We start from the raw sequence: 57,671 nt of genomic DNA, 5'->3' as shown, positions 1-57,671 counted from the left end.
CAAGCCCGCGAGCTTGCCAAGAAATATGAAATCACTGGCGTACCTACCATGATCGTCAACGGTAAATATCGTTTTGACATCGGTTCCGCCGGCGGCGCCGAACAAGCCCTGCAACTGGCCGAAAAACTGGTCGACAAAGAGCGAGCCGCAACCAAGGCTGCCGCTAACTAAGCGCGGGGCCTGCCATGCGCCGCTGGGGTACTGAACGAATCGTTGGCCTGCATGATCCGCGGGTCAACGAACATCATCTGGAATCAACGGGCCTACCCGCAGACAGCCGCCTGCGCTTGCTCAGTTTCAATATCCAGGTCGGCATCAGTACCGAGCGGTATCGGCACTATCTGACTCGCGGCTGGCAACATCTGCTGCCGCACACCGGACGTGCCGACAATCTGCAAAAAATCGGCAACCTGCTGGGCGACTTCGATCTGGTCGCCCTGCAGGAAGTCGATGGCGGCAGCCTGCGATCCGGCTACGTCAATCAGGTCGAGCACCTGGCGCAGCTCGGTGCGTTCCCTTACTGGTATCAACAACTCAATCGCAACCTGGGACGCCTCGGCCAGCACAGCAACGGCGTGCTCAGCCGCCTGCGCCCGTGGGCGATTGAAGATCATCCGCTGCCGGGACCCAAGGGCCGCGGAGCCATTCTGGTGCGTTTTGGTGAAGGTCCGGAAGCATTGGTGGTGGTCATGATGCACCTGGCGCTGGGCGCCCGCGCCCGCAGCATGCAACTGGCCTACATCCGCGAGTTGATCGGGGGTTATAAACACCAGGTGCTGATGGGCGACATGAATACCCATGCCAGTGACTTGTTGCAAAACTCGCCGTTACGCGATCTTGGCCTGCTCGCACCACAGCTGGAAGCGACCTTCCCCAGCTGGCGCCCGCAGCGCTGCCTGGACCATATCCTGCTGAGCCCGACCCTGACCCTGGAAAAGGTCGAGGTGCTGGCACAACCCATTTCCGATCACCTGCCAGTCGCGGTAGAGATTCGTCTGCCGGGTTCGCTCACGGCCGATTCATTGCCTGCACTGAGTCCTGCACCATCGCGGACCCCATGAATGAGCGACGAAACACAGCGCTGGAAAGAGAAGTACCTCAAAAGCGTCGAACAACAGGAAAAGCTCGAGCGTCGATGGGACGCCCGGCTCGACTTGTTGCGCCGTGGACTGGTGCGCAGCACCTTGGCGGCCGAGGGCACCGATCGCGCGGTTGACCAGTGCATGAAAGAAATGCGCGAAGTCATACGCACCGATGACATGGACGCTGGTCTGGCTGCCCTGCTTCCACGGCTGGAAAAAGCCGTGCTCGACTCTGAACAACGCCGCGAAACCCGGATCAATCAGACCAGCGCCTCCCTGACCGCGCTGGTTGCGCAACTGCAAACATTGCCGCTGCCCCGGGAAGTCAGCCGATCACTCAAGGATTTCAGCAAACAGCTGGACTCACGCGTCAGTCAGGCACGTGAGATCCCGTTGCTGCTCAGCGAACTGAGCGGCCTGCAAGGCAAGGCACTGGGTCAGCTGGAAAATCCGGTAGAGCCCGGTCGCCCGGGTTTGCTGCAACGGCTGTTTGGCAGTCGTGACGCAGATGAAATGGCGGCACCACAGGTCGTCACCCTCGTAGCGCAAGCGCCGGCTGAACCGACACCGTCTCCTTCTGTCCTGACGATCGTTCCACCCCTTCTTGAGCCGCTGCAAGCTCGGGAAATACTGCCAGAGCCATCAACTCAAGCGGACCATGAACAACCAATAGAGCCAACGCCTTGCGTGATCGCGACAGCGATTGAGCAAAGCCTGCCCGATCCGTCAGCCATGGCTCAGGCCATTATCGCCGTCGATCCGGAGCAAGCCGAGCAAGATAACGTTTATGCCCTTCCGGATTCCCCCGAGCCTTCTTACAGCTCGGTGGCCCAGCACATAGAAGACAGGCTATTAGGCCTGCTTGACGACCTGAGCTTACCCGAACGTCATCGCCCCCAAGCGGAAGCGATGCGTGAACGCCTGCGAAATGGCTTGAATTGGTACGAATTGCTACCAATTCTCGACGATCTGGCAACCTTGATGCTGGCGATCAACGACAGCGGCCAGCACGAGTTCGAAACCTATCTGCAGCAACTCAACGAGCGTCTCGAGTCGTTCCAGAGCAACTTGCAAGCCGCCAGCGAGGGCCATGCCGATAACCGTTCGGCGGCACGGGAAATGGACACGCAGATCCGCGATCAGGTCGACGGCTTGCAGAGCAGCTTGCAGCAAGCCGCGGATCTGGATGGCCTCAAACGCGCCCTGGAAAACCATCTTGAAGGTCTGCTCGGCACCATGGACCACCATCAGAAGCAGCGTGACGAGCGCGAGCAGGAAGTCGCGGCGCGCCTACAAAGTCTGGCCGAGCGGGTGGCCCACATGGAACAGGAAGCCCTGGGCTATCGTGAGCATCTCGAAGAACAGCGCCAGAAAGCCTTGATTGACCCGCTGACCGGCCTGCCCAACCGTGCGGCTTGGGCTGAACGGCTCGACCATGAAATCAGCCAATGGCAGCAACAGGGCAACTCCTTGCTGCTGGCAATGCTTGACCTCGATCACTTCAAACGCATCAACGACAACTATGGCCACCTGGCGGGCGACAAGGTACTGAAAATCATCGCCGGCGTGCTGCGCAAGCGTCTTCGCGAGACAGATTTCATTGCGCGGTTTGGCGGGGAGGAGTTTGTCCTGCTGATGCCCGCCACAGGCGCGGTGGCCGGGGCGAAATTGCTGGAAAAATTGCGAGCCGTTATTGAAGCCTGCCCTTTCCACTTCAAGGGCGAGCCGGTGAGCATCACCCTTTCCATCGGGTTGACCACGTTCAAAGCCGGCGAACATAGCGATCTGGTATTGAAAAGAGCCGATCAGGCGCTATACAGGGCTAAACATGCCGGGCGAAACCAGGTGCAAATCGGCTAAGGCATTTGTTCCATTTTGTTTAAATCACGGGCGCCGTCCGTCTTCGCGCGAAGCAGTACGTTACACTGTTGCATTATTGTCTTTTGCGTACTGCCTCCCGTCATGAAATTTCTTGCCCTAATCATGTCTCTGGGTCTGTTAGCCGGTTGTGCCAGTGGCCCCCGCTTCGACACCAGTCATGCCTCTGTCAACCACGACAGCCGTATTCAATTCGTGGTGCTGCATTACACCTCCGCGTCGCAGGAACGCTCGCTGCAGTTGCTGACCCATGGCGAAGTCAGCAGTCATTACCTGATCGGCGACGACAAAAAAGCCACCATCTATAAGCTGATGGATGAAAACATGCGGGCATGGCACGCCGGCGAGAGTGAGTGGCAAGGCCGAACCTGGCTGAACTCCAGTTCCCTGGGTATCGAAATCGTCAACCCGGGGTTCAAGGATGCCCCGAACGGCGGGCGTCTCTGGTACCCCTACAGCGAAGCCCAGGTCCAGTCCCTGATTGTGTTGCTCAAGGACATCAGCAAACGTTATGCAATCAGCCCCCGCAACATCATCGGGCATAGCGACATCGCACCGTTGCGCAAGCTTGATCCAGGGCCGCTGTTCCCCTGGAAACGCCTGGCAGCCGAGGGTTTGGGCATCTGGCCCAACGAGCAGGCCGTCGCCCGTCAGCAGGTTCAGTTCGATGTCCAGTTGCCGGGCATCAGTTGGTATCAGGCGCAGTTGGCCCGCCTGGGTTACCCCACGCCGCAAACTGGCGAGCTGGATGTCGCGACGCGCCACGTGATTGCGGCCTTCCAGATGCGTTTCCGACCGACACGCTTCGACGGCACCCCCGATGCGCAAACAGCGGCGCTTTTACAAGTTTTGAATCAGACAAAATAATGACGCCCGCCCGACGGTAAGAGCTTTTTCTCAATCAGCAGCTATAACTCATTGGTAATTCTTCGGATGTACCCAATGCCTGCTGCTCGTGAGACATTACGTAGTTGGTTTTATCGCCCCTGGTTTTTGGCGATGCTCGCTGCTGCCTTGAGCGCGACCCTGTTAATGACGGGTGGCCTGTTCGTGGCCATGCATCAGGTCGAGCAGAGAGAAAGCGAAGAGATGAATGCCCAGGGCGAGCGCTTTCTGGCTCGACTGGAACAACTTTTCGGGCAATTGCGCGAAAGCCTCGACGACCTTGAAGCGCAGCCGCTGCGGGGCTGCGATGACGAAATGATCGCAACGCTGCAGCAAGTCAGTTTCAACTACCGCTTCGTTTACGAAGCCGCTTATATGGACGCTTCGCGTATCTGCTCCAACCGCCCCCGCCAGGTAGGGCTGTCGCTGATACGACCGCCGGACATCAAGGGCCCCACCTACAGCTATTGGCTGAACACCACCACCGAACCCGATGAAAACCGGGCCGCACTGATGCTCGGGCGCGGTAATTTCCGTGTCGCGACCTCTCGCGGGCACTTGACCGACATGGTCGACCTGTCACCCGGTAGCAGCCTGCTGGTGGTACTCGACCACGGCACGCGGGCGATTCCGGTACTGGGTGCATCTCAGGTCTGGCCGCCGACCGAACCCTGGCCCCCGAAAAGCCCCGATGCACTGCAGGTCACGCACACTCGTTTGATTTACCGCATGCCTACCAACAATCCTGAATACCAGCTGGTGCTGATCACGCCGCGTACCGGCATGCATGTTCCAGCCGTCTGGTGGTGGTTACTGCCGGCCAGCCTGGCGCTGGGGGTATGCGTGGGTTTTCTGGTGTTCCTGCTGGTAAGGCAGCGACAGTCGATGGACGCGGAACTGACGGGTGCGATCCGGCGAGGCGAGCTGCAAGTGTTGTATCAACCGATTTTCGATCTCGACAGCCGCAACTGCGTCGGAGCCGAAGCCTTGCTCCGCTGGCGCCGACCGGATGGCACCCTGACCAGCCCCGACCTGTTCATTCCGATGGCAGAAAACACCGGCCAGATCCGCCAGATGACCGACTTCGTCCTGCAACGCCTGCTTGAGCAGTTGGGGCACTTGCTGCGGGCCAATCCGCAGCTGTACATCTCGGTCAATCTTGCGGCCTGCGACGTCATGGTGCCGCGTATCGGCCAGGTGATGGCGCGCTTGCTGACGTTGCACCGGGTCGCGGCCAAGCAAATCGCATTCGAAGTCACCGAGCGCGGATTGATCGACGTGGTGGTGGCACGGGAAAACCTGCAAGCGTTGCGCGATGTCGGGCATCAGGTGCTGATCGACGACTTCGGCACCGGCTATTGCAGCCTCGCCTACCTGCAAACCCTGCCCGTGGATTGCCTGAAAATCGACAAGGCCTTCATTGATGCGCTGGGCCATGACGCCGCCAGCAGCGGCGTGGCACCGCATATCATTCACATGGCCCAGGCCCTGCAACTGAAAGTGATTGCCGAGGGCATCGAACATGAAGCGCAAGCGGCGTTCCTGAGCAGTGAAGGGGTGAAATACGGTCAGGGCTGGCTCTTCGCCCATGCGCTAAGTGCGGTGCAGTTCATCGAACTGATTACCCGCGGCCGCCGACTGGCCGGCAGGCGAATGGATGACGAAGCCTGAAAGCGCCTTATACCGCCAGCGCCATGTAGAACTGAGTGCCCTGCCCCGGCCGCGAATAAACGCCCATCCGCCCGCCATGCAACTGCACGATTTCCTTGCACAGTGCCAGGCCGAGCCCGGCACCGCCTTTTTTGCGACCGACCTGGACAAAGGGTTCGAAGATCCGCCCCTGCTGACCGTAGGCAATCCCTTCGCCGTTGTCTTCGACGCTGATGATCACCCGCTCGCCATGGCGCCGAGCCTGCAAGCGGATTTGCCCGTCGGTGCCGGTATGGCGCAAGGCGTTGTCGATCAGATTATCCAGCACCCGGTCCAGCTGCGGCTGATCGGCCTGTAGCCAGGGCAATGGCCCCTGCACTTCCACCGACAGGCTGATGCCCTTCTCCACCGCCACGCCGGCATAACGTGCCCGGGCCTGTTCCAGCAATTCGTCGATGGAACACGGCGCCAGCGTCAGTTTCTGCAACCCGTTCTGATAACGCGAGAAGTTCAGCAGGTCGTTGATCAACTGCATCAGACGCTGCATCTCTTCATTCACGGTGTCCAGCAGATCGGCTTCACGGGAGTCCTGGGCAAAATGCGCGCGCTCGCGGAACAGGCCGAACGCCATATGCATTCCGGTGACCGGCGTGCGCAGCTCGTGGGAGGCACGCAATACGAACTCGCTGCGCACCCGCTCGAATGCGCGCTGCTCGGTGACGTCATGCAACACCATCACGGCGCCGAGAATATGGCCCTGAGTGTGGCTGACCGGCGTCAGGCTATAGGTCAGCAATCGCGACTCGCCATCGACCTCGATGCTCAAGTCTTCGGGCGCCCGCTCCAGGGTCCCGCCGCGCAGCACCAGTTGCAGCTGTCCATCAAGCTCGGGACGCTCCAGCGCGGTGCCCAGGCCCTGGCCGAGTCGATCGGTGTCCCAGCCCAACTGCCGCTGCGCCACGGGATTGAGGTGTTCCAGATGACCTTCGCGGTCGATCATCAGCAACCCGTCGTCGATACTGTCGAGCACCGCCTGCAAACGCTGCTGCCCGGCGAGCAACTCGTCGACATTGGTGGCTTGATGCTCGCGCAGGGCTTCGGCCATGATCCCGAAGCGTTTGGTCAGCTGGTTCATTTCCTCTGCCGAGGAAATCGGCAGGGTCACTTCGAAATTACCTTGCCCGATGTTATCCGCCGCCTGGGCCAAGGCCTCGATCGGCGCGCCGAAACGCCGGGCGATGGCATGAGCGGTGATGAAGCCAATGATCAGCACCGCCAACCCCACCAACCCGAGCAGGCCAGCCACCAGCAGCGCTCGCTCTCGAGTCTGGCGCTCGGTGTCACTGATGTTATCCAGCGCGCGCTTGTGCTCGGCGATCAGGCCGTTGCGCAGCGCATTGAATTTTTCCGTGAGCTCACCATTGCCGCTAAGCACGTGCCTCGTGTCAGGCGACTGGTCATAGGCCTGAATGAAGCTCTGGTAATCGGCCTTGGCCTGTGCAAAACCGTACTGAACGTCCTGGCCGGAGTTGCTGAGGGCAATGCCTTCGTCCAGCAACCGATAGTATTGCTGCCTGGACTGCTCTAATGCAGCAGTATCCGGTTGCTCGCTGAGCATGATGATCAACTGGTCGCCCAGGGTCTGCCGCAGTTTCAGCCCCAAGTCGAGGGTGACGAAGTTGTTTCGGATCAGCGCTTCCTGTGTCCCCGCCATCTGCATAACGCTAACCAGCCCGAGCAGGAGCCCGAGCAGTGCGACGGTGATCAGTGCGGAAATACTCAAGAACAGCCGAGTGCGCAACTTCATCGCCAGTTTCATCGGGCGGGGCTCACAGGTTGTACTGCTTGCGTTTGCGATACAGCGTCGATGCATCGATGCCCAACGTCTTGGCAGCCTGGTCCAGGGTGTCGGCGGTGGCAAGAACGGCGCCGATGTGAGCCTTTTCCAACTCGTCCAGACTCAGCGCGGCACCGATGCGCGGCGCGTTGTTCACCGGAGTTTCGGCCATGCCCAGGTGGCTGATCTCTACCCGCTCCTGCGGACAGATGATGCTTGCCCGCTCCACGACGTTACGCAGTTCGCGGATGTTACCTGGCCAGCGGTAGCTGAGCAGCGCTTCGCGAGCCTCCTCGCTGAAACCCCGGCCCGGACGCGCATATTCCTTGACGAAACGAGCCAGGAAGCGATCAGCCAGATTCAGAATGTCTTCCCTGCGTTCGCGCAACGGCGGCAAGTGCAAGGTGATGACGTTCAGGCGATAGAGCAGGTCTTCACGGAAGCGGCCGTCACGCACCATGTCCTCCAGATTGAGGTTGGTGGCCGCGAGGATCCGCACATCGGCACGACGCGTGACTGGATCGCCAACGCGCTCGTACTCTTTGTCCTGGATAAAACGCAGCAACTTTGGCTGCAACGTGAGGGGAAAATCGCCGATTTCGTCAAGAAACAAGGTTCCGCCATCGGCCTGATTGACACGACCCAGTGTACTTTCGCTGGCCCCGGTGAAGGCACCACGACTGTGACCGAAGAGCTCGCTTTCCATGAGTTCGGCAGTCAAGGACGGGCAGTTGATCGTCACGCAGGATTTCTTGGCGCGCTTGCTCCAGCCATGTATGGCTTGGGACAGTTCGCCTTTACCCGTGCCAGATTCGCCCAGAATCAAAATGTTGGCATCGGTACTGGCCACCTGGCGGGCGGTTTCAAGCACCACTTTCATCGCCGGGCTGTGGGAGTCCAGGCCATCCTTGGGCTTGCGCACCTCACCTTCCAGCGCTTCCAGACGAGCCGACAGCTGTCGCACTTCCAATTGCTTGGCAGTGGCCAGTCGCAGTTGGTCGGGGCTGCAAGGTTTGACCAGGTAGTCGGCGGCACCGGCCTGGATCGCATCCACCGCAGTGTCTACTGCCGAGTGCGCGGTGACGATCACCACCCGCATCCACGGTGCCTGAATGCGCATTTGCGCCAATACATCGAGACCGTTGTCTTCACCCAGACGCAGGTCGAGGAAGCACAAGTCGAAGACCTGACGTTGCAACAACGCTTCTGCCTGCGCAGCACTGTTGGCAGTAGCGACGCTGTAGCCTTCATCTTCAAGGCAATAGCGAAAAGTACGCAGGATGGCGGACTCATCGTCCACCAGCAGAATGCGGCCTTGTTGCTCAGTGGCTGATTCCATTTTCCTACGCTCCTTAATGAATGATCTTGTTTAGTCCCGGAAAAATCGGGCAAGTTGCATGGTTGATTCTGGCCGATTCAGACTACAACAGGGTAGCTCTCTCCTCACCCTACGGCTAATTGTCTGATTTTGTTGTTTTTTTATCAGATAGCCGGTGCACAGGCGGACCATCGGTCACTTTTCTGACATCCGCGCCTGTCGGGCAATTCAAAAAATTTGAAAATCCCCACGCATCGATCGTGCATTACGCACGACCTCTGAAAGACCATCGTGCAGGATGCGTCCGACCCGTTTTTCGCATCGCCTATAACCCATTGTTTTTACTGGATATTTTTATCTACAAAAGCTGGCATGCAGGCTGCAATGACTGAGTTATCCAGGGCATTCCCATCGTTGCCCTAAACCAGATCACCACCGTGTGGGAGGAGCTTCAGGATGAGTCGCCAACGTGCCGCCCAAATGCGTATCTCGCCACTGCATATCCAGCAAGGTCTGTTTGCTGTTCTGGCGCTATTGATCACCCTGATCGGCGGCCAACAGTTTCAGCGCTGGCAGCAGAGCTCGCAGCAGGAAGCGCCGCGTGTGTCGATTCAGCATCCGGTCCAGACCCATTTCAGCGCTGCCAGCAGCAATCAGGCTGACCTCGCCCCGATGCGAATGATGGACGTCGACCAGGCTCAGCCTGTGGATGAGATGCCCCGTCAGGAACGTTGGGTGTTCTAGATAAACAAACTTGGCGCGCTGGTTGCGCCGGGAAAAGCACCACAAGCATTACCTCTAAATAGAAGCGTAAGGAGAATCACCATGTTGAGCTGGGCAATCACATTCTTGATCATTGCCATCATCGCTGCAGTACTGGGCTTCGGTGGTATCGCGGGCACCGCCACGGGTATCGCCAAGATTCTCTTTGTCGTGTTCCTGGTGATGTTCATTGCTTCGTTCTTCTTTGGCCGTCGCGGTCGAGGCTGAAGATGAACGTTTCATTCAAGACACTGGCAGCCGCCCTGCTACTGGGCGGCAGTGCCATGGCCATGGCCGCCAATGATGGCCAGACGCGGGTCAACGAGCTATTGAGCGCAGACCCTCAATACCGCGAAACCTGGCAAGGCGTTGTGAAGAAAGAAGACCGTCTGCCGGAATGGGTAATGAACCTGTCCGGTGATGCCGAGCAAATGAATGCGGTTGAAGAAGACGGTGAGAAGTATTTGGTCGGGCCGCTTTGCGAAACCCAGGCCACTTGCCTGAATAATCGATTGATTGTGGCCGTCAGCTTCGACAAAAAGGATGCCTACGCTATGCTGGTTGAAGTGCCTGCGGGATTGCCGGCTGACAAGTCGCCAACGCGCCATGCCAGTTATCGCTTTCTTGGAAAGCCGGACCAGGGTATGCAGGACTTGTTGATGGACCAGCTGAAGAAAGATCCAAACTGGTACTGATTTTGAAATATGAAAGAAGCGACACTGCTTCTTTCAAAATGCGCTACCCGATGAAGGTAGACGCATGACCAAGGGGTCGGGTTGTTTTGCCTGTTTCAGGGGCGGAGTGACCTACGGGTACAAGGGGTGCCTGCGCGAGGGCCGGGTCAGGCAAAAGCTGCGACGCAAGTTCGCCGATTAAAGATGTTCGACGGACTTGCGAAGAGCTTACACGCGCAAAGCGTTGACTTAGAGCGCTCCTCCCGATCGCATCGCCGCACCTTCACATCAGCGCCTGGATCCCTGGAAATTCTTTTTCCGGTGGTTCACGCACGACCGTACATCGAGAAATATCACCTGCCTTTTGCGGTTTATTTCCCTCGCGAATTCTCGGATTTTCCTGAAAAAACTCCCTCGCCTGACTGCTCAAAAAACACTCGACACTCCCTGAGATGGCCGGTTCACGGCACTTATGCCTGCCGAAATGTCGTATTCGAACCGGTTGGGACGAGAGTTTCATTGGAAAAAGCTCATGCCGATTCGGCATAGGGTAGGCGTTTACGGCATTAGACGTCGCTTCCTTGCATCGGAATAGTTGCGCCTTTTTTCGCCTGCCAGAGAGCCACTAACAAGCGCTCCGGGGCACCTTATACGGGGGCAGATGCACAAGACTTTTTCGCCACAAGCGTTCCAGTTCCTGCATCGGCCTGAGTCAAACGCAAGTAAGGGTAAAGATATGAAGAAGGCAAAGCTCAGCCTCGCCTGGCAGATCCTCATCGGTCTGGTATTGGGGATTGCAATCGGTGCGCTGCTCAACCACTTCAGTGCCGAAAAGGCCTGGTGGATCAGTAACGTCCTGCAACCGGCAGGCGATATCTTTATCCGTCTGATCAAGATGATTGTGATCCCGATCGTGATCTCCTCCTTGATCGTCGGTATCGCGGGTGTCGGCGATGCGAAGAAGCTCGGCAGCATCGGCTTGAAGACCATCATCTACTTCGAAATCGTCACCACGATCGCCATCGTCGTCGGTCTGGTGCTGGCCAACCTGTTCCATCCGGGTACCGGCATCGACATGAGCACGCTGGGTACCGTCGATATATCCAAGTACCAGGCCACCGCCGCCGAGGTGCAGCATGAACATGCGTTCATCGAAACCATCCTCAACCTGATCCCGTCGAACATCTTCGCGGCAATCGCCCGTGGCGAGATGCTGCCGATCATCTTCTTCTCGGTGTTGTTCGGCCTCGGCTTGTCGAGCCTGAAACCCGACCTGCGCGACCCGCTGGTGAAGCTGTTCCAGGGCGTGTCGGAAAGCATGTTCAAGGTCACCCACATGATCATGAACTACGCCCCGATCGGCGTTTTCGCACTGATCGCGGTGACCGTGGCCAACTTCGGCTTCGCCTCCCTGCTGCCGCTGGCCAAACTGGTGCTGTTGGTTTACTTCGCCATCGCCTTCTTCGCCTTCATGGTGCTGGGCTTGATTGCTCGCCTGTTCGGTTTCTCGGTGATCAAGCTGATGCGCATCTTCAAGGATGAGCTGGTGCTGGCCTACTCCACCGCCAGTTCCGAAACTGTGCTGCCACGCGTCATCGAGAAGATGGAAGCTTACGGCGCACCGAAAGCCATCTGCAGCTTCGTGGTGCCGACCGGTTACTCGTTCAACCTCGACGGCTCGACCCTGTACCAGAGCATTGCGGCAATCTTCATTGCCCAGCTGTACGGCATCGACCTGTCCATCAGCCAGCAATTGCTGCTGGTGCTGACCTTGATGGTGACCTCCAAAGGCATTGCCGGCGTACCGGGTGTGTCCTTCGTGGTGCTGCTGGCGACGCTGGGCAGCGTGGGTATTCCGCTGGAAGGCCTGGCGTTCATTGCCGGTGTCGACCGCATCATGGACATGGCACGTACCGCCCTGAACGTGATCGGCAACGCGTTGGCCGTGTTGGTCATCTCGCGTTGGGAAGGCATGTACGACGACGCTAAGGGCCAGCGCTACTGGAACTCCCTGCCGCACTGGCGCACCAAGGAAAAATTGCCGGCAGGTGAAACCTCCAGCAACTAACGCATAACCCCTGTGGGGATTGGCTTTTCTGTGGGAGCGAGCTTGCTCGCGATAGCGGTAGATTAGTCGACGTCAATGTTGCCTATGAGTCAGTCATCGCGAGCAAGCTCGCTCCCACAGTGATCCGAGCCGCCAGCCACAAATAAACCCCGGAGAAATCCGGGGTTTGTCGTTTCTGGCTACCCCGCTATCATTCGCCGCATTCTTTGGGGGATTTAACTGATGCTCAATGGCCTGTGGCTCGGCTTCTTCATCGTGGCAGCCGTATCGGCGCTGGCGCAGTGGTTGATCGGTGGCAACGCCGGGATCTTCGCGGCGATGGTGGAAAGCATTTTCGCCATGGCCAAATTGTCGGTCGAAGTGATGGTGTTGCTGTTTGGCACCCTCACCCTCTGGCTGGGCTTTCTGCGCATTGCCGAGAAAGCCGGGATCGTCGAGTGGCTGGCCAAGGCGCTGGGCCCGTTGTTCCTGCGTTTGATGCCGGAAGTGCCGGCCGGCCACCCGGCCATCGGCCTGATCACGCTCAACTTCGCCGCCAACGGCCTGGGCCTGGACAACGCCGCCACGCCGATCGGCCTGAAGGCCATGAAGGCGCTGCAAGAGCTCAACCCCAGCGCCACCATCGCCAGCAACGCACAGATTCTTTTCCTGGTCCTCAACGCCTCCTCGCTGACCCTGCTGCCAGTGACGATCTTCATGTACCGCGCCCAGCAAGGTGCGCCTGATCCGACCCTGGTGTTCCTTCCGATCCTGCTGGCGACCAGTTGCTCGACGCTGGTAGGTCTGTTGTCGGTGGCCGTCATGCAACGTCTGCGCCTGTGGGACCCGGTGGTGCTCGCGTACATGATTCCCGGCGCCCTGATACTGGGTGGCTTCATGGCGCTGCTGGCGACGCTCTCGGCGAGCGCCCTGGCCGGCCTGTCATCGATCCTCGGCAACCTGACGCTGTTCGGCCTGATCATGCTGTTCCTGGTGATCGGCGCGTTGCGCAAGGTGAAGGTCTACGAGGCGTTCATCGAGGGCGCCAAAGAAGGTTTTGACGTAGCGAAGAATCTGCTGCCGTACCTGGTGGCGATGCTCTGCGCCGTCGGCGTACTGCGGGCATCCGGGGCCTTGGATTTTGGCCTGGACGGCATTCGGCACCTGGTGGAGTGGGCCGGTTGGGACACCCGCTTCGTCGATGCCTTGCCGACCGCCATGGTCAAACCGTTTTCGGGCAGTGCGGCACGGGCGATGCTGATCGAAACCATGAAGACCTCCGGGGTGGACAGCTTCCCGGCGCTGGTGGCGGCGACGATCCAGGGCAGTACGGAAACGACTTTCTACGTATTGGCGGTGTACTTCGGCGCGGTGGGCATCCAGCGTGCGCGGCATGCGGTGGGGTGTGCGTTGCTGGCAGAGCTGGCCGGGGTGCTTGGCGCCATTGGTGTGTGCTACTGGTTCTTCGGCTAACCGTACCCCCTGTAGGAGCAAACTTGCTCGCGATGGTCGTCAACGATGACGCTGGAAACCTGACACCCCGCGGCGCTCTCAGGTTCTTCGTCGGAACGCCGCCCGGAGCAAGCTCGCTCCTACAGGAGTCAGCGGTGAACTCAAGGCCTCGGCGGCGGTGCAGCTTTTTGACCTTGCTCAACCGCCCAGGCCACCACCTGCGCCGTCAATTGGTCACTCGCCTGGCCAAACCCGGTCACCACCGCCGGCACCTTCACATCGTTCAATGGCTGGCGCACTTCAAAGCGCCGGCTGGCGAGGATTCGCTGGTCATAACCGCGCACCAGCAACGCATCAAGCCGCACGACCACGCTCGCATTGCGGTCCTGGTATTCCGTCTGGAACGCCTGCAGATTGCCGCCCAGTTCCAGGTCCGCCTGGAAATTGCTGTCATCGGTGCTCAGTAGCGATACACGGCCATCACGCTGGAAGCCATCGAGCAGACGATTGCGCAGCAGCACCGGCGCCGGGTCGCTCCAGCGCGAGGCCTTGTAGCTGCTGATCAAGTCACCCTGCGGGATCACCGCGATGTTGGGGCTGTTCAACGCCTGGCTGGCCTGCGGTTTGGCCAGGCGTAGCGACCAGGGTTGCGGCGTACCGTGATGGACCGCGACGCTGCCCGGGGACGCAGGCAGCCGATAGACATCCGACGGCTCGGACTTGGGCAGGATCGAGCAGGAACTGGTCAATGCCAAGGCGGCGAGGAGGGCGACGTGACTCGCTTTCATGGCGTGAATTCCTTGTTCTTGTCACTGCCCAGCAAGTAGCCGCTGGGATTGGCTTCCAGGCGCTGGGAGATGGCCCGCAACGACGTCAGGGTGTCGCGCAACTCACGCACCGCTGGCCCCAGGCCATTGAGGCCCTGCATCCCGCTGTTCAGCGAATCCTGATTGTCGGTGAGCAGCGTGTTGATCGTCGCGCTGCTCTGTTCCAACGATTTCATGGCCTGTTCGGCGCTGCCGAACATCTGTTTGCCCTGATCGCTGAGCAAGCCGTTGGCATTGCGCATCAGCGCCGCCGTCTGCTCCAGCGTGGCCGTGGCCTGCTTGCCGATGGCCCCCAGTTGTTGCATGGCCTGGCGAATGTCGCCACGCTGATCGGCGAGGGTGCCGGTGGTTTGCTCCAGATGCTCGAGGGTCTTGCTGATGCGCTCGACATTCTCCGACGAAAACATCTGGTTGGCGTTGTGCATCAGGGCGTTCACGCCGGCCATCAGGTCGGTGCTGTCGTTGAGTAAGCGGGCGATAGGCGAGGGCGAGGCAACGATTGTCGGTAGATCACCATCCTTGCCCCTGAGCGTCGGACTCTGTGGGGTGCCACCGCTGAGTTGGATGATCGAGGTCCCGGTGATCCCGGTCAGCGCCAGCTTGGCCTGGGTGTCTTCCTTGATCGGCGTATCCCCGCCCAGGCGAATGCGCGCCAGTACCCGGCGCGGGTCTTTCGGGTCCAGGCGCAACGTGACCACGTCGCCGACCTTGATCCCGCTGTACTGCACGGCACTGCCCTTGGATAAACCGCTGACCGCCTCGTTGAAGACGATTTCGTAATCCTTGAACTCGGTATCGACGCTGGACTTGGCCAGCCACAGGCCGAAGAGCAGGGCAGCTGCCACCACAATCACCGTGAACAGGCCGATCAATACATGATGGGCTCGGGTTTCCATGTCATACCTCGTTGAGCTGTTGAGCGGCAGTCAGCGCCGCGCGGCCGCGAGGGCCATGGAAGTATTCGTGAATCCACGCATCGTCCGTTTCCGAGACAACATCGATGGCATCGGCCACCAACACCTTCTTCTGTGCCAGCACGGCGACCCGGTCGGTGATGGTGTAGAGCGTATCGAGATCGTGGGTCACCAGAAACACGCTCAAGCCTAAGGCATCGCGCAAGGTCAGGATCAATTGATCGAACGCCGCCGCACCAATCGGATCGAGGCCGGCGGTGGGTTCGTCGAGAAACAGGATGTCCGGGTCCAGCGCCAACGCCCGTGCCAGTGCCGCACGCTTGATCATGCCGCCGGACAGCGAGGCAGGGTATTTGTCCGCCGCCGACAGTGGCAACCCTGCCAGGGCGAGCTTGACTGCCGCCAGGTGCTCGGCGTCGTCGCGGCTCAGGCCGGCGTGCTCGATCAGGGGCAAGGCGACGTTCTCGGTCACGGTCAGCGAAGAGAACAGGGCGCCTTTCTGGAACAGCACGCCGAAGCGCCGTTCGACCAGCGAGCGCTCATGTTCGGCCAGCGTCGGCAGATTCTTGCCGAAGACCTTCACCACGCCTTCGCTGGGCTGGCGCAAGCCGACAATGCTGCGCAGCAGCACCGATTTACCGCTGCCGGAACCGCCCACCACGGCGAGGATCTCGCCCCTGTACAAGTCCAGGTCAAGGTTTTCGTGCACGCTCTGACGGCCGAAACGATTGCACAACCCTCGGACTTCGATCACCGCCTCGGTGGGCGCTCGGGGTATTCGACTCACCAGCCCATCTCCATGAAAAACAGTGCGGCCACGGCGTCAAGCACGATCACCACAAAAATCGACTGGACCACACTCGACGTCGTGTGGGCGCCGACGGATTCGGCGCTGCCGCTGACCTTGAAGCCTTCAAGACAACCAATGGCGGCGATGAGAAACGCGAAGATCGGCGCTTTGACCATCCCCACCAGAAAATGCTGAACGCCTATATCGGTTTGCAACAGCGACAGGAACATCGCCGGTGAGATATCCAGCGATACCGCGCAGACCACGCCGCCGCCGATAATCCCCGACAGCATCGCCAGGAAGGTCAGCATCGGCAGCGCGACCAGCAGCGCCAGGACGCGCGGCACCACCAGCAGTTCCATCGGGTCGAGTCCCAAGGTGCGGATCGCGTCGATTTCTTCGTTGGCCTTCATCGAGCCGATCTGCGCGGTGAATGCACTGGCGGTGCGCCCGGCCATCAGGATCGCGGTCAGCAACACGCCGAATTCGCGCAGGAAGGAGAACGCCACCAGGTCCACGGTAAAAATACTCGCGCCGAAACTCGCCAGCACCGTCGCCCCGAGAAACGCCACCACGGCGCCCACTAGAAAGGTCAGCAGGGCGACGATGGGCGCAGCATCCAGGCCGGTTTGTTCGATGTGCGCCACCATCGGCGTGAGACGCCAGCGCTTGGGGCGGAACAGCCCACGGGCGATGGTTTCCAGGATCAGGCCGACGAAGCCCAGCAATTGCAGCGTGTCCTGCCAGACCGCGTCCACCGCGCGGCCGATGCGGGTCAGCAGTTGAATGCCGACACTGATTTGCGGCTCCTTGATCGGTACGCAGAAGTCGGTCAGCGAACAATAGACGGTCTGCAACAAGGCGCGGTCTGCCGGGGACAGCGTGCAATCGGGATGCTCGGCGGATCTGCCGAGGCGCTCAGACCCGAGCAACTCCACCAGCAACGATGCCCCCGCGGTGTCGAGCGCGCCGAGGCCGTTAAGGTCGATGTGGGTGCTGTCATCGTATTGGCCGTGAAGCTTTTCGGTCAGGCTTTTGAGATCGGCGTAATGGGCGAGCGTCCAGTCACCCGTAATCTGCAATCGAGCAGGGGTGTCAGAGGGGTCCAGTCGGGCATTGCCGGCCACTGTACTGCTGGTCATAAGCTCCATGCTTGTTCGGCTGTTATGCAGGCTACGTTAATAGCATGAACCGCATTACTTTTCTTTGATCGGTGTGCTGTCCGTGATCTCGAAACGCAGCACCCCGATCAGTTGGCCGTCCTCGGTCAACACCCGGACCTGCCACTTGCCCGCGGGGTTGCCGGGGAAATTCTGCTTGTGGGTCCAGGCCCGATAGCCTTCCTTGCGCCCACCGCGGATGTCCAGCGCGATGCGGTCGACCTCTTTGCCGTTGAACTGCCAGACGTGATAAATCCGTTCGCCCAGACCGCGCGGGGCATTGATCGCGGTGTAGGCGTACAGACCGCCGCCGCGAATCTGTTCGGCACTGACTTCATCAAGGCTGTCGCCGGGAGTGCGGTCCTGCATTTGAGTGCTGATGGCCACGTCGGTCATCCACAGCGTTGCCGGCGGCACCCACGACCGCAGCACCCAGCCGACGCCACCGATGCCCACAGTGATGCTCAGGATGGCCAAGGCGTTGCGCACGGTCCGGATCGGGAAGATCGACGCCAGGCTCGGAAAAGACAGGATGACCGCGGTGCCCAGGGCCAGTTTGAAACTCTGGGACGTGGTCAGGTGCAGGATGACGGGCAGGGCGGTCAGCAGTGCCGCGAACAACGTCAGCGTGTGCAGCGCCAGAAACGCCCAGCGGCGCGGCGCCAACCATTTGTAGTAGAGCGGGTCGATGATGGAAATCAGTGCGGCGATGCACAGCATCCCGGTGAAGAACAACTGGCCACTGTTCCAGGTGGTAGTGATAAAAAAGAACGGCAGGACGAAGAACAGGCTTTCCTGGTGGATCATCTGCGTGGCGTAGCGCAGCAGCGGCCGGGGAATTTCGCGATTGAAGATCCTGGCGAACAGCTTGGTCAGGCTGTTTTCCAGCATCAGCCAGATCCAGCTGATCAGCATGATGATGGTGATCCAGGTCGCCAGGCCTTGCTGACGATCCACCAGCATGAAGCTGCCGACCCCGGAAATGAAACCACCGAGCGCAATAACCCCTGGGTAGCGCTTCATCAATTCCAGGATGCGCTGTACGAAAAGGGTCAGGGTACGCATTCGGCGGTTCGCAATAGTCGTGGGAAAAATCCTCGACAGAGTACCGCCCGCTGGGCGGTGTGGCGAGGGGGATGCGTCCGTTCGACCCACACAGGGCAATGGTTACTTTCTGGGCCGAAAGCGCAAAGCCAATATGCCCAATACCAACAAGCCAAACACCCCGGCAATCGCCCACATCAACTGGTCATAGCTCACCAGCGGCTTTTCGATCCGCAGATAGCCCGGCTGCAAGAGCAATTCACGCATGGCTTTGTTTGCCTCTGCCAGCGTGACCCCCTGCAGCTCTTTGGCCGGGTCGGCGAAGCGGCCTCCGTCGTAGTCCCCAAGGGCGCTCCAGTAGTAATCGGCCAGCGCGCTGTTCCCTTGCACGGCCCAGGCCTGGCGGGCGATGGCGGCCTGTTTGAGACGGTTGAAGGTGTCGGCGTCGAGACCCTCCTTGAGCAAGGCGGCCTTCAACTCATCCAGCACCTGTTCGGCCTCGGGCACGTCGTCGCGCTCAAGGTCGGCATTCAGGCTCATGAAGCCGACTCCGCCAAACACCTCGCGCTCGGCCGAGGGGCCGTAGGACAAACCGTGGGCCAGGCGCAATTGCCGATAGAGCGCCCAGTCCAGATAGTCCTTGAGCAGATCGAAGGTCTGGTCGTGCTGATTTTCCTGCACCGGCTCCGGCACCAGCCAATGCAACTTGGCACCACCGCCGACGAACCCGCGGCTCAGCGTGCGCTCATGGGCCGCACTGGCCTTGATTTCCGGCAGGGGCGGGTGATCGGTCGGATCGACCGGTTCAAGCGCTCCCCAGGTTCGTTCCAGATAGGCCGGCAGCAACCGGTCGAGGTCGCCGACCACGATCAGGGTCATGTTATTGGGCGCGTACCAGGCCTTGCGCACCTGCTCCAGTTGGTCGCGGGTCAGGTGATCGACTTCAGCCCGTTCGGGGCATTTGAGGCCGAGCTCCACCGCCAGTTGATTACTCGCCGAATGGCCCACGTCCTGGCGATCCAGCCAGCGCTGCAGGTGCGAGTAATGGCCGCCGTCTTCGCGCTCGACCACTTGTTTGGCGGCGTTAATGGCGTTGTCGTCGATGCGGGTCTGGGTCAGCAGCGCCAACAGCAGGTCGAGGACCTTGCGCTGGTTTTTCGCCGGAGCCTCGATCACGAATGTCGTGTCGGCATTGCTGGTGTAGGCATTCCACTCGCCGCCCATGGCCTGCATGCGTTCCTCCAGACCGCCTTCGCCAGTGGCATCGATGCCGCTGAACAGCAAGTGTTCGAGCAGATGTGGCAGCTCCTTCTCGCCACAGCTGAAGTCATCGATGCCGACGCCGACCACCAGGCGAATCGCCACATGCCCACGCTCGGTGCCGGGCTTGAGCAGCAATTGCAGGCCGTTGGGCAGGGTATAGCCTTCGACCTGAAAACGATCCAGGGCAAATGAAGGGAATGAGCCAAGCAACAGACAGGCGAACAGCAGGTAACGCATAGCTAGCTTCCATACGACTGATTGGAAATCCGTGTCGCCCCTCAGGAGGCTGAATACAAGTTACTGACTGGCCACTCTGCCAGACGTTCAAGGCGAATGTGTGATGTCAGCCAAATCATCGACGACCAGCGCACCGGTGTCCGTCGTGTCGAGCACCACGTAAGCGCTGCTGCAGAACAGCGAGTTCAGACGTTTCATGTCCGCAATCAGCTCCAGGTGCAGCGAACTGGTCTCGATACTCTGCACGATCTTACGTTGCAAGCGGCTGACGTGAGCATGGGCCAAACGGCGTTCCTGTGCGCGAAAGCGACGTTTCTCCCGGAGCAACTGGCGGGCGCTTTCCTTGTCGGCACTGAGGAACACCGACAAACCGAGGCGCAAGTTGGCGATCAACTGGCTGTGCAGGCCGGCCAATTCTTCCAGGCCGACTTCGGAAAAAGACCGGCGCTGCGAGGTTTTCTGCTGCTGGACCTTGCGCAACATGCGTTCGATCAGGTCGCTGGCGAGTTTGAGATTGATCGCCAGCTCGATGATTTCCGCCCAGCGCCGACTGTCTTGCTCGCTGAGGTCCTCCCGGGGCATTTGCGCCAGGTAGAGCTTGATGGCGCCGCAGAGCGATTCCACATCATCGGTCAAGCGCCGCATTTCCTGGGTCACGGCGGTTTGTTTGCCATGCAGCACATCGAGCATGGCTTCGAGCATGTTGTCGATCAGATCGCCGATGCGCAGGGTTTCCCGGGCGGCGTTGGCCAGCGCCAGACTGGGAGTGACCAACGCCGTCGGATCCAGATGGCGTGGTTTGGCGGTGCCGTTGATATCCGGCCGCTCCGGCAGCAGCCAGGCGCAGAGCCTCGCCATCGGGCCGACACTGGGCAGCAGGATCAGGCAGCGGCCGGTGTTGTAGAGCAAGTGAAAGCCGATGACCATTTCCTGGGGGCTGAAGTCCAGGCTGTCGATCCAGTGCACCAACGGGTCGAGCACCGGAATGATCAGCAGCAGGCCGATCAACTTGTACAGCAGGCTGCCCAACGCAACCTGGCGGCCCGCGGCGTTCTGCATGCTGGTGCTGAGGAAGGCGAGAACGCCACTGCCAATGTTCGCGCCGATCACCAGGCCGATGGCCACGGGCAGGCTGATCACCGCGGCACCGGCCAGGGTCGCCGTCAGCAGGACGGCGGCCAGGCTGGAATAGGAAATCATGGCGAACAGCGCGCCGACCAAGGCATCGAGCAGGATGTCGCCGGTCAGCGAGGCAAAGATCACCTTCACACCTTGGGCCTGGGTGATCGGCGCAGCGGCTTCGACGATCAGTTGCAGTGCCAGAATGATCAGCCCCAGGCCGATACTGACGCGGCCCATCTGTCCCAAACGGGTCTGTTTGCGGGACAGGAAGAAAATCACCCCGAGGAAGATCAATAGCGGCGACAACCACGACAGGTCCAGGGTCAACACCCGCGCCATCAATGCGGTACCGACATCGGCGCCGAGCATGGTCGCCAGGGCCGGGGTCAGCGCCATCAAGCCCTGACCGACAAAGGAGGTGACGAGCATGGCGGTGGCGTTGCTGCTTTGGACCATGGCCGTCACCACGATCCCCGAGATGAATGCCAGCCAGCGCCTGGACATGTTCTGACCGATGACGTGACGCAAGTTGGAACCGTAGACCCGCAAGATGCCGGTTCGGACGATGTGCGTGCCCCAGATCAACAAGGCCACGGCCGATAATAAATTGAGCAGGGTGAGCATGCAGGCCCCCTGTGGTGGTAGCGCCCCAAAGGGGCAAAGTTGACGGTGCCGCGCGTTTTTCTACGTTCTGTACTTAAGCTGTAGTTGGCTAACGGTCTGGGCGCCAGCATCGCATAGCTAAAGAACTGATTGAAACAAAAGTGTCATAAAAAACAGCTTGATGCAGAAACGAACAAAGGGCCCGAAGGCCCTTTGTTTCTTGTGTTGAGGCAGCTTGCTCCCTCATCACAGGAGTTCCGGTGAGTTACTGGCCCGGAACATCCTTGCGCAGTTTCACTGGATCCTGCTGTTTGCGCTTTTTCGCCATCGCGGTGCGCAGCTTGATGTTGATTGTTTCCACACCCAGCGAGAACGCCATGGCGAAGTAGACGTAGCCTTTTGGCAGGTGCACATCCAGAGACTCGGCAATCAACACGGTACCGACCAGCAACAGGAACGACAGCGCCAGCATTTTCAGTGAAGGGTGCTTGTCGATGAACTCGCTGATGGTGCGCGAGGCAACCATCATCACCAGCACCGCAACGATGATCGCTGCAACCATGACCGGCACGTGGGAAACCATGCCCACCGCGGTGATCACGGAGTCCAGCGAGAACACGATGTCGATGATCGCGATCTGGATAATGGTGTAGATGAAGTTGCCGCCCTTGCCCGAAGGCTCGTCGCTGCTTTCGTCCTCGCCTTCCAGCGCGTGGTACATCTCCTGGGAGCTCTTCCACAACAGGAACAGGCCACCGAAGAACAGGATCATGTCACGCCCGGAAATCCCCTGGCCGAACACTTCGAACAGGTCGGCGGTGAGGCGCATGACCCAGGTGATCGACAGCAGCAACAGGATCCGCGTGACCATGGCCAGGGCCAGGCCGAAGATCCGGGTGCGCTGCTGCATGTGTTTGGGCATGCGGCTGACCAGGATCGAAATCATGATGATGTTATCGATACCCAGGACGATTTCCAGGGCGGTCAGGGTAAAGAAGGCAACCCAGATTTCAGGGTTGGTCAGCCATTCCATGTGTATTCCTTTGAGCAATTGTTAAACCAGGCCGGGCCCGGACTTCAAACCGCGAAGCCGGACCCGTCATGGTGAGTCTTGGGCTTATAGAGTGCTGAACAGCGGAAAAATCCCCATCAGCAATGCAGCGACCAGTATGCACAGGCAAACCAGCACTGCCCACTTCAAGGTGAACCGCTGGTGATCACCGAAATCGATACCGGCCAGGGCCACCAACAGGTAAGTCGACGGAACCAGCGGGCTCAACAAGTGGACGGGCTGACCGACGATCGAGGCACGTGCCATTTCCACCGCGGTTATACCGTAATGACTGGCGGCTTCGGCAAGCACTGGTAACACGCCGTAATAAAATGCGTCGTTGGACATGAAGAACGTGAACGGCATGCTCACCAACGCGGTGATTACGGCCAGGTACGGGCCGAGGAAATCCGGGATAACCCCCAACAGGCTCTTCGACATCGCGTCGACCATGCCGGTGCCCGACAGGATACCGGTGAAGATGCCCGCGGCAAAGATCAGCCCGACCACCGCCAGCACGCTACCGGCGTGGGCCGAGATGCGGTCCTTCTGCTGTTGCAGGCACGGGTAGTTGACGATCATCGCGATACTGAAGGCCACCATGAACAACACGGGCAGCGGCAACAGGCCGGCAACCAGGGTGCACATCAGGGCCAGCGTCAGCGCGCCATTAAACCAGATCAGCTTCGGCCGACGGGCATCCGGGAACTGGGAAACGCTGATTTCGCTGTGGTCGATTTCATCGCCCACCAGGTGCAATTCACCCAGACGGGCACGTTCACGTTTACCGTAGAAGTAGGCAATCGCCAGGATCGCCACTACACCGGCCAACATCGCCGGCACCATCGGCACAAAGATGTCGGACGGATCAACGTGCAGCGCACTCGCCGCACGAGCGGTCGGACCGCCCCATGGGGTCATGTTCATCACGCCGCCGGCGAGGATGATCAGGCCGGCCATGATCCGCGGGCTCATGCCGATCCGGCTGTAGAGCGGCAGCATGGCGGCCACGCAGATCATGTAAGTGGTGGCGCCGTCACCATCGAGGGAAACCACGAGCGCCAGCACGGCCGTGCCGACCGACACTTTCAGCGGATCGCCCTTGACCAGCTTGAGGATCTTGCGCACGGCCGGGTCGAACAGGCCGGAGTCGATCATCAGGGCAAAGTAGAGAATGGCGAACATCAGCATCACGCCGGTCGGCGCAAGCTTGGTGATGCCTTCGAGCATCATCGGGCCGATCTTCGGCGCGAAACCACCGAACAACGCAAACACAATCGGGATGATGATCAGAGCGATCAGCGCGGACAGGCGCTTGGTCATGATCAGGAACATGAACGTGATGACCATGGCGAAGCCAAGGAAAGTCAGCATGGGAATACTCCAGGCATAGCGCGGCTAGGGAATGGGCGAACCGGATGGGGTCAGCGCAGAACAGGAAGCACGAGGCGTACGGGCGGAGTGGCGGCGAAGCGGCGGGTAGCAGAAGACATCAGGATCACCATTGTTGTTGTTAAATGGGCTGTGCGAGCGATAAAAACACTGGCATTGGCCAACCGGTCTGTTGCCGGTAGTGGGGCGATCCTAATCGCGCAAGCTTTCACCCAGCTTTCGCGGATGAAAGCATTGACGGTGTGTGCTACCGGTCGTCGGACCGGGGCAGAGAGGGAAACCGGGTTGAGGCTTTCGTCGGATCGCCGCCCGGAGCCGGCTCGCTCCCACAGGTCGGTGGCCACTCATGACCCACTGTGGGAGCGAGCCTGCTCGCGAAGGCGTCGGTAAATTTGCATGAGGAGGGAAGATCATGAGCGAACTTCAAACTGGCGGCTGCCATTGCGGCCAATTGCGCTATCAGTTCATCGGACCGCTGCATGACATCGCCCACTGTCATTGTTCGATCTGTCGGCGGGTCAGCGGGGGAATTGTGACCACCTGGATCACCGTGCCTGCGACGGCTTTTCAATGGCTGGCCGGGGAGCCGGCGCGATACGACTCTTCTGCGACCTGCGCACGCTACTTCTGCCGCACCTGTGGGGCGCAGCTGGCGCTGGTGACTCGCCTTAGTCCGGACAGCATCGACGTGACCATCGCCACGCTCGATCACCCCGAACGGGCCCCGGCCGAGCGCCACATCTGGACCGATAGCCGTTTGCCATGGCTGCACCTGGATGAGCACTTGCCCTCTGAGCCGGAAGAAACACTCTGATCAAAAAATAGACAGGTCCAGTAATCCCTCTAAAACCGGTCGAACCCTCACCGTTTGCCACAGGTCACACGCCATATAAGTCGCGAACAAGGAATAGCAGCCATGAAAAATGCCGAAACCCCCGTAGTGAAAGTGGTGCTTTATGGTGCCATGAGTAGCCTGGGCAGTGCGCTGATGGCTGAAATGCTACGGCGCCAACATGAAGTGATCGCTATTCTCGATGACCTGACCGCACTTGCGCCACGCCCGGGCTTGCGGACCAAGACCGGCGATCTGTTCGACGCGCAGCGGGTGAAGCAAAGCGTAGCCGGCAGCTCGGCGGTCATTTGCCTGTTGGATGCTCCCGGCTTGCCGTTCAGCAGCGAGCATGTGGAAAAAACCATCGTACCGGGACCGGTCGAACAAGTGCTGGCGGTGGATGCGCTGATTGAAGGCATGCAGGCTGCAGGTATTGCCCGGCTTTTTCTGGTAGGCGATTTCGAGGTGCTGGATGATCCGGAGATAGAGGATCAATTGGTACACCACGCCGCCGAAGAAATCCGCGAGGCTCTGCAAAGCAGTTCCTTGCACTGGACGCTGGTGAATGCGCCACGCGGGGTGCCAGGGCTGACGATTGAACATTTCAGCCATGTCAGCAGCAGCCTGGAGCCGGGTCTGGCCGAACCGCTGGGACGATTGAACCGAGTCGCGGTAGGAATTGCCGATGAGCTGCACCTGAATTTGCATGTTGGTGAGCATGTGAATTTCATTGCGGCTTCAGAACCTTGAAAGATTCACACGGCAATCGAAGGTAGAGGCAGGCCGTTAAGCGTTTGCGAACTGCTGGCCTGCTCGGCCATCAACCAGTCCACGAATTGTTGAATCAACGGCCCTCGGCGTTTGCGCTGCGGCAGCACCACGTAATAACCCTGCCTGGAAATCACCGTTTGCTCGATCGGCCGACACAACAGCCCTTGCGCCAGCAGGTTATCCACAAGGTGCCGCCATCCTATGGCCACGCCCTGGCCACCGATTGCCGCTTGAATCAGCAAGGTGTAATTGTCGAAGCGCAATTGCCCTGGCGCTGGCGCCGACGAAATGCCCAGTTCGCGAAAAACGCCACTCCAGTCGAACCAGTTGCTGCTGTTTTCTCCACGAAGGTGCAGTAAAGGGAGGTCAAGCAAAGCCTGAGCCGGCAAGGGCAGGGACCGGTCCTTTAATAGCAGCGGACTGCACACCGGAAACACTTCTTCGCTGAACAGCCAATGACTCTCGCCCTGCTTGAATCGACCGTCACCGAACAAGATCGCGACATCGATATCGGAGCGCAGCATGTTGAGGCTGCGTTCGCTGGTGACCAGGCTGACATCTACCTGAGGGTTGGCGGCATGAAATCGATGCAATCGCGGCATCAGCCAATACGCGGCGAAAGCAAAATCAGTGGCTACCTGCAATACCTCATGTTGATGCTGTGCACTGATTGCACACAATCCTGCGTCGATATTCTGCAAACCAAGCTGAACTTGTTCGAAAAGTATCGTCCCGGCCTCGGTCAATTCGATGCCGCGATAGATGCGGTCGAATAGCCGAGCCCCGAGCTGTTCTTCCAGCCTTTTGATCTGTTGGCTGATGGCGGGTTGCGTTGTGCCGAGCTCCACCGCTGCAGCAGTAAAGCTGCGCTGTCGGGCTGCGGCCTCGAAGGCACGCAGCAAGTCCAGAGACAAATCACCAAGGGCGTCATACATAAGCTGTGCTTATCCTAGTCATTGCCGCGCATGGGCTTTACCACAAACTGCATGGGCTCCATGCTCGATCGCAGCACTCTCGCATAAATATTCACTATGGAATGCCGCGATCACATGAAGCGCAAGAATATTCTTTTCATCATGGCCGATCAGATGGCCGCGCCAATGTTGCCGTTTTACGGTCCTTCGCCCATCAAATTGCCCAACCTGAGCCGCCTCGCTGCAGAAGGCGTGGTGTTCGACGCCGCTTATTGCAACAGTCCGCTATGCGCGCCATCGCGATTTACCCTGGTCAGTGGTCAGTTGCCGAGCAAGATCGGTGCCTATGACAATGCGGCCGATTTTCCCGCCGATGTACCGACTTATGCCCACTACTTGCGTCGCCTCGGTTACCGCACCGCCTTGTCCGGCAAGATGCACTTTTGCGGCCCCGATCAGTTGCACGGCTATGAAGAACGCCTGACCAGCGACATCTACCCGGCCGACTATGGATGGTCGGTGAACTGGGACGAACCGGACGTGCGTCCGACCTGGTTCCACAATATGTCTTCGGTACTGCAGGCCGGGCCGTGTGTGCGCACCAATCAACTGGATTTTGACGAAGAGGTCGTGTTCAAGGCCCAGCAGTACCTGTTCGACCACATCCGTGAGGATGGCGACCAACCATTTTGCCTCACCGTTTCCATGACTCATCCCCACGATCCGTACACCATCCCCAAGGCGTTCTGGGACCTGTACGACGACGCCGACATCCCGCTGCCTGAAACCCCGGCGCAGACCGATCTTGACCCGCACTCCCAACGCCTGCTCAAGGTTTATGACCTGTGGGACAAACCGCTGCCTGTGGATAAAATCCGCGACGCGCGACGCGCTTATTTCGGAGCTTGCAGCTATATCGACAGCAACGTCGGCAAACTTCTGCAAACTCTCGAAGATACCGGTCTTATCGATGACACCATCATCGTGTTCTCCGGTGACCACGGTGACATGCTCGGGGAACGAGGGCTCTGGTACAAAATGCACTGGTTCGAGATGGCTGCGCGAGTCCCGCTATTGATCAGTGCACCTGGACAATTCGGCGCAGGCCGGGTCAGCGCTGCGGTATCCACCGCCGATCTGTTGCCGACCTTCGTCGAACTGGCCGGCGGCTCCCTGGAGCCAGGTTTGCCACTCGACGGTCGCTCGCTGGTCTCGCACCTGCAAGGGCAGGGCGGTCACGATGAAGTCTTTGGCGAATACATGGCTGAGGGCACCATCAGCCCATTGATGATGATTCGCCGCGGCGCCTACAAATTCATCTACAGCGAAGACGACCCTTGCCTACTCTTCGATGTACACAACGACCCGCGTGAACAGGAAGAACTCAGTCAGTCGCCGCAACATTTGCCCTTGTTCGAGGAGTTTCTCGCCGAAGCGCGGGCCAAATGGAATATCCCGGCGATCCACCAACAGGTGCTCGCGAGCCAGCGTCGCCGGCGCTTTGTCGCCGAAGCGCTGACCATCGGCAAGCTGAAGAGCTGGGATCACCAGCCGCTAGTGGACGCCAGTCAGCAATACATGCGCAACCATATCGACCTTGATGATCTGGAGCGCAAAGCACGTTATCCACAACCCTGCCAAAACCAATAATGTTAAGGGGAAGTCCATGCATAAGTTATCCACAGTACTGACGGTCGGGCTACTGGCTCTGGGCAGTGCTTCGGCGTATGCCGAGCAAAGCTGCAGCACCGTGAAGATGGCCGACCCTGGCTGGAGCGACATTGCCGCGACCAACGCCATCACCGGTTTTCTGCTGGACGGCATGGGCTACAAGGCCAAAGTCGACACCCTGGCGGTGCCGATCACCTTTGGCGGGCTCAAGGATGGCCAGGTGGATGTGTTCCTGGGTAACTGGATGCCGGCGCAGCAAGGTTTCTACGACAAGTTCGTCGCTACCGGCGATGTTACTCAACTGGCGAAAAACCTTGAAGGCACCGAATTCACACTCGCCGTTCCGGATTATGTCTGGGACGCGGGCGTGCGTGACTTTGCCGACCTGAACAAGCACGCCGACAAGTTCGACAAAAAGATCTATGGCATCGGCTCCGGCGCTCCGGCCAACATCTCCTTGCAGGAAATGATCAAGAAGAACGACTTTGACATGGGCCAATGGAAACTGGTCGAGTCCAGCGAACAGGCGATGCTGGCCGAAGTGTCCCGAGCCGTGAAAAAACAGAAGTTCGTGACCTTCCTCGGCTGGACCCCGCACCCGATGAACGTGCAGATGAAAATGCATTACCTGAAGGGCGGCGAGAAGTATTTCGGCGACACCGGCAGCGTCCATACCCTGACCCGCAAAGGTTACGCACAGGCCTGTCCGAACGTTGGCAAACTGCTCACCAACCTGAGTTTCACCCAGGAAATGGAGAACAGCATCATGGCCGAGGTGGCGAACAAGAAAATCAGCAATGCCGAGGCGGCCAAGGCCTGGATCAAGGCCAATCCGGCGGTGCTGGATAAATGGCTGGACGGGGTGAAGACCGTGGATGGGAAGGATGCCTTGCCGGCGGTTAAAGCCAAGTTGTAAGAGTTATCTGTGGCGAGGGAGCTTGCTACCGCTCGGCTGCGAAGCAGTCGCAAACCCGGCGAATGCGGTCTGCCTGAAAAGAACGCGATGGCTGGTTTTGGGGCTGCTTCGCAGCCCAGCGGTAGCAAGCTCCCTCGCCACAATAATCGCATCGTCCTGATACCCTTACACAAACCCCCACCCGAGAGGATCCATGGCCTTCCCCAGCCGCCATACACTCTTCCCCTTCTTGAATTGGCTGCCGCGGCAAACCCGCGCCAGCGTCGGCCGGGACCTGATCGTCGGCCTCAGCGGTGCCATCCTGGCCTTGCCGCAATCCATCGCCTACGCCCTGATTGCCGGTCTCCCACCGGAATATGGCCTGTACGCCGCGATCATCCCGGTGCTGATCGCTTGTCTTTGGGGTTCGTCGTGGCATCTGATTTGTGGTCCGACGGCGGCCATTTCCATTGTCCTGTACGCCAGCGTCAGCCCGCTGGCCGTCCCCGCGACAGAGGACTACATCACCCTGATCCTGTTACTGACGCTGCTCGCCGGTATTTTCCAGTGGTTGTTGGGTTTGCTGCGCTTCGGTGCCTTGGTGAATTTCGTTTCACACTCGGTAGTGCTGGGCTTCACCCTTGGCGCGGCGGTGGTGATTGCCATCGGTCAAATGCCGAACCTGCTCGGGCTGGAACTGCCCAACCAGGCCACGGCGCTGGACAGCTTCCTGATGGTGTTCAAACACCTGGGCGACGTGGATAAACCCTCGCTGGTGCTGGGGTTGGCGACGGTAGGGGTGGGCGTGATCCTGAAACTGCTGCTGCGACGCTGGCCAACCTTATTGATCACCCTGATATTGAGTGGGCTGCTGGTCTGGCTCTGGCCGGCGATGTTCGGTCACGTGAAGCTGGTCAGCGCGTTTGTCGGGCGGCTGCCGCCTTTCAGCCCGTTGCCGCTGGATCTGGACCTGATCCTGCGCCTGCTGCCCAGCGCGGTGGCAGTCGGGATGCTCGGGCTGGTGACGAGCCTGTCGATTGCCCGCTCCTTGTCGGCTCGCTCGCAGCAGCTGCTCGACGCCAATCAGGAAGTCCGCGCCCAGGGATTATCGAACATGGTGGGCGCATTCTTTTCCGGCTCGCTGTCAGCCGGTTCCTTCACCCGTTCGGGCCTGAGCTACGAAGCCGGCGCCTGCTCGCCGCTAGCAGGGGTTTTCTCGGCGTTGTGGGTGGCGCTGTTTGCCATCTTCGGCGCGAGCCTGATTGCGCACATACCCATCCCGGCCATGGCTGGCAGTATTCTATTGATCGCTTGGGGACTGGTGGACCATCGCGGCATTCGTGCGTTGTTGCGAGTCAGCCGCGCCGAGTTTCTGGTCATGGCGCTGACCTGTATCGCCACACTGCTGCTGGAGTTGCAGACGGCGATCTATGCCGGGGTATTGGCTTCGCTGTTCTTCTACCTCAAGCGCACTTCGCAACCGCGGGTGCAGCATTGGCGCGACGGTGATGAAGACATCCTGCGAGTGGGCGGGTCGATCTTTTTCGGCGCCAGCCACTACCTGCAAGTGCGCCTGCAACGGATGCACGGCGTACGCGTGGTGATCGAGGCGCAGCAGATCAACTTCATCGACTATTCAGGTGTGGAAATGCTGCACCAGGAAGCGCGGCGGCTGCTGCAACAGGATCGCAGCCTGACGTTGCGCGGGGCCAGATCTCCGGTGGTGGAGGAGCTGAGAAAGCTGGAAGGGGCGGAGAAATGCCCGATCCGGTTTGAAGACTGAAACACCGCCCCGCCCCTGTAGGAGCGAGGCTTGCCCGCGAAGAACGATAACGCGGTATACCTGATCCATCGCGGCGTCCCATTCGCGGGCAAGCCTCGCTCCTACAGGTAATTACAGCGCGAGTTGTCGGCGGAGTTCTGCCAGTACCGGCGCGGTATCGGGCCGCACGCCGCGCCACAGGAAGAATGCTTCCGCCGCCTGCTCGGCGAGCATCCCCAGGCCATCCATCGATACCGCCGCGCCATGTTCGCCGGCCCAGCGGCAGAACGAGGTCGGCTCCTTGCCGTACATCATGTCGTAGCAGACCGTCTGGCCCGGCTCGATCAAGCTGCTGGCAATCGGCGGTACATCGCCGGTCAGACTCGCGGACGTCGCGTTGATGATCAGGTCCACCGGTTCCTGCAGCCAATCGAAACCGCTGGCCGACACCGGCCCCAGGTCCGCGAACAGCTCCGCCAGCAACTCGGCTTTTTCCACCGTGCGGTTGGCGATGATCACCGAGGCGGGGTGCTCGGCCAGCAACGGCTCCAGCGCGCCGCGAACGGCACCACCGGCACCCAGCAGCAGGATGCGTTTGCCCTTAAGGCTGAAACCGGCATTGACCGTCAGGTCCCGCACCAGTCCTGCGCCATCGGTGTTGTCACCCAGCAGGCTGCCATCGGCGAGTTTGCTCAGGGTGTTCACCGCACCAGCCCGTTGCGCTCGCTCCGTCAGACTGTTCGCCAGGCGATAGGCGTCTTCCTTGAACGGCACCGTTACATTCGCCCCGCGACCTTCGCGAAAAAATGCCCGCGCGCAGCCGCAAAAGTCATCCAGTGGTGCCAGCAAGGTGCTGTAGTCGAGCTTTTGCGCGGTTTGCTCGGCAAACAGACGGTGGATCAACGGCGACTTGCTGTGGCCGATCGGGTTACCAAATACGACATAACGATCCATCAGCATTCCTCGTTCAGGCCTCGGCCAACCAATCGCGGTCTTGCAGGAAGTATTCGGTCAGGCGCGCTTCTTCGCTGCCCGGCTCGGCTTTCCAGTCATAAGACCAGCGAACTTGCGGTGGCAGTGACATCAGGATCGACTCGGTGCGCCCGCCCGATTGCAGGCCGAATAGCGTACCGCGGTCGTAGACCAGGTTGAATTCAACGTAACGGCCACGCCGGAACTCCTGGAACTCACGCTGTTTGGCGGTGTACGCATCATTTTTGCGGCGCTGCACGATCGGCAGGTAAGCGTCGATGAAGGCATCGCCAATGGCACGTATGAAGGCGAAGCTGGTATCGAAGTCCCACTCGTTCAGATCATCGAAAAACAGACCACCGATACCCCTTGGCTCGTGACGATGCTTGATGTGGAAGTAGCTGTCACACCAAGCCTTGTAGCGCGAATAGACGTCCGGACCGAACGGCGCGCAAGCCTGCTCGGCGACGCGGTGCCAGTGCACGCAATCATCGATGTTGCCGTAATAAGGGGTCAGGTCGAAGCCGCCACCGAACCACCAGACCGGCTCTTCACCTTCTTTTTCAGCGATGAAAAAGCGCACGTTGGCGTGGGAAGTCGGCACATGCGGGTTGTGCGGGTGAATCACCAGCGACACGCCCAGGGCTTCGAAGCCACGGCCGGCCAGCTCGGGGCGATGGGCGCTGGCGGACGGTGGGAGACCACTACCGAAGACGTGGGAAAAGTTGACCCCGCCTTTTTCGATCACCGTGCCGTTTTCGATCACTCGGGTGCGACCGCCGCCGCCGGCAGGCCGGGCCCAGGCGTCTTCGACGAAATGCGCACCGCCGTCCTCGGCTTCCAAAGCAGCGCAAATGCGGTCTTGCAGGTCGAGCAGGTAGGCTTTTACGGCCTCGGTGCGGGTCGTCATGTCATCACCTTGAATCGGGCAAAGCTACGCGGCGCTCCATCGGAGCGGGGGCCGGCGCAAATGGGCGCGTAGCATAACATCGCAGGTGCACCCTTCGCAGTTGACGAAGATCAAGCTTGGGAGTTCGATAGGGAGCTTGGCGCTACAACTAGAAGCCAAGACCCAAGGAGAGTTCTGATGGCAAAACGTATCCAGTTCCGCGCCCATGGCGGTCCCGAAGTACTCGAGTATGTCGATTACCAACCCGCCGAGCCCGGCCCGCAGCAGGTCCGCGTGGCCAACAAGGCCATCGGCCTGAACTTCATCGACACCTACTACCGCAGCGGTCTTTACCCGCCGCCGGCCCTGCCATCAGGCGTGGGTTCGGAAGGGGCAGGGGTGGTCGAGGCAGTCGGCAGCGAAGTCACCCGGTTCAAAGTCGGTGATCGCGTGGCTTACGGTAGCGGCCCGTTGGGTGCCTACAGTGACGTCCATGTATTGCCGCAAGACAATCTGGTGCATCTGCCGGACGCGATAAGCTTTGAACAAGCCGCAGGGGTGATGCTCAAGGGCCTGACCGTACAGTACCTGCTGCGTCAGACCTATGAACTCAAAGGGGGCGAAACCATCCTGTTTCACGCTGCCGCAGGTGGCGTCGGCTCCCTGGCCTGCCAATGGGCCAAAGCCCTGGGCGTGAAGTTGATCGGCACGGTCAGTTCACCGCAGAAAGCGGCATTGGCCAAGGCGAACGGCGCTTGGGCCACCATCGATTACAGCCGTGAAAATGTCGCACAGCGTGTACTGGAATTGACTGACGGCAAAAAAGTCCCGGTGGTGTACGACGGCGTCGGCAAGGACACCTGGCTGACTTCGCTCGATAGCGTGGCGCCTCGAGGCCTGGTAGTGAGCTTCGGTAATGCGTCGGGCGCGGTAGACGGGGTGAACCTGGGGATTCTCTCGGCGAAGGGTTCGCTGTACGTGACCCGGCCGACCCTGGCGACTTATGCCAACAATGCAGAAAATCTGCAGCGTATGGCCGATGAGCTGTTCGAGATGATCATCAGCGGCAAGCTGAAGGTGGACATCAGCCAGAAGTATCCATTGGCGGAGGCGGCGAAGGCGCAGGCCGAGTTGTCGGCGCGGCGTACTACCGGCTCGACTGTTTTGTTGCCTTAATATTTTTTGGTGTTTGAAAAGACCTCTTCGCGAGCAGGCTCGCTCCCACAGGGTATTTGTGATCAATACATAACCTATGTGGGAGCGAGCCTGCTCGCGAATGGCCGCGCCGCGATCTCAATCCGGACGAATTACGTTTCCAGTCGCCAGGTCTCGGATCACGCTCGGGTTCTTGCGCCCACCCAGGTTCCCGCCCAACACCAAATCCAACTGCTCACGGAAATACTGCTCCACGCGAATCCGCGTCCGCGCTGCAGGCCGCCCTTGAGGATTAGCCGAGGTAGACACCAGCGGCCCCACCAACGCACACAAATCCCGCACCTGCGGATGATCGCTGACCCGCAACGCCACGGTCTCGTGCACGCCGGTGATCCACTGCGGCAATAGATTCTGGTGCGGCACCAGCCAGGTGTTCGGCCCCGGCCAGGTACTGGCCATGCGATCCATCCACAACTCGGGAAAGTCTTCGAAGAGGAAATCGAACTGGCGGATATTATCGGCGACCAGAATCAGGCCCTTTTCCACCGACCGCCCCTTGATCATCAGCAGACGATCCACCGCTTCTTCGTCCCAAGGATCGCAACCCAGGCCCCAGACCGCTTCGGTTGGGTAGGCAATGACCGCGCCTGCGCGAATGGCTCGTGCGGCTTGTTGCACACGCCAACTGTTGACCATGAAAAACTCTCCGGAATAAGGCTCTGCGCAGTTTACCGTTCTTCCTTATAAAACCTAGCTCACCCGCGCAAACCAGCGCCCGCTTTCGCAAACCGCATGGCCCTCCATTTCCAGTTCCGTCAGTGCTGCCAGCACTTTGGGCAAGGCCCAGCCGCTGGTGATGGACAACGCTTCACTGGTATGGGGCGCCGCATGAAGCAGCATGAGCAACGGATGAGTCGCCATAGTGGAGGGCGTCTCGGTGGATAACGGCAGTCGTTGCCAGCCGCGCAAGGCTTCGAGGATATGTTCAATGGTTTCGACCAGCACCGCTCCGTCGCGGATCAACTGATGACAACCTTTTGCCCCAGGGTGGTGGATCGACCCTGGAATCGCATAAACCTCGCGACCTTGTTCCGCCGCCAGCCTCGCGGTGATCAACGAACCACTGGCGACACTGGCCTCGACCACCAGTACACCGAGGGATAAACCGCTGATGATCCGGTTGCGTCGCGGGAAGTTGCTGGCGTTAGGGCCGGCGTCCAGCGGGAACTCCGAAAGCACCGCGCTACCTGACGCAATCATGGCCTCGGCCAGGCGTCGATTGCGCTGTGGATAAAACTTTTCAAGTCCCGTGCCAAGTACCCCGACCGTTCGCCCGCCCACGTCCAGCGCGGCCTGGTGTGCAGCGGCATCAATTCCGAGGGCCAGACCGCTGGTAATGACAAAACCGGCGCTCGCCAGACTACGGGAAAACGCCGCGGCGGTGTCCATCCCGGGCCGGGAAGCACGACGGCTGCCGACCATCGCCAGCTGTGGTTTTTCCAGAATGCCCGGATCGCCCGCCACGAATAACAGCGGTGGCGCATCGCTGATTTCAGCGAGTAACGCCGGGTAGTCAGGTTGGTCCCACATCAGTAAATGCTGGCCCGGGTGCTCTAGCCACGCCAATGCGTGGCTCGCCCCATCACGAACTTCACTGGAGCGCCTCGCTTGCGAGCAAGCCAGCGGTAAGCCCAGCGCACGCCAGGCACTGGCTGGCGCGCTGATGGCTTTAGACGCCGAACCGAAGGCCTCGAGCAATTTCTTGAAGCGCGCAGGGCCGAGTTCGGGCAAACGGTGCAGACGTAAACGAGCTTCCAGTTCCGCGGGGGAAACCGGTGCAACATCAGGCAGCGACATGGATCATCCTTGATCGTTATGAGCCCCGTTCAAACGGGAATAAGCTGTGGATAACTCTGTTGGTAACTTGTGGAGCCTGCTTACGGATTTCGCACCTTGTCCATCACCGCCAGCGAGCGTGAAGCGTTGAGCACCAGACCGTAGCTGAGCTTGTCATAAGTGCGGAACACCATCAGCAAACCGGCACGCTCATCCGGAATCTTCAGCGGTTGGCCGGTGATCCGGTCACGCACGGTTTCGCCGGTTTTCATCACCACCAGCACATTGCCTTCGGCGAGGCCATCACGTTGCCCCTTGTTCAGCGTCACCACATCCAGCGCGCCAATCTGGGTAACGCCGCGCGGCACATCAATGATCAAGCCGTCGATCTCGGTTTTTGGCGAACTGGGCATGAAGTTCGAGTTGATCGATCGCTCTTCACTGCTGAACAAGCGATCGCCGAGGCGTACTTCCTGAGTAGTGCGTTGCAGCGCCAGGGTGGCGACGTCGCCTTCGCTGGCCACAATCTCGCCACCACCTATATCGTCGGCATTAATCCCCAGGAACTCCTTGCTGTCAGGGTCGGTGTAGACCTTGCCCTGACGGAAGATGCCATAGACCGGCTGTGTCGGGTCGAATTGGCCGCGGGCAAAGATGTGATCACCGGTGCCACTGAGCACACGCTCGGCATCCCCCGCGACGATGTACGGCGCCGTGTCGAAGTCCTCTACCTTGTCGACGATGCGGTTGCTCAGCAGAAAGCTGTTGATCGCTTGCAGTGGAATGCTCGGGATGGCGTCGGCCACCGGGCTGCTGCGGATCCGTGGCGAGAGCTTGATGGTGCCCCGGGAAGCTCCGCGATTGAGGGTCAGGCGCGGCTGACCGTTGACGTAGACCAGCGACAGCGTGTCGCCGGGGTAGATGAGGTTGGGGTTCTCGATCTGCGGATTGGCCTGCCAGAGCTCGGGCCACTTCCACGGCTCACGCAGGTATTTTCCCGATATGTCCCAGAGTGTGTCCCCCGTCACGACCGTGTATTGCTGTGGAAAACCTTCCCTGAGTTGCACTTGCCCGTGCGCAAAACCGGCCGAGGCCAGAAGGAGCAAGGCGAGTAGTGATTTCCTCATGCGGTGAATCCCTTTATTATGTGCATTCGCGTAGAACGCCAGAGCCCTCGTGGCTCGCTCCCCGCTTACACTTGAAAAGCAGGGAGCTACGTTTTACAACGGTAGCCGGCATCTTCGGACACGCCAGGCCATCGACCCGACTTTACCTCACACGTGCAGCAATTGAGCTTATGGCCATTTTAGACATCCTCGAATTCCCCGATTCGCGCCTGCGCACTATCGCCAAACCTGTGGCCGTAGTGGACGACGAAGTGCGTCAGTTGGTCGACGATATGTTTGAAACAATGTATGAAGCGCCAGGCATCGGCCTCGCCGCGACCCAGGTCAACGTGCACAAACGTATCGTGGTCATGGACCTCTCCGAAGACCGCAGCGAACCGCGGGTGTTCATCAACCCCGAGTTCGAAACCCTGACCGACGAGATGGAGCAGTATCAGGAAGGCTGTCTCTCGGTGCCGGGCTTCTACGAAAACGTCGATCGCCCGCAAAAGGTCAAGATAAAGGCCTTGGACCGCGACGGACAGCCTTACGAACTGATCGCCGAAGGCCTGCTCGCCGTGTGCATCCAGCATGAATGCGACCACCTCAACGGCAAATTGTTCGTCGACTACCTGTCCAATCTCAAACGCGACCGAATCAAGAAGAAACTGGAAAAGCTCCATCGCCAGAACGCTTGATGCCCTTCTTCCAAAGGCTTGCTGCGGCAAGCCTTTTTCTTTTCAGAGATCGCTCCCATGACTGAGCCACTGCGCATTGTCTTTGCAGGCACCCCGGAATTCGCCGCCGAACACCTCAAGGCCCTGCTCGACAGCCCTTACGAGATCGTCGCGGTCTACACCCAACCGGACCGTCCGGCGGGCCGTGGGCAAAAGTTGATGCCAAGCCCGGTCAAACAGCTGGCTCTGGAACACGACATCCCGGTGCTGCAACCGCCAACCCTGCGCAACGAGGACGCCCAGGCTGAGCTGGCTGCGTTGAAGCCGGACTTGCTGGTGGTGGTCGCCTACGGCCTGATCCTGCCGCAAGCGGTGCTGGATATCCCGCGTCTGGGTTGCATCAACAGCCATGCCTCGCTGTTGCCGCGCTGGCGTGGTGCAGCACCGATCCAGCGTGCTGTGGAAGCAGGAGACAGCGAAAGCGGCGTGACCGTGATGCGCATGGAAGCCGGCCTCGACACCGGACCGATGCTGCTCAAGGTCATCACGCCGATCACCGGTGAAGATACCGGCGGCAGCCTCCATGACCGCTTGGCCGAGATGGGGCCACCGGCGGTTATCCAGGCGATTGCCGGCCTCGCGGCGGGCACGCTGGAAGGCGAAGTGCAGGACGACAGCCTCGCCACTTACGCGCACAAATTGAACAAAGATGAAGCGCGCATTGACTGGAGCCGTCCGGCGGTCGAGCTGGAGCGCCTGGTTCGTGCCTTCAATCCATGGCCGATCTGCCACAGCACGCTGAACGGCGACGCGCTGAAAGTGCTGGCCGCGAGCCTCGCCGAAGGGCAGGGCGCCCCCGGAGAAATCCTCAGTGCAAGCAAAGACGGCTTGATCGTCGCCTGTGGTGAACACGCGCTGTGTCTGGCCCGCCTGCAATTGCCCGGCGGCAAAGCGCTCAACTTCAGCGATTTGTTCAACAGCCGTCGTGAGAAATTCGCCGTCGGCACCGTCCTTGGTCAAGTGGCGGACGCTCAATGAATCCACGTCTGGCCGCCGCCAAGGCACTTGCCGCTGTTCTTAACGGAAAAGCCTCACTCAACAGTTCCCTGCCGACGCAAATGGACAAGGTTGAAGACCGCGATCGCGGCTTCACCCAGGACCTGGCGTTCGGCACCGCACGCTGGCAGCCGCGTTTGTCGGCGCTGGCAGCGAAATTGTTGCAGAAACCGTTCAAGGCAGCGGATGCCGATGTCGAGGCACTGTTGCTGGTCGGCCTCTATCAGTTGCTCTACACCCGTGTCCCGGCTCACGCTGCCATCGGCGAAACCGTCGGATGCGCCGACAAGCTGAAAAAGCCCTGGGCCAAGGCGTTGCTCAACGCCGTATTGCGTCGTGCCCAGCGTGAAAGTGAAGCGCTGCTGGCCGAGTTGGAACACGACCCGGTGGTGCGCACCGCTCACCCACGCTGGCTGCAAAAATCCCTGAAGGCGTTCTGGCCTGAGCAATGGGAAGCCATTTGCGCGGCGAACAATGCCCATCCGCCAATGATTCTGCGGGTCAACCGTCGCCATCACACACGCGACGCCTACCTTGGGCTGCTGAGCGAAGCCGGCATCGCCGCCACTCCCTGCGTTTTCAGCCAGGATGGCATCATCCTCGACACCGCCGCCGACGTGCGCAGTCTGCCGGGCTTCGCCGAAGGCTGGATCAGCGTGCAGGACGAGGCCGCGCAGCTGGCCGCCGATCTGCTGGATCTGGCACCGGGGCAACGGGTGCTGGACGCTTGCTGCGCACCCGGTGGCAAGACCTGCCACATTCTTGAAGCCGAACCAGAACTGGCCGGCGTAGTGGGCGTGGATCTGGAAGCCAAGCGCCTGGTGCGGGTGCGTGAGAACCTTGCACGCCTGGGCCTGAACGCGGAACTGATTGCTGCCGACGGGCGCGACACCGCAACCTGGTGGGATGGCAAACCGTTCCAGCGCATCCTGCTGGACGCGCCGTGCTCGGCCACTGGTGTGATCCGTCGTCATCCAGACATCAAGCTGACCCGCCAACCCGACGACATCGCTGCACTGGCGGTGCTCCAGGGTGAATTGCTGGATGCCATGTGGATAACGCTGGAAGTGGGCGGCATTCTGCTTTACGCCACCTGCTCCACGCTGCCGACCGAGAACACCGAAGTGATCGAGGCCTTCCTCGCTCGTACGCCGGGTGCTCGCGAACTCGACATCGCCAGCCAGGCCGGCATCAAGCAGCCTCACGGTCGCCAGTTGCTGGCCCGGGAAGGCGGGCACGACGGGTTCTACTACGCCAAGCTGATCAAGATCGCCGCCGCGCGCGGTTAACCGGTTTTAAGGGAGTGACTGGATGAAAATCATCATCCTCGGCGCAGGGCAGGTCGGCGGTTCGCTGGCGGAACACCTGGCCAGCGAAGCCAACGACATCACCGTGGTCGACACCGATGGCGAACGCCTGCGTGATCTCGGCGATCGTCTGGACATCCGCACCGTGCAGGGTCGCGGTTCGCTGCCAACCGTATTGCGTCAGGCCGGCGCCGACGACGCCGACATGTTGGTTGCAGTGACCAACAGTGATGAAACCAACATGGTGGCCTGTCAGGTCGCTCACACCTTGTTCCACACGCCAACCAAGATCGCCCGGGTCCGTGAAGCCGCGTACCTGACCCGCGCCGAACTGTTCGATAACGAAGCGATTCCGGTCGACGTGCTGATCAGTCCGGAGCAAGTCGTTACCAACTACATCAAGCGCCTGATCCAGCATCCGGGCGCGTTGCAGGTCATCGACTTCGCCGAGGGCAAAGCCCAGCTAGTGGCCGTGAAGGCTTATTACGGTGGACCACTGGTGGGTCAACAACTGCGGCAATTGCGCGAGCACATGCCGAATGTGGAAACACGCGTGGCGGCCATTTTCCGCCGTGACCGACCGATCCTGCCCCAGGGCGATACGGTGATCGAGGCGGACGACGAAGTCTTTTTCATCGCGGCCAAGGCGAATATTCGTGCGGTGATGAGCGAAATGCGCCGCCTCGATGAAAGCTACAAGCGCATTGTCATCGCTGGCGGCGGACAGATCGGTGAACGCCTGGCCGAGGCCATTGAAAGCCGCTACCAGGTGAAGATCATCGAGATGAGCCCGACCCGATGCCGCCATCTTTCGGACACCCTCGACAGCACCGTGGTCCTGCAGGGCAGCGCTTCGGATCGGGATTTGCTGATGGAAGAGAACATCGCCGACGCCGATCTTTTCCTCGCCCTGACCAATGACGACGAGGCCAACATCATGTCGTCGTTGCTGGCCAAACGCCTGGGCGCAAAGAAGGTGATGACGATCATCAACAACCCGGCCTATGTCGATCTGATCCAGGGCGGTGACATCGACATCGCCATCAGCCCGCAACTGGCGACCATTGGTACGTTGCTGGCCCACGTGCGGCGTGGCGATATCGTCAGCGTGCACTCATTGCGGCGCGGCGCGGCGGAGGCCATCGAGGCCATCGCCCACGGCGATGCGAAATCGAGCAAGGTCATCGGCAAATCCATCGAGAACATCGGCCTGCCGCCAGGCACCACCATTGGTGCGATCATTCGCGATGAAGAGGTGATCATCGCCCACGATGACACCGTGATCGCGGCGGGTGATCACGTGATTCTGTTCCTTGTGGATAAAAAGCATATTCGGGATGTGGAGAAGCTGTTTCATGTGGGGCTCAGCTTCTTCTGATCCAGAAACAGCGGTGGTCGATCTGGCGTCATCGCGAGCAAGCTCGCTCCCACAGTGGTTCTCGGCCGTACACACATTTTGTGTTCACTAAAGATCTACTGTGGGAGCGAGCTTGCTCGCGATGACGATCTCACTAAAACAGATCAACCTCTGACACACCTCACCAAGGAATCCACCGATGCTCGAATCCCTGGAAAAAATGCTCGCCAAGGGCGTGGATAACTCATTGCTGCGCTTCGGCCTGGGCAAGGGGTACCTGGATCTTGGGGAGAACGCCAAGGCCGCCGAGCATTTCCAGCGCTGCGTCGAGTTCGATCCCAAGTATTCGGCAGCCTGGAAACTGTTGGGCAAGGCCCATCTGGCGTTGGCGGATTATCCAGCCGCGCGCCAGGCCTGGGAACAGGGCCTGGAAGCTGCCCGCGCCCATGGCGACAAGCAGGCAGAGAAGGAAATGACGGTGTTTCTAAAAAAGCTCGAACGTCAGGCTCAATGAACCATTCCAGAAATGACTGTGGATAACTTTGGGCGCCAAGTTACCCACAGATCTTGCCAATCAATTCAATACCAACGCTCTTCACCCGGTGGACGCTTCTTGAAGCGTTTCATGCTCCACATGTACTGGCTCGGGTACGCCCTGACATAACGCTCGACCACCTGACTCATGGCCGCGCAGGATGTCTCGGTATCGGTGCTGTACATGGCGTCGGGCGCCGCTTCGAGGATCACTTTGTAACCCGAACCGTCCGGCAACCGCAGGGCATGCAGGAACACGCCGACCGCCTTGCCGCCCGCGAGCATGTTCGGTACGAATTTGCTGGTCAGTGCCTGGGTGGCGAAAAATGGCACGAAGATCCCGGCGGATTCTGCCGGTTCCGGGTCGGCGGGAATGCCTACCGCCCCCCCTTTACGCACTTCCTTGATGACGCTGAGTATGCCTTCCTTGGTGGAAGCAGCGACACGATTGCCCAGTTGTACCCGCTGCTTGCGCAGCAAATCATCCACCGCCTTCAGCTTGGGCGGACGATAGAAAATGATCGGTTTGCACTGGTTGCAATAAAAGTGGTTCAACACTTCCCAGTTGCCCAGGTGGCTGGTGATACCGACCACCCCTTTGCCGGAGGCAAGGGCGTCCTTCAATACGTCGAGACCTTCGACTTCACGCACCAGATCGATCGAGCGTTGAGCCGGCCAGATCCAGGCGCAGGCGCTTTCGGTCAGGGACTTGCCGATATCCCTCAGGCTCTGGCCGACCAGGCGCTCCCGTTCAGCCGGGTCCATGTCGGGAAAGCATTTGGACAGATTGATCCGCACTACGTCGCGGGAACGGTTGGGGGTTTTCCACATGACCCAGCCAATGGCCGAGCCGACGGCCTGCACTGCCCGCCACGGGAGCAAGGCAAACAACCGCAGAGCGCCTACCAGCATGGCGCCTTTAAACTTTTCCACAGGTCACTCCTGAGCTTGTGCTGTGCGCGAGGCGGCTATTCTAACCGCCGTTCGCCAAAGCCGCGTAGCGATCGCAATCGCGGGTGTGGTCCATGACCATCCCCGAAGCCTGCATCAACGCGTAGCAGATGGTCGGACCGACGAAGGTGAAGCCGGCTTTTTTCAGGCCTTTGCTCATCTCCACCGCGACCGGCGTGACCGCCGGCACTTCGGTGCGATCCTTGAAATGATTGATCACAGGCTTGCCGCCGACGAAGGACCAGAGAAAAGCCACCGGATCCTCCAGCGCCAGCCAGGCCTGGGCATTGCGCCGGGCAGCGTTGAGTTTGAGGCGATTGCGGATGATCCCCGGATCGAGCATCAATTCATCGATTTCCGCATCGCTCATTTGCGCCACACGCTGGACATCGAAGCCGAACAGCACCTCGCGGTAACGCTCGCGTTTACGCAGTACGGTGATCCAGGACAGGCCGGCCTGGAACCCTTCGAGCAAAAGCAACTCGAACAATCCCTGCGCATCGCGTAGCGGCGTACCCCACTCCTGATCGTGATAAGCCATGTACAGCGGATCTTCGGAACACCAAAAGCAGCGTGGCATAAGGCTCCAGGGGGCGTGCGCAGGACCGAATCGGGTATACTCCCGCTCTTTAAATCGCAGCCCAAGAAACAGGTGAATTTCGTGAGCCAGCCTACGCCAGCCGTGCGTACCTTCCAAGACTTGATCCTCGCCCTCCAGCAATACTGGGCCGAGCAAGGTTGCGTGGTACTTCAGCCCTACGATATGGAAGTAGGCGCCGGGACTTTCCACACTGCCACGTTTCTGCGCGCCATCGGCCCGGAAACCTGGAACGCCGCTTATGTGCAGCCCAGTCGTCGCCCGACTGACGGCCGCTACGGCGAAAACCCGAACCGTCTGCAGCACTACTACCAGTTCCAGGTAGTCCTGAAGCCGAACCCGGACAACTTCCAGGAACTGTACCTGGGCTCCCTCAAGCATGTCGGTCTGGACCCGTTGGTCCACGACATTCGCTTCGTCGAAGACAACTGGGAATCGCCAACCCTGGGCGCCTGGGGCCTGGGCTGGGAAGTCTGGCTCAACGGCATGGAAGTGACGCAGTTCACCTACTTCCAGCAAGCGGGCGGCATCGAGTGCTACCCGGTGACCGGCGAGATCACTTACGGTCTCGAGCGCCTGGCTATGTACCTGCAAGGCGTGGATTCGGTCTACGACCTGGTCTGGGCTGACGGTCCGTTCGGCAAAGTGACCTACGGCGATGTGTTCCACCAGAACGAAGTAGAGCAGTCGACCTACAACTTCGAACACGCCAACGTCGAGAAGCTGTTCGAACTGTTCGATTTCTACGAAAGCGAAGCCAAGCGTCTGATTGAACTCGACCAGCCGCTGCCGTTGCCGAGCTACGAAATGGTGTTGAAGGCCTCCCACACCTTCAACCTGCTGGATGCGCGCCGGGCGATCTCGGTGACCGCGCGTCAGCAATACATTCTGCGTGTACGCACCCTGGCGCGTTCCGTTGCGCAAGCCTACCTGCTGGCTCGCGCCAAGCTGGGCTTCCCGATGGCGACCCCGGACCTGCGTGATGAAGTACTGGCCAAGCTGGAGGCTGCACAATGAGTGCTCAAGATTTTCTGGTTGAACTGGGCACTGAAGAACTGCCACCCAAAGCCCTGAACACCCTGGCCGATGCGTTCCTGGCCGGTATCGACAAGGGCCTGCAAGCCGCCGGCCTGAACTACGAGACCAAAACCGTCTACGCCGCGCCGCGCCGCCTGGCTGTGCTGATCACCTCGCTGTCCACCCAACAGCCAGACCGCAGCATCAACCTCGATGGCCCGCCACGTCAGGCCGCATTCGATGCCGAAGGCAACCCGACTCAAGCGGCATTGGGTTTCGCCAAAAAGTGCGGCGTCGACCTGAGCGAAATCGATCAGAGCGGTCCAAAACTGCGTTACAGCCAAAGCATCGCCGGAAAACCGACCGCGAGCCTGCTGCCGACCATCGTCGAAGACTCCCTGAACGACCTGCCGATCCCGAAGCGCATGCGCTGGGGTGCTCGCAAGGAAGAATTCGTTCGCCCGACTCAATGGCTGGTGATGCTGTTCGGCGACCAGGTCATCGACTGCACTATCCTCGCCCAGACAGCCGGTCGCGACTCCCGTGGTCACCGCTTCCACCACCCGCAAAGCGTACGCATCACTTCGCCGGCCAACTACCTCAGCGACCTGCGTGCCGCTTACGTGCTGGCCGACTCCAACGAACGTCGCGAGCTGATCAGCAAGCGCACCGAAGAGTTGGCGACGAAACAGGAAGGTACTGCAATCGTTCCGCCTGCGCTGCTCGACGAAGTGACCGCGCTGGTTGAATGGCCGGTGCCGCTGGTGTGCTCGTTCGAGGAACGATTCCTCGACGTGCCGCAAGAAGCGCTGATCACCACCATGCAGGACAACCAGAAGTACTTCTGCCTGCTGGATGCCGACGGCAAGTTGCTGCCACGTTTCATTACCGTGGCCAACATCGAAAGCAAAGACCCGCAGCAGATCATCTCCGGTAACGAGAAAGTGGTTCGCCCACGCCTGACCGACGCCGAGTTCTTCTTCAAGCAAGACAAGAAACAGAAACTCGAAGACTTTAACCTGCGCCTGCAGAACGTGGTGTTCCAGGAAAAACTCGGCAGCGTCTATGACAAGGCCGAACGCGTTTCCAAACTTGCCGCGTTCATTGCTCAGCGCATCGGTGGCAACGCAGCCTGGGCATCCCGTGCCGGCCTGCTGTCCAAGTGCGACCTGTCGACCGAAATGGTCGGTGAGTTCCCGGAGATGCAAGGTGTCGCCGGTTACTACTACGCCCTCAACGACGGCGAGCCGGAAGAAGTCGCCCTGGCCCTGAACGAGCAGTACATGCCACGCGGTGCCGGCGCTGAACTGCCGACCACCCTGACCGGTGCGGCCGTGGCCATCGCCGACAAGCTCGACACCCTGGTCGGTATCTTCGGTATCGGCATGCTGCCGACCGGCAGCAAAGACCCGTATGCGCTGCGCCGTGCAGCCCTGGGTGTGTTGCGCATCCTGATCGACAAGAAGCTCGAGCTCGACCTGAACGACGCCGTGGCATTCGCTGTGAATGCCTTCGGTACCAAGGTCAAGGTTGCCGGTCTCAATGACTCGGTGCTGGAATTCATCTTCGACCGTCTGCGTGCCCGTTATGAAGACGAGGGCGTCGATGTCGGGACTTACCTGTCGGTGCGTGCACTGAAGCCGGGTTCGGCGCTGGACTTCGATCAGCGCGTACAAGCGGTAGAGGCGTTCCGCAAATTGCCGGAAGCCGCTGCGCTGGCCGCGGTGAACAAGCGCGTTTCGAACTTGCTGAGCAAGGTCGAAGGCTCGGTTCCTGCGGTGGTTGAAGCCAAGTACTTCGACAACGCCAACGAGTTCTCCCTGTACTCGGCGATCCAGCAGGCGGACCAGGCTGTACAGCCAATGGCTGCTGCCCGTCAGTACAGCGAATCGCTGGCACGCCTGGCAGCCTTGCGCGAGCCAGTGGATGCGTTCTTCGAAGCGGTGATGGTCAACGCGGAAGACGCCAAGGTGCGCGCCAACCGTTATGCGTTGCTGGCGCGTCTGCGTGGGCTGTTCCTCGGCGTCGCCGATATTTCGCTGCTGGGCTGAGGGATTGCTGTTGAAACTGCTGATTCTCGATCGGGACGGAGTGATCAATTACGACTCCGACGCTTACATCAAGTCGGTGCAGGAGTGGATTCCGCTCCCGGGTTCGATCGAGGCCATCGCGCAGTTGAGCAAGGCCGGCTGGACGGTGGCAGTGGCGACCAACCAGTCGGGCATCGCTCGCGGCTATTACGACATCGCCACCCTGGACGCCATGCACGAGCGCTTGCGCTCGCTGGTGGCGGAGCAGGGTGGTGAGGTCGGGCTGATCGTCTATTGCCCGCACGGGCCGGACGATGGCTGCGAATGCCGCAAGCCAAAACCCGGGATGTTGAAAACCATCGCCGCGCATTACAACGTATCGCTGGCCAATCTTTGGTTCGTTGGCGATACCCTAGGTGACCTGGAAGCCGCCAGAGCCGTCGATTCACAGCCAGTTCTGGTAAAGACCGGCAAAGGCGAAAAAACTCAGGGCAAGACCCTTCCCGAAGGCACCTTGATTTTTGATGATCTGGCGGCGGTTGCCGCAGAACTTATCCACAACTAAGGCTCTTCTGACATCCTGGCCAAGGACTGATCGGGAGTGCGCTTGAATAGGCGGGCAATGCCCGCAACGGTAAATGTCGCCATGTCGATACTGCAGGCCATCAGAACCTTCCTCTTTTACCTGCTGCTGGGTACCAGCTCTTTGCTCTGGTGCAGCCTGAGCTTTTTGATCGCGCCCTTTCTGCCATTCAAGGCGCGTTATCGCTTCATCAATGTGTATTGGTGCCGCTGCGCCTTATGGCTGAGCAAGGTTTTTCTGGGCATCAGTTATGAAATCAAAGGCGCAGAGAATGTCCCTGACCAGCCCTGCGTGATTCAGTCGAATCACCAGAGCACCTGGGAAACGTTTTTTCTCTCTGCGTACTTTCAGCCCTTGAGCCAGGTGCTCAAGCGTGAACTGCTCTACGTTCCGTTCTTCGGCTGGGCCATGGCCATGCTGCGACCCATCGCTATCGACCGCGACAATCCTAAAGCCGCGCTCAAGCATGTGGCGAAGAAGGGCGATGAACTGCTCAAGGATGGCGTCTGGGTGCTGATCTTCCCTGAGGGAACGCGTGTGCCCTACGGCACAATCGGCAAGTTCTCACGGGGTGGTACCGCATTGGCGGTCAACGCGGCGCTTCCAGTGCTGCCGATTGCGCACAATGCCGGTAAGTTCTGGCCGAAAACCGGTTGGGCGAAGAAGCAGGGCGTCATCACGCTGATCATCGGAAAACCCATGTACGCCGACGGCAGCGGGCCGCGCGCCGTTGCCGAGTTGAACGACCGCGTCCAGGCCTGGAACGAGCAGATGCAACGGGAAATGGGTTCGCTGCCACCTGCCCCGCAAGCCCCGGCTGCCAGCGATCAAATGGCTGTCTGAGATTCTGTGGATAACCTGTGTACCGTTTAGTTGAATAGCCACGTATTTATTTTGTAGCCTTATGATTTATATACATATTTCCTAAACACATAAAACTCCGAAAAAGGTGCATAAGTTTTTTTCGGGCGCAAAAAAACCGGCTGATATAGCCGGTTTTTTTATGCCGGAATGGCTGTGCAAGCCTCTACCGGGAGGCAACCCTAACAGAACTGCTAATGTTGGTTTTCCGGGGCATTTGTTAAGGTGCTGACCAATGATTTCCGCTAAGGTTGGCGGTTCAATCAGACTTGGATGAGGAGGCTCCCCTATGCACGTTTCCCGTCACACTCACCGCGCCCCTTCATCCAGTCGCAATTTGTCAAAGACATTATTGCTCGCCACCGATTTGCAGCGAAGCGTACTTACCGAATTGGATCGTACCGGTCCTGGGCCCCTTGCCTATAACCCCTATGGTTGGCAGAGCAATCTGCGCCCGGCAGCCACTCGCTTGGGGTTTAATGGGGAGCTTAAAGAACAACCTGCTGGCTGGTATCACCTGGGTAATGGTCATCGGGTTTATAACCCGACGTTGATGCGATTTCACAGTCCTGATCGGCTGAGTCCGTTTTCCAAAGGCGGATTGAACGCTTATGCCTATTGCGAAGGGGACCCGATGAACTATGTCGATCCGACGGGGCAGTCCATCCAAACTGTTGCAGCCTTTTTTGGGGGCATTGTCCCTTTTATCAAGACGTTTGAAAAAGTCTCAGAACATGCCAGCAATATCACGCGGATTGTTTTTAATTCTCTTCCACGTGGAGTTATGGGCTATGCGACGTTGGCGTCTAACGTCGGTTATGGCGGTGTTGCCACGGGAGCCACCATGCAGGCTCTGGGTTATACAGCTGGAGCAGTTGTTTCGAATGCTGGTGCGGCGCTAATGAGTTTGGGTAACGGTACTATAATGATGCACGCCGCTGTGACTACTGCAGCAAAAAGCCGTTTCGGGAAATCCCTGGCCCGACGCCTTGTGGTCAAAAAAGCTCCCACTATGGAATTGAGTGAAGTAATAGTGGCCAACCCCGGGACAAGGACTACCCCGTCCAGCCGTTCCAATTCACCTCCCAGTCGGGTGAAATCTGACGCTGTCCAAATTCGCGAAAAAAGGTGAGCTGATGATTTTTGTTACGCCAACCTCGCCTCACACGCTCGGTCTGATCACTAGTATTTGCCTCAATCCTTGAGCAAAGGGAAATGCAGCCTGAAGCGCGTGCCTTGACCCACCACACTTTGGCACTCAATCCTTGCGCCATGTCGATCCATCACTGCCTTAACCATCGACAGCCCCAACCCCACTCCATCGATGCCGTGGGCTGAGGAAAGTCGCCGATACTGGCTGAACAGTTCGGGCAATTCCTCTGCAGCAATGCCTTTGCCTTGATCAATGATCTCGCACGTCAGCCAACCTTCGGCGCAGTGGACTTGCACAATGATTCGAGTACCGGCGCCGCTGTATTTGATCGCGTTCTCCAGCAGGTTGAACAGGGCTCGGGTCAGCAGGGCCTGATCGGCCATAATCAAGCTTTCCTGTGCCTCATCATCCAGGTCATGGACCAGTTCGATCTGCTTCAACTGCGCAATGGTCAGTGTCTGATCGAACACATCCAGCACCATCATCGCAAACAGGCTCGGCTGAAACTGGTAAGCCTCTGACTCGGCCTTGGCCAGTTGCACAAAGCCGTCAGTCAAGTCCAGGGCTCGACGCACCTGGCACTCGATCTGATCGAACAGATAAGAATCGCCGACGAACTGCTGCCGGTGCACGTCGAGCAGGGCGAGTATCGCCGAGTGAGGCGCCCGCAGATCATGGGACAAGAAGCGCAACAGCACGCCGCGTTGCTCTTCGGCATCACGCTCAACGCTGAGGTCGGTCAGGCTGAATAGCCAACCGATCGGTGTTTCTCCGTCCACCGGCAGCAAGGCCGCGCGCTCCAGACGCAGACTGCGTTCTTTGACATCCCTGAATTCCAGCAGCGGCAACGTCGACAAGGGCGGCCGCGGGCCTTCTGCCAGTTCCGGATAGCCCAGTTTTGCCAGTTGCTCAATAACGTCGTCACCCACCAGATTTGCACCGAACAAATCTCTGGCCTTGCGGTTACCCAACAAAATCCGGCCTCGCGGATTACTGATCAATGTAGCGACTGGCAAATATTCCAGGCCATCGGCGATAAAACGACGGGTATCGCGGGTCCGTCCCATGGCTTGTTCCAACGCCATGATCTGCCCCTGTAGACGGTCGCCAGTCGGAAATTGTGCACGCCGACGCTCCGGAAAGACCTTGGGCTCGCTGTCCAGCCGCGCCAGCTCCCAGCCAAAATAAGTCAGCACCACACTCAAGCGCCGCCAATTCCAGATCAAGTAACCGAACAGCATACCCAGCAGACTCGCTGCAGGGGACCACCACCAGCCCAGCTTCGCTAACCCGATGCTAGCCAGCAACGCACAACTCATACCTGCTACGGTGAACCAGAGCGCCAGCCTCGGACGCAGCAACAGCAAACCCAAGACACAGGCAACGAGGCACACGGACAACAACGCACCCCGCGCACCCGAACCATTTCGTTCGCTCATCTCGGCCTGGAACGAAAGAAGGCCCGTCAGCGGTAACAACAGCAAGCTTATCCACAGCCATTCGCGGACCAATTGCCGGAACAACCTTTGAACTTGGGTCGGTTCGCGACTTTCCCGGCGGCGTTCATTATTCATAGGCAATACTGTGTAAAGGTTGGAAGGCAATTCGTCCATGGATCAGATCCCGCTGAAGGCGCTTGAAGAATCATAGCGGACGCGACCAACGGAAAGCTGCTTACTTTCACTCTTCAGCCGAACGTGTATTGTCAGATAACATGCTGGCCGCAAAAGGAATAACGTACATGCGTGTAGCGATACTGGATGACGAACCGGCAGAACTGCGCAGGGTTGAACAGACTTTGCGGCAGATGGCCGACCCGGGGGAAAGTGCATGGTCTTTGCACAGCTTCGAGCGGGGAGAGGACCTGTTACGCCAATTGCGCCGGGAAACGTTTGACCTGCTTATCCTGGACTGGCAGTTGCCAGACTTCAGCGGTCTGTCTCTGTTGCGCTGGACCCGCGAGCATATGGACGCACCACCGGCCGCTATCATGCTGACCAGCCGCGATGGAGAAAGCGACATCGTCCAGGCATTGAATGCCGGCGCCGACGATTACGTCAGCAAGCCGTTTCGACCCAATGAACTCAAAGCGAGGGTGGCTGCCGTATTGCGCAGGCATAGCCAGCAACGTGCGGCTGCGGCTGAAGTACTGAGTTTCAACGACCTGGTGTTCGATGATGCCGAGTTGACCGTAAACCGCGCCGGCAAACCGATTGGCATGACTGAGAAGGAATATCGTCTGGCGCGCTGTCTGTTCTGTAACCTGGGACGACCGCTGTCCCGGGAGTATCTCTATGAGCGATTCTGGAGTCATGAAGAGATGGTGTCGTCCCGCCCGCTGGATACCCACATTTACCGCCTGCGCAACAAGCTGGGATTGACCGCCGACCGTGGTTGGCAGTTGTTGACGATTTACGGGTATGGGTATCGATTGGAGAGTGTGACTGTAGCGGCTGAGTAGTATCGAATCGCTCTATTCGCAGTCAATAAAAAAGGCCAACGTTTAAGCGTTGGCCTTTTTTTTCTGGCGGGTCGGGTTAACTAATCAGAAATCCAGATTGGAAACCGCCAGGGCGTTGCTTTCGATGAAGTCACGACGAGGTTCGACCGCATCACCCATCAGGGTGTTGAAGATCTGATCCGCACCAATGGCGTCTTCGATGGTTACCTTGAGCATCCGGCGCTGGCTTGGGTCCATGGTGGTTTCCCACAGCTGATCCGGGTTCATCTCACCCAGACCTTTGTATCGCTGGATAGTGTGACGCTTGGTGCTTTCAGCCATCAGCCATTCGAGCGCTTCCTTGAACTCGGTGACCGGCTTCTTGCGTTCGCCACGCTGGATGTACGCGCCGTCGTCCAGCAAGGTGCTCAGTTGAGCGCCCAACGAGACAACCGTCTTGTAATCGTTGCTGCCGAAGAAGTCGCGGTTGAAGGTGACGTAGTTCGACAGGCCGTGGGAGATCAATTCGACCTCAGGCAGCCAGACGTTACGTTCACGGTCTTCACGCAGGCTGGCTTTGTAGACCAGGCCGGACTTCTCGACGGTGCGCAGGCGAACTTCGTACTGTGCCAGCCAATCTTGCATGGCTGCATGGTCGGAGAGTTGCTCCATGCTCACCGCAGGCAAGTAGATGAAGTGCTCGGTCAGCTCCTGTGGGTACAGGCGCGACAGACGCTTGAGGGTCTTCATCACCAGGCGGAAGTCATTCACCAGACGCTCGAGCGCTTCACCGGAAATGCCCGGTGCTTCTTCGTTCAGGTGCAGGCTCGCGTCTTCCAGGGCCGACTGCGTCATGTACTCTTCCATGGCGTCGTCGTCTTTGATGTATTGCTCTTGCTTGCCTTTCTTGACCTTGTACAGCGGCGGCTGAGCGATGTAGATGTAACCGCGCTCGATCAGCTCCGGCAACTGACGGAAGAAGAAGGTCAGCAACAGGGTACGGATGTGCGAACCGTCGACGTCAGCATCGGTCATGATGATGATGTTGTGATAGCGCAGCTTGTCGATGTTGTACTCGTCGCGACCGATGCCGCAGCCCAGCGCGGTGATCAAGGTGCCCACTTCCTGCGAAGAGATCATCTTGTCGAAGCGTGCCTTCTCGACGTTCAGGATCTTGCCCTTCAACGGCAGGATGGCCTGGGTTCTACGATTGCGTCCCTGCTTGGCGGAGCCGCCAGCAGAGTCACCTTCCACCAGGTACAGTTCGGAAAGGGCAGGGTCTTTTTCCTGGCAGTCAGCCAGTTTGCCCGGCAGGCCGGCGATATCCAGCGCGCCTTTGCGACGGGTCATCTCACGAGCCTTACGCGCCGCTTCACGAGCACGTGCCGCGTCGATCATCTTGCCGACGACCAGTTTGGCTTCGTTCGGGTTTTCCAGAAGGAAGTCGGAGAAGTACTTGCCCATTTCCTGTTCGACCGCGGTCTTCACTTCGGAAGAAACCAGCTTGTCTTTGGTCTGGGAGCTGAACTTCGGATCCGGCACTTTCACCGAGATGATCGCGGTCAGGCCTTCACGAGCATCGTCGCCGGTGGTTGCGACTTTGTGCTTCTTCGCCAGACCTTCCGCTTCGATGTAGGTGTTCAGGTTACGCGTCAGTGCCGAACGGAAACCCACCAGGTGAGTACCGCCGTCGCGCTGCGGAATGTTGTTGGTGAAGCACAACAGGTTCTCGTTGAAGCTGTCGTTCCACTGCAGGGCGATTTCCACGCCGATGCCGTCTTCACGCTGGATGTTGAAGTGGAACACCTGGTTGACCGGAGTCTTGTTGGTGTTCAGGTATTCAACGAACGCACGCAGGCCGCCTTCGTATTTGAACAGCTCTTCCTTGCCGCTGCGCTCATCCTTGAGGACGATGCCGACACCGGAGTTGAGGAAGGATAGTTCACGAATCCGCTTGGCCAGGATGTCCCAGCTGAAGTGGATATTCTTGAAGGTCAGGTCGGACGGCTTGAAGTGAATCTGGGTACCGGTGGTTTCGCTCTCGCCAACGATTTTCATCGGCTCTTTCGGCACACCGTGGATGTAAGTCTGTTCCCAGATCTTGCCGCTACGGCGCACCGTGAGAACAAGCTCTTCGGACAGGGCGTTTACCACCGAGACACCTACACCGTGCAGACCGCCGGATACTTTGTAGGAGTTGTCGTCGAACTTACCGCCGGCGTGCAGCACGGTCATGATGACCTCGGCTGCCGAAACGCCTTCTTCTTTGTGCACGTCTACCGGGATGCCACGGCCGTTGTCGCGAACGGTAATGGATTCGTCCGGGTGGATAATGATGCTGATGTCGTCGCAGTGGCCGGCGAGAGCTTCGTCGATCGAGTTATCGACCACTTCGAACACCATGTGGTGCAGACCGCTGCCATCGTCGGTGTCACCAATGTACATACCGGGACGTTTGCGTACGGCATCCAGGCCTTTCAGCACTTTAATGCTCGTTGAGTCGTACGTATTTTCTTCGCTCAATGCCTTCACTCCCGATGGTCGTGGGTCTGGGTGATACGGCCCTGTTCCACGTGGAACAGAGCGACTGGCGTTTCCGTCTGCCAGCCTTCCCTCAATAATTCGTGATCTACACAGGTGATAAACACCTGGCAGCGTAAGTCTTCCAGCAAGCGGCAAAGCGCACGGCGGTGTTGCTCGTCCAGTTCGGACGGCAGGTCATCCACCAGATAAATACACTGGCCGCGTCGGGCCTGGCTAACCAAGTGCCCTTGGGCAATCCGCAATGCACACACCACTAACTTTTGCTGACCCCGGGACAATATGTCCGCGGCGTTATGTGCGCCCAATCGAAGACGCAAATCAGCGCGTTGTGGTCCGGCCTGGGTATGACCCATTTGCTGATCCCGCTGAAGGGATCCGGCGAGCACAGCACTCAGCTCGCGGTCCTTGTCCCAACCTCGGTAATAGCTGAGTGTTAAGCCCTCGAGCTCAACCAGTTCACTCAAGGTCTGTTCAAAGACTGGTTTCAAGGCTTTGATATAAGCGCGGCGGTATTCATCGATTTCAGCGCTGGCCTGGCACAATTCCCTGTCCCAAACCGCTTGCGAAACGGCGTCAAGTGTACCATGCCGCAGCCAAGAGTTTCTCTGACGCAGGGCCTTCTGCAAGCGCTGCCAGGTAGACATGAACCGGGGTTCCACGTGGAACACACCCCAATCCAGAAACTGCCGCCGAATCTTCGGCGCGCCTTCCAGCAAGCGGAAGCTGTCCGGGTTTATCAACTGCAGCGGCAGGATCTCAGCAAGCTGTGCCGCGCTGCGAGCGTTCTGCCCATCAATGCGGATCTGGAACTCTCCCTGGCGATCACGGGAAATCCCCAGGGCGCTGTGCCCGCCCTCGGCCAGTTCAACCTGGCCAAACACCGTGCACGCCAGTTGCTCGTACTGAATCACGGGCAACAGTCGGCTGCTACGAAACGAACGGGCAAGCCCCAGTAGATGAATGGCTTCCAGAACACTGGTTTTGCCGCTGCCGTTGGCGCCGTAAAGAATATTGATTCGGGGGGAGGGGGAGAAGGTCACCGGGTGCAGATTGCGCACCGCGGTGACCGAGACGCGACTTAAGGACATCTAGCTTCTGCTGAGCATGATTACAGACGCATCGGCATGACAACATAGGCCGAGTCGTCGTTGTCAGACTCTTGCACCAGCGCGCTGCTGTTGGAGTCGGACAGGATCAGTCGAACTTGCTCAGTGGTCATCACGCCCAGCACGTCGAGCAGATAGCTCACGTTAAAGCCGATTTCCAGATTGCCGCCGTTGTACTCAACACCCACTTCTTCTTCCGCTTCTTCCTGCTCCGGGTTGTTGGCCTGGATCTTCAGCTGGCCATTAGCCAGTTGCAGGCGAATACCGCGGTACTTTTCGTTGGAAAGGATCGCGGTACGACTGAAGGCTTCACGCAGAGCCTGGCGGTCGCCGAGTACTAGCTTGTCGCCGCCTTTTGGCAGAACACGCTCGTAGTCGGGGAATTTGCCGTCGACCAGTTTCGAGGTGAAGGTGAACTCACCGGTGGTAGCGCGGATATGGTGTTGACCCAGCACGATGCTGACGATGCCGTCCGGCTCGGTCAGCAGGCGAGCCAACTCAAGGATACCTTTGCGTGGAACGATGACCTGGTGGCGATCCGGCTGGCCGATATCGGCCTGCATCGAGCACATCGCCAGACGGTGACCGTCGGTGGCCACGGCACGGATGATCCCGGCCGAGACTTCCAGCAGCATGCCGTTGAGGTAATAACGCACGTCCTGCTGTGCCATGGCGAAGCTGGTGCGTTCGATCAGGCGACGCAGCTTGCTTTGCTCCAGGCTGCAGGTCAGCGAACCAGGGCCTTCTTCCACTGTCGGGAAATCGTTGGCCGGCAGGGTCGACAGGGTGAAGCGGCTACGGCCGGCTTTCACCACCAGCTTTTGCTCGTCGACCTTGATGTCGATCAGCGCGTCGTTCGGCAGGCTCTTGCAGATGTCCATCAGCTTGCGCGCAGGCACGGTGATCGAACCCGGGTCCGCAGGCTCTTCGAGCTGCACACGACCGACCAGCTCGACTTCCAGGTCGGTACCGGTCAGCGACAGCTGCTGGCCTTCGACAACCAGCAGCACGTTGGAAAGCACCGGCAAGGTCTGTCGGCGCTCGACGACGCCTGCGACCAGTTGCAGGGGTTTCAACAGGGCTTCGCGTTGAATGGTGAAATGCATGGTCTAGTCCCTTGCCTTAATAAGCTGCGCTGGTGTTCATCAAGTGGTCAGTGTACGCAGCAGGTTCTTGTAGTCCTCGCGGATGTCCGCGTCGGATTCCTTAAGTTCGTTGATCTTGCGGCAGGCGTGCAAAACAGTCGTATGGTCGCGGCCACCAAACACATCACCGATTTCCGGCAGGCTGTGGTTAGTCAACTCTTTGGACAACGCCATGGCAACCTGACGCGGACGAGCGACCGAGCGTGAACGACGCTTGGACAGCAGGTCGGAGATCTTGATCTTGTAGTACTCGGCGACAGTGCGCTGAATGTTATCCACAGAGACCAGTTTGTCTTGCAGCGCCAACAGGTCTTTCAGGGATTCGCGAATCAACTCGATGGTGATGTCGCGGCCCATGAAGTGCGAGTGGGCGATCACGCGTTTAAGCGCGCCTTCCAGCTCACGGACGTTGGAGCGAATACGCTGGGCAATGAAGAACGCGGCGTCGTGCGGCAGATCGACTTTGGCCTGATCGGCCTTTTTCATCAGGATCGCCACGCGGGTTTCCAGCTCCGGCGGCTCGACGGCAACCGTCAGGCCCCAGCCGAAGCGGGATTTAAGGCGCTCTTCAAGGCCTTCGATTTCTTTTGGATAGCGGTCACTGGTAAGAATGACCTGCTGGCCACCTTCGAGCAGGGCATTGAAGGTGTGGAAAAACTCTTCCTGGGAACGTTCCTTGCGGGCGAAGAATTGAATGTCATCAATCAGCAGTGCGTCCACCGAACGGTAGAAGCGCTTGAATTCGTTGATCGCATTCAATTGCAGCGCCTTGACCATGTCGGCCACGAAACGCTCGGAATGCAGGTACACGACCTTGGCATTCGGGTTCTTCTTTAACAGGTGGTTACCCACAGCGTGCATCAAGTGGGTTTTACCCAAGCCCACACCGCCATAAAGGAAGAGTGGGTTGTAACCGTGCTTAGGATTGTCCGCCACCTGCCAGGCTGCTGCCCGGGCCAGCTGGTTGGACTTGCCCTCGACGAAGTTCTCGAAGGTGAAGGTTCGGTTCAGGTAGCTGGTGTGCTTGAGCGCGCCTTCAACCTGCACGGTGCGTTGCTCGGAACGAACCGGGGCCTGTTGCGAGCTGGCACCGGCCATAGGGTCGAAGCTATCGCGAGACGGCTCTTCACTGACCTCGGCCATTTTTTGCGTTGAGCGCTTGGTCGGTGCGGCAGCGGGAGTCGGCGATGGAGCACTCGCAGGCGCCTGAGCGGCCTGAGCCTGGGATGCCGCGGCAGCCAATGGCGCATTCGGCGCGGCACGCGGTGCCGAACTGCGTTTGCTGCCTATTAATAAGGACAGCGCCGGCGCCATGCCGTTGCCATGCTCATCCAGCAGCTCAAGGACGCGACCCAGGTACTTTTCGTTGACCCAGTCGAGAACAAACCGATTGGGCGCGTAAACACGCAACTCGTCGCCTTCGGCTTCGACCTGTAGTGGACGGATCCAAGTGTTGAATTGTTGGGCAGGCAGCTCATCGCGCAGAAGCTCCACGCACTGCTGCCAAAGTTCCACTGACAC

General features: G+C 59.3%; 51 protein-coding genes (1 of these 51 running past the window's edge). 27 read left to right on the top strand and 24 right to left on the bottom strand.

The window, feature by feature from the left end:
- From ACA041_RS00255 to ACA041_RS00235, 5 genes are all read left to right on the top strand, one after another.
- On the top strand, positions 1-171 hold the 3' end of the coding sequence (locus tag ACA041_RS00255) for a thiol:disulfide interchange protein DsbA/DsbL (RefSeq protein WP_497439374.1). The gene continues 471 nt to the left of window position 1, outside the view; 171 of the gene's 642 nt are visible here — the last part of the coding sequence; its start codon lies off the left edge, out of view; it ends in the stop codon at positions 169-171.
- Positions 172-185: 14 nt separating this feature from the next.
- Positions 186-1,061, top strand: a complete 876-nt coding sequence (locus tag ACA041_RS00250) for an endonuclease/exonuclease/phosphatase family protein (RefSeq protein ID WP_497439373.1) — start codon at positions 186-188, stop codon at positions 1,059-1,061.
- Positions 1,062-2,942, top strand: coding sequence for a GGDEF domain-containing protein (locus tag ACA041_RS00245; RefSeq protein ID WP_497439372.1), 1,881 nt, complete (start codon positions 1,062-1,064; stop codon positions 2,940-2,942).
- A gap of 102 nt (positions 2,943-3,044) precedes the next feature.
- Complete coding sequence (locus tag ACA041_RS00240; protein WP_497439371.1) at positions 3,045-3,827, top strand: N-acetylmuramoyl-L-alanine amidase; 783 nt, start codon at positions 3,045-3,047, stop codon at positions 3,825-3,827.
- 75 nt (positions 3,828-3,902) lie between these two features.
- Positions 3,903-5,516, top strand: a complete 1,614-nt coding sequence (locus ACA041_RS00235; RefSeq protein WP_497439370.1) for an EAL domain-containing protein — start codon at positions 3,903-3,905, stop codon at positions 5,514-5,516.
- Between the two features lie 7 nt (positions 5,517-5,523).
- Here ACA041_RS00235 and ACA041_RS00230 read toward each other — a convergent pair whose 3' ends face one another.
- Together ACA041_RS00230 and algB are read right to left on the bottom strand one after the other, a co-directional pair.
- Positions 5,524-7,314 carry a KinB sensor domain-containing domain gene (locus ACA041_RS00230; protein WP_497439369.1) on the bottom strand — a complete coding sequence of 597 codons (1,791 nt, stop codon included), beginning with the start codon at positions 7,312-7,314 and terminating at the stop codon, positions 5,524-5,526.
- Positions 7,315-7,324: 10 nt separating this feature from the next.
- Entirely contained in the window at positions 7,325-8,671 is a 1,347-nt protein-coding gene (gene algB, locus ACA041_RS00225) for a sigma-54-dependent response regulator transcription factor AlgB (protein ID WP_497439368.1), read from the bottom strand.
- 435 nt (positions 8,672-9,106) lie between these two features.
- On the opposite strand from algB, the gene ACA041_RS00220 reads away from it, so the two are divergent.
- The 5 genes from ACA041_RS00220 (at position 9,107) to ACA041_RS00200 (ending at position 13,606) form a co-directional block, all read left to right on the top strand.
- Complete coding sequence (locus ACA041_RS00220; protein WP_497439367.1) at positions 9,107-9,394, top strand: hypothetical protein; 288 nt, start codon at positions 9,107-9,109, stop codon at positions 9,392-9,394.
- Between the two features lie 81 nt (positions 9,395-9,475).
- A complete protein-coding gene (locus ACA041_RS00215) occupies positions 9,476-9,640 on the top strand; it encodes a DUF1328 domain-containing protein (RefSeq protein WP_003177151.1) in 165 nt (54 codons plus the stop codon).
- Positions 9,641-9,642: 2 nt separating this feature from the next.
- Positions 9,643-10,107 (top strand): inhibitor of vertebrate lysozyme family protein, encoded by a 465-nt coding sequence (locus ACA041_RS00210; protein WP_497439366.1) that lies wholly within the window; start codon positions 9,643-9,645, stop codon positions 10,105-10,107.
- A gap of 715 nt (positions 10,108-10,822) precedes the next feature.
- Positions 10,823-12,154 (top strand): glutamate/aspartate:proton symporter GltP, encoded by a 1,332-nt coding sequence (gene gltP / locus ACA041_RS00205; protein ID WP_497439365.1) that lies wholly within the window; start codon positions 10,823-10,825, stop codon positions 12,152-12,154.
- A 222-nt stretch (positions 12,155-12,376) separates the two neighbouring features.
- A complete protein-coding gene (locus ACA041_RS00200) occupies positions 12,377-13,606 on the top strand; it encodes a nucleoside recognition domain-containing protein (RefSeq protein ID WP_497439364.1) in 1,230 nt (409 codons plus the stop codon).
- Positions 13,607-13,746: 140 nt separating this feature from the next.
- Here ACA041_RS00200 and ACA041_RS00195 read toward each other — a convergent pair whose 3' ends face one another.
- From ACA041_RS00195 to ACA041_RS00155, 9 genes are all read right to left on the bottom strand, one after another.
- Entirely contained in the window at positions 13,747-14,373 is a 627-nt protein-coding gene (locus ACA041_RS00195) for an ABC-type transport auxiliary lipoprotein family protein (RefSeq protein ID WP_497439363.1), read from the bottom strand.
- A complete protein-coding gene (locus tag ACA041_RS00190) occupies positions 14,370-15,308 on the bottom strand; it encodes an MlaD family protein (protein ID WP_497439362.1) in 939 nt (312 codons plus the stop codon). Before ACA041_RS00190 ends, ACA041_RS00195 begins: the two co-directional genes overlap by 4 nt.
- A gap of 1 nt (position 15,309) precedes the next feature.
- Complete coding sequence (locus tag ACA041_RS00185; protein WP_497439361.1) at positions 15,310-16,113, bottom strand: ABC transporter ATP-binding protein; 804 nt, start codon at positions 16,111-16,113, stop codon at positions 15,310-15,312.
- The gene (locus ACA041_RS00180; protein ID WP_497439360.1) at positions 16,110-17,258 is read right to left on the bottom strand and encodes an ABC transporter permease; all 1,149 of its coding nucleotides are present in this window, start codon (positions 17,256-17,258) and stop codon (positions 16,110-16,112) included. Before ACA041_RS00180 ends, ACA041_RS00185 begins: the two co-directional genes overlap by 4 nt.
- Positions 17,259-17,312: 54 nt before the next feature.
- A complete protein-coding gene (locus ACA041_RS00175) occupies positions 17,313-18,341 on the bottom strand; it encodes a DUF5924 family protein (RefSeq protein WP_497439359.1) in 1,029 nt (342 codons plus the stop codon).
- Positions 18,342-18,443: 102 nt separating this feature from the next.
- A complete protein-coding gene (locus ACA041_RS00170) occupies positions 18,444-19,820 on the bottom strand; it encodes a M16 family metallopeptidase (protein WP_497439358.1) in 1,377 nt (458 codons plus the stop codon).
- An 87-nt stretch (positions 19,821-19,907) separates the two neighbouring features.
- The gene (locus tag ACA041_RS00165; protein ID WP_497439357.1) at positions 19,908-21,566 is read right to left on the bottom strand and encodes a Na/Pi cotransporter family protein; all 1,659 of its coding nucleotides are present in this window, start codon (positions 21,564-21,566) and stop codon (positions 19,908-19,910) included.
- Between the two features lie 244 nt (positions 21,567-21,810).
- Positions 21,811-22,578, bottom strand: a complete 768-nt coding sequence (locus ACA041_RS00160; RefSeq protein ID WP_497439356.1) for a TerC family protein — start codon at positions 22,576-22,578, stop codon at positions 21,811-21,813.
- Between the two features lie 84 nt (positions 22,579-22,662).
- Positions 22,663-23,970 (bottom strand): CitMHS family transporter, encoded by a 1,308-nt coding sequence (locus ACA041_RS00155; RefSeq protein ID WP_497439355.1) that lies wholly within the window; start codon positions 23,968-23,970, stop codon positions 22,663-22,665.
- Positions 23,971-24,400: 430 nt separating this feature from the next.
- Between ACA041_RS00155 and ACA041_RS00150 the strand changes: the two genes are divergently transcribed.
- Positions 24,401-24,802 carry a GFA family protein gene (locus ACA041_RS00150; protein WP_497439354.1) on the top strand — a complete coding sequence of 134 codons (402 nt, stop codon included), beginning with the start codon at positions 24,401-24,403 and terminating at the stop codon, positions 24,800-24,802.
- A 102-nt stretch (positions 24,803-24,904) separates the two neighbouring features.
- On the top strand, positions 24,905-25,570 hold the full coding sequence (locus tag ACA041_RS00145; RefSeq protein ID WP_497439353.1) for an NAD(P)-dependent oxidoreductase: 666 nt from the start codon (positions 24,905-24,907) through the stop codon (positions 25,568-25,570).
- A 5-nt stretch (positions 25,571-25,575) separates the two neighbouring features.
- Here ACA041_RS00145 and ACA041_RS00140 read toward each other — a convergent pair whose 3' ends face one another.
- Complete coding sequence (locus tag ACA041_RS00140; protein WP_497439352.1) at positions 25,576-26,526, bottom strand: choline sulfate utilization transcriptional regulator; 951 nt, start codon at positions 26,524-26,526, stop codon at positions 25,576-25,578.
- A 114-nt stretch (positions 26,527-26,640) separates the two neighbouring features.
- Between ACA041_RS00140 and betC the strand changes: the two genes are divergently transcribed.
- From betC to ACA041_RS00125, 3 genes are all read left to right on the top strand, one after another.
- Positions 26,641-28,155, top strand: coding sequence for a choline-sulfatase (betC, locus tag ACA041_RS00135; RefSeq protein ID WP_497439351.1), 1,515 nt, complete (start codon positions 26,641-26,643; stop codon positions 28,153-28,155).
- 16 nt (positions 28,156-28,171) lie between these two features.
- Positions 28,172-29,092: a choline ABC transporter substrate-binding protein gene (locus ACA041_RS00130; RefSeq protein WP_497439350.1), complete on the top strand. Its 921-nt coding sequence runs from the start codon at positions 28,172-28,174 to the stop codon at positions 29,090-29,092.
- A 193-nt stretch (positions 29,093-29,285) separates the two neighbouring features.
- Positions 29,286-30,854: a SulP family inorganic anion transporter gene (locus ACA041_RS00125; protein WP_497439349.1), complete on the top strand. Its 1,569-nt coding sequence runs from the start codon at positions 29,286-29,288 to the stop codon at positions 30,852-30,854.
- A 111-nt stretch (positions 30,855-30,965) separates the two neighbouring features.
- Here the strand turns inward: ACA041_RS00125 and aroE are convergent, their stop codons facing one another.
- Together aroE and hemF are read right to left on the bottom strand one after the other, a co-directional pair.
- Positions 30,966-31,787: a shikimate dehydrogenase gene (gene aroE / locus ACA041_RS00120; RefSeq protein WP_497439348.1), complete on the bottom strand. Its 822-nt coding sequence runs from the start codon at positions 31,785-31,787 to the stop codon at positions 30,966-30,968.
- A 13-nt stretch (positions 31,788-31,800) separates the two neighbouring features.
- Positions 31,801-32,715, bottom strand: coding sequence for an oxygen-dependent coproporphyrinogen oxidase (gene hemF, locus ACA041_RS00115; protein ID WP_497439347.1), 915 nt, complete (start codon positions 32,713-32,715; stop codon positions 31,801-31,803).
- Between the two features lie 177 nt (positions 32,716-32,892).
- Between hemF and ACA041_RS00110 the strand changes: the two genes are divergently transcribed.
- Complete coding sequence (locus ACA041_RS00110) at positions 32,893-33,870, top strand: NADPH:quinone reductase (RefSeq protein ID WP_497439346.1); 978 nt, start codon at positions 32,893-32,895, stop codon at positions 33,868-33,870.
- A gap of 117 nt (positions 33,871-33,987) precedes the next feature.
- Here ACA041_RS00110 and tsaC read toward each other — a convergent pair whose 3' ends face one another.
- From tsaC to ACA041_RS00095, 3 genes are all read right to left on the bottom strand, one after another.
- Entirely contained in the window at positions 33,988-34,545 is a 558-nt protein-coding gene (tsaC, locus tag ACA041_RS00105; RefSeq protein ID WP_497439345.1) for an L-threonylcarbamoyladenylate synthase type 1 TsaC, read from the bottom strand.
- 54 nt (positions 34,546-34,599) lie between these two features.
- Positions 34,600-35,706, bottom strand: coding sequence for a DNA-processing protein DprA (gene dprA / locus ACA041_RS00100; RefSeq protein ID WP_497439344.1), 1,107 nt, complete (start codon positions 35,704-35,706; stop codon positions 34,600-34,602).
- A gap of 80 nt (positions 35,707-35,786) precedes the next feature.
- Positions 35,787-36,812 (bottom strand): LysM peptidoglycan-binding domain-containing protein, encoded by a 1,026-nt coding sequence (locus tag ACA041_RS00095; RefSeq protein ID WP_497439343.1) that lies wholly within the window; start codon positions 36,810-36,812, stop codon positions 35,787-35,789.
- A gap of 170 nt (positions 36,813-36,982) precedes the next feature.
- On the opposite strand from ACA041_RS00095, the gene def reads away from it, so the two are divergent.
- The 5 genes from def (at position 36,983) to ACA041_RS00070 (ending at position 41,702) form a co-directional block, all read left to right on the top strand.
- The gene (gene def / locus ACA041_RS00090; protein ID WP_046056612.1) at positions 36,983-37,489 is read left to right on the top strand and encodes a peptide deformylase; all 507 of its coding nucleotides are present in this window, start codon (positions 36,983-36,985) and stop codon (positions 37,487-37,489) included.
- A 57-nt stretch (positions 37,490-37,546) separates the two neighbouring features.
- Positions 37,547-38,506: a methionyl-tRNA formyltransferase gene (gene fmt / locus ACA041_RS00085; protein ID WP_497439342.1), complete on the top strand. Its 960-nt coding sequence runs from the start codon at positions 37,547-37,549 to the stop codon at positions 38,504-38,506.
- On the top strand, positions 38,503-39,813 hold the full coding sequence (rsmB, locus tag ACA041_RS00080; RefSeq protein ID WP_497439341.1) for a 16S rRNA (cytosine(967)-C(5))-methyltransferase RsmB: 1,311 nt from the start codon (positions 38,503-38,505) through the stop codon (positions 39,811-39,813). The genes fmt and rsmB overlap by 4 nt, the downstream gene beginning before the upstream one ends.
- Positions 39,814-39,835: 22 nt before the next feature.
- Entirely contained in the window at positions 39,836-41,209 is a 1,374-nt protein-coding gene (gene trkA, locus ACA041_RS00075) for a Trk system potassium transporter TrkA (RefSeq protein WP_497439340.1), read from the top strand.
- Positions 41,210-41,387: 178 nt separating this feature from the next.
- Positions 41,388-41,702, top strand: a complete 315-nt coding sequence (locus ACA041_RS00070) for a tetratricopeptide repeat protein (protein ID WP_497439339.1) — start codon at positions 41,388-41,390, stop codon at positions 41,700-41,702.
- A 65-nt stretch (positions 41,703-41,767) separates the two neighbouring features.
- Here the strand turns inward: ACA041_RS00070 and ACA041_RS00065 are convergent, their stop codons facing one another.
- Positions 41,768-42,655 (bottom strand): lysophospholipid acyltransferase, encoded by an 888-nt coding sequence (locus tag ACA041_RS00065; RefSeq protein ID WP_497439338.1) that lies wholly within the window; start codon positions 42,653-42,655, stop codon positions 41,768-41,770.
- A 40-nt stretch (positions 42,656-42,695) separates the two neighbouring features.
- On the bottom strand, positions 42,696-43,253 hold the full coding sequence (gene tag, locus ACA041_RS00060) for a DNA-3-methyladenine glycosylase I (RefSeq protein WP_497439337.1): 558 nt from the start codon (positions 43,251-43,253) through the stop codon (positions 42,696-42,698).
- A gap of 81 nt (positions 43,254-43,334) precedes the next feature.
- On the opposite strand from tag, the gene glyQ reads away from it, so the two are divergent.
- From glyQ to ACA041_RS00035, 5 genes are all read left to right on the top strand, one after another.
- Positions 43,335-44,288 carry a glycine--tRNA ligase subunit alpha gene (gene glyQ, locus ACA041_RS00055; protein WP_003213601.1) on the top strand — a complete coding sequence of 318 codons (954 nt, stop codon included), beginning with the start codon at positions 43,335-43,337 and terminating at the stop codon, positions 44,286-44,288.
- The gene (gene glyS, locus ACA041_RS00050) at positions 44,285-46,339 is read left to right on the top strand and encodes a glycine--tRNA ligase subunit beta (protein WP_497439336.1); all 2,055 of its coding nucleotides are present in this window, start codon (positions 44,285-44,287) and stop codon (positions 46,337-46,339) included. Before glyQ ends, glyS begins: the two co-directional genes overlap by 4 nt.
- A 4-nt stretch (positions 46,340-46,343) precedes the next feature.
- The gene (gene gmhB / locus ACA041_RS00045) at positions 46,344-46,883 is read left to right on the top strand and encodes a D-glycero-beta-D-manno-heptose 1,7-bisphosphate 7-phosphatase (protein WP_497439335.1); all 540 of its coding nucleotides are present in this window, start codon (positions 46,344-46,346) and stop codon (positions 46,881-46,883) included.
- 81 nt (positions 46,884-46,964) lie between these two features.
- The gene (locus ACA041_RS00040; protein ID WP_497439334.1) at positions 46,965-47,744 is read left to right on the top strand and encodes a lysophospholipid acyltransferase family protein; all 780 of its coding nucleotides are present in this window, start codon (positions 46,965-46,967) and stop codon (positions 47,742-47,744) included.
- A gap of 307 nt (positions 47,745-48,051) precedes the next feature.
- Complete coding sequence (locus ACA041_RS00035) at positions 48,052-48,894, top strand: RHS repeat-associated core domain-containing protein (RefSeq protein WP_497439333.1); 843 nt, start codon at positions 48,052-48,054, stop codon at positions 48,892-48,894.
- A gap of 62 nt (positions 48,895-48,956) precedes the next feature.
- Here ACA041_RS00035 and ACA041_RS00030 read toward each other — a convergent pair whose 3' ends face one another.
- Entirely contained in the window at positions 48,957-50,489 is a 1,533-nt protein-coding gene (locus ACA041_RS00030) for a sensor histidine kinase (RefSeq protein WP_497439332.1), read from the bottom strand.
- 167 nt (positions 50,490-50,656) lie between these two features.
- Here ACA041_RS00030 and ACA041_RS00025 point away from each other — a divergent pair, with 167 nt between their 5' ends.
- Complete coding sequence (locus tag ACA041_RS00025) at positions 50,657-51,376, top strand: response regulator transcription factor (protein WP_497439331.1); 720 nt, start codon at positions 50,657-50,659, stop codon at positions 51,374-51,376.
- A gap of 84 nt (positions 51,377-51,460) precedes the next feature.
- Here the strand turns inward: ACA041_RS00025 and gyrB are convergent, their stop codons facing one another.
- Genes gyrB through dnaA form a run of 4 tightly spaced genes read right to left on the bottom strand, consistent with a single transcriptional unit; the run spans position 51,461 to position 57,671 of the window.
- The gene (gene gyrB, locus ACA041_RS00020) at positions 51,461-53,878 is read right to left on the bottom strand and encodes a DNA topoisomerase (ATP-hydrolyzing) subunit B (protein ID WP_064680829.1); all 2,418 of its coding nucleotides are present in this window, start codon (positions 53,876-53,878) and stop codon (positions 51,461-51,463) included.
- Between the two features lie 5 nt (positions 53,879-53,883).
- On the bottom strand, positions 53,884-54,987 hold the full coding sequence (recF, locus tag ACA041_RS00015) for a DNA replication/repair protein RecF (protein WP_123515478.1): 1,104 nt from the start codon (positions 54,985-54,987) through the stop codon (positions 53,884-53,886).
- Positions 54,988-55,007: 20 nt separating this feature from the next.
- Positions 55,008-56,111 carry a DNA polymerase III subunit beta gene (gene dnaN / locus ACA041_RS00010; protein ID WP_017341709.1) on the bottom strand — a complete coding sequence of 368 codons (1,104 nt, stop codon included), beginning with the start codon at positions 56,109-56,111 and terminating at the stop codon, positions 55,008-55,010.
- Between the two features lie 39 nt (positions 56,112-56,150).
- Positions 56,151-57,671: a chromosomal replication initiator protein DnaA gene (gene dnaA / locus ACA041_RS00005; RefSeq protein WP_497439330.1), complete on the bottom strand. Its 1,521-nt coding sequence runs from the start codon at positions 57,669-57,671 to the stop codon at positions 56,151-56,153.

This window comes from Pseudomonas sp. LBUM1676 (genome assembly GCF_059695605.1).
This window is presented reverse-complemented; position numbering and strand designations above follow the sequence as displayed.

What these genes read in the sequence shown, in the direction of transcription:
- ACA041_RS00215 (WP_003177151.1), top strand. Translation starts at nt 9,476, where the DNA reads ATGTTGAGCTGGGCAATCACATTCTTGATCATTGCCATCATCGCTGCA.
- dprA (WP_497439344.1), bottom strand. Translation starts at nt 35,706, where the DNA reads ATGTCGCTGCCTGATGTTGCACCGGTTTCCCCCGCGGAACTGGAAGCT.
- ACA041_RS00245 (WP_497439372.1), top strand. Translation starts at nt 1,062, where the DNA reads ATGAGCGACGAAACACAGCGCTGGAAAGAGAAGTACCTCAAAAGCGTC.
- ACA041_RS00250 (WP_497439373.1), top strand. Translation starts at nt 186, where the DNA reads ATGCGCCGCTGGGGTACTGAACGAATCGTTGGCCTGCATGATCCGCGG.
- def (WP_046056612.1), top strand. Translation starts at nt 36,983, where the DNA reads ATGGCCATTTTAGACATCCTCGAATTCCCCGATTCGCGCCTGCGCACT.
- ACA041_RS00140 (WP_497439352.1), bottom strand. Translation starts at nt 26,526, where the DNA reads ATGTATGACGCCCTTGGTGATTTGTCTCTGGACTTGCTGCGTGCCTTC.
- ACA041_RS00165 (WP_497439357.1), bottom strand. Translation starts at nt 21,566, where the DNA reads ATGCTCACCCTGCTCAATTTATTATCGGCCGTGGCCTTGTTGATCTGG.
- rsmB (WP_497439341.1), top strand. Translation starts at nt 38,503, where the DNA reads ATGAATCCACGTCTGGCCGCCGCCAAGGCACTTGCCGCTGTTCTTAAC.
- ACA041_RS00095 (WP_497439343.1), bottom strand. Translation starts at nt 36,812, where the DNA reads ATGAGGAAATCACTACTCGCCTTGCTCCTTCTGGCCTCGGCCGGTTTT.
- ACA041_RS00175 (WP_497439359.1), bottom strand. Translation starts at nt 18,341, where the DNA reads ATGCGTACCCTGACCCTTTTCGTACAGCGCATCCTGGAATTGATGAAG.
- tsaC (WP_497439345.1), bottom strand. Translation starts at nt 34,545, where the DNA reads ATGGTCAACAGTTGGCGTGTGCAACAAGCCGCACGAGCCATTCGCGCA.
- ACA041_RS00070 (WP_497439339.1), top strand. Translation starts at nt 41,388, where the DNA reads ATGCTCGAATCCCTGGAAAAAATGCTCGCCAAGGGCGTGGATAACTCA.
- ACA041_RS00155 (WP_497439355.1), bottom strand. Translation starts at nt 23,970, where the DNA reads ATGCTGACTTTCCTTGGCTTCGCCATGGTCATCACGTTCATGTTCCTG.
- ACA041_RS00235 (WP_497439370.1), top strand. Translation starts at nt 3,903, where the DNA reads ATGCCTGCTGCTCGTGAGACATTACGTAGTTGGTTTTATCGCCCCTGG.
- ACA041_RS00040 (WP_497439334.1), top strand. Translation starts at nt 46,965, where the DNA reads ATGTCGATACTGCAGGCCATCAGAACCTTCCTCTTTTACCTGCTGCTG.
- ACA041_RS00160 (WP_497439356.1), bottom strand. Translation starts at nt 22,578, where the DNA reads ATGGAATGGCTGACCAACCCTGAAATCTGGGTTGCCTTCTTTACCCTG.
- ACA041_RS00025 (WP_497439331.1), top strand. Translation starts at nt 50,657, where the DNA reads ATGCGTGTAGCGATACTGGATGACGAACCGGCAGAACTGCGCAGGGTT.
- ACA041_RS00110 (WP_497439346.1), top strand. Translation starts at nt 32,893, where the DNA reads ATGGCAAAACGTATCCAGTTCCGCGCCCATGGCGGTCCCGAAGTACTC.
- betC (WP_497439351.1), top strand. Translation starts at nt 26,641, where the DNA reads ATGAAGCGCAAGAATATTCTTTTCATCATGGCCGATCAGATGGCCGCG.
- ACA041_RS00195 (WP_497439363.1), bottom strand. Translation starts at nt 14,373, where the DNA reads ATGAAAGCGAGTCACGTCGCCCTCCTCGCCGCCTTGGCATTGACCAGT.
- ACA041_RS00170 (WP_497439358.1), bottom strand. Translation starts at nt 19,820, where the DNA reads ATGCGTTACCTGCTGTTCGCCTGTCTGTTGCTTGGCTCATTCCCTTCA.
- ACA041_RS00145 (WP_497439353.1), top strand. Translation starts at nt 24,905, where the DNA reads ATGAAAAATGCCGAAACCCCCGTAGTGAAAGTGGTGCTTTATGGTGCC.
- trkA (WP_497439340.1), top strand. Translation starts at nt 39,836, where the DNA reads ATGAAAATCATCATCCTCGGCGCAGGGCAGGTCGGCGGTTCGCTGGCG.
- tag (WP_497439337.1), bottom strand. Translation starts at nt 43,253, where the DNA reads ATGCCACGCTGCTTTTGGTGTTCCGAAGATCCGCTGTACATGGCTTAT.
- algB (WP_497439368.1), bottom strand. Translation starts at nt 8,671, where the DNA reads ATGGAATCAGCCACTGAGCAACAAGGCCGCATTCTGCTGGTGGACGAT.
- recF (WP_123515478.1), bottom strand. Translation starts at nt 54,987, where the DNA reads ATGTCCTTAAGTCGCGTCTCGGTCACCGCGGTGCGCAATCTGCACCCG.
- gltP (WP_497439365.1), top strand. Translation starts at nt 10,823, where the DNA reads ATGAAGAAGGCAAAGCTCAGCCTCGCCTGGCAGATCCTCATCGGTCTG.
- fmt (WP_497439342.1), top strand. Translation starts at nt 37,547, where the DNA reads ATGACTGAGCCACTGCGCATTGTCTTTGCAGGCACCCCGGAATTCGCC.
- ACA041_RS00220 (WP_497439367.1), top strand. Translation starts at nt 9,107, where the DNA reads ATGAGTCGCCAACGTGCCGCCCAAATGCGTATCTCGCCACTGCATATC.
- hemF (WP_497439347.1), bottom strand. Translation starts at nt 32,715, where the DNA reads ATGACGACCCGCACCGAGGCCGTAAAAGCCTACCTGCTCGACCTGCAA.
- ACA041_RS00130 (WP_497439350.1), top strand. Translation starts at nt 28,172, where the DNA reads ATGCATAAGTTATCCACAGTACTGACGGTCGGGCTACTGGCTCTGGGC.
- ACA041_RS00180 (WP_497439360.1), bottom strand. Translation starts at nt 17,258, where the DNA reads ATGACCAGCAGTACAGTGGCCGGCAATGCCCGACTGGACCCCTCTGAC.
- ACA041_RS00240 (WP_497439371.1), top strand. Translation starts at nt 3,045, where the DNA reads ATGAAATTTCTTGCCCTAATCATGTCTCTGGGTCTGTTAGCCGGTTGT.
- ACA041_RS00150 (WP_497439354.1), top strand. Translation starts at nt 24,401, where the DNA reads ATGAGCGAACTTCAAACTGGCGGCTGCCATTGCGGCCAATTGCGCTAT.
- glyS (WP_497439336.1), top strand. Translation starts at nt 44,285, where the DNA reads ATGAGTGCTCAAGATTTTCTGGTTGAACTGGGCACTGAAGAACTGCCA.
- aroE (WP_497439348.1), bottom strand. Translation starts at nt 31,787, where the DNA reads ATGGATCGTTATGTCGTATTTGGTAACCCGATCGGCCACAGCAAGTCG.
- dnaN (WP_017341709.1), bottom strand. Translation starts at nt 56,111, where the DNA reads ATGCATTTCACCATTCAACGCGAAGCCCTGTTGAAACCCCTGCAACTG.
- ACA041_RS00210 (WP_497439366.1), top strand. Translation starts at nt 9,643, where the DNA reads ATGAACGTTTCATTCAAGACACTGGCAGCCGCCCTGCTACTGGGCGGC.
- ACA041_RS00190 (WP_497439362.1), bottom strand. Translation starts at nt 15,308, where the DNA reads ATGGAAACCCGAGCCCATCATGTATTGATCGGCCTGTTCACGGTGATT.
- ACA041_RS00230 (WP_497439369.1), bottom strand. Translation starts at nt 7,314, where the DNA reads ATGAAACTGGCGATGAAGTTGCGCACTCGGCTGTTCTTGAGTATTTCC.
- ACA041_RS00125 (WP_497439349.1), top strand. Translation starts at nt 29,286, where the DNA reads ATGGCCTTCCCCAGCCGCCATACACTCTTCCCCTTCTTGAATTGGCTG.
- ACA041_RS00035 (WP_497439333.1), top strand. Translation starts at nt 48,052, where the DNA reads ATGCACGTTTCCCGTCACACTCACCGCGCCCCTTCATCCAGTCGCAAT.
- ACA041_RS00030 (WP_497439332.1), bottom strand. Translation starts at nt 50,489, where the DNA reads ATGAATAATGAACGCCGCCGGGAAAGTCGCGAACCGACCCAAGTTCAA.
- ACA041_RS00200 (WP_497439364.1), top strand. Translation starts at nt 12,377, where the DNA reads ATGCTCAATGGCCTGTGGCTCGGCTTCTTCATCGTGGCAGCCGTATCG.